Source organism: Streptosporangium sp. NPDC002721 (assembly GCF_042888905.1).
Lineage (GTDB): Bacteria > Actinomycetota > Actinomycetes > Streptosporangiales > Streptosporangiaceae > Streptosporangium.
This window is the reverse complement of record NZ_JBIAQI010000023.1, coordinates 114,129-170,500: the sequence shown is the minus strand read 5'-3', so window position 1 is coordinate 170,500 and position 56,372 is coordinate 114,129. Positions and strand designations below refer to the sequence as shown.

Genomic DNA, 56,372 nt, shown 5'->3' with positions numbered 1-56,372 from the left:
CGGCGTTGTTCAGCCCGACGCCGCAGGTGATCGCCATCCGGGCGGCGGCGATCGACGGGGCGTGCGGGCCGTGGTCGACCGAGGAGACCAGCGCCGCCTCCAGCAGCGCGGCCTGCCGCTCGTCCGGCAGCCGCCCGCGGAGCATGAGCCAGACGACCTCGGCGAAGCCGGCCCGCCCGATCAGCTCCTGCACCGGCCTGCCCTGCAGCTCGATGACGTCGGGCTCGATCCGGGAAACCGCCGTCCCCCACCAGTCGGCGGCGTCGCTCGCGCCACTCATGACACCACCCCGAACTCCGCGTTGTGCTGCCCGAGCAGCGGGGCCGGACGGCGCGGGCGCAGCGCGGCGCCGTCGACGAGGACGCCGTTGCCGGTGACCGTCACCCGGCGCCCGTCGCCGCCGGGGAACGGCAGCTCCGTCAGGAAGCCGCGCTCGCGGAGCTGGCCGAGCGCGAGCGCCTGGGCCACGGTGAGGACGCGGGCGGCCGGGACTCCCCCTCGCGAGAGGATCTCCTCCCACTCCAGCGCCGTCCTGGCCCGCAACGCCCGGTTGAGCTCGTGGTTCAGGGCCCGGCGGTGGGTCTTGCGCGCCTCCCTCGCGGCGAACCGGGGATCGGCGGGCAGGTCGGGCCGCCCGACGAGGCGGCACAGCGTCTCGAACTGGGCCTGCTGGTTGGCCGCGATGTTCAGCGGCCCGTCGGCGGTCTCGAAGGTGCCCGAGGGGGCGGCGGTGGCGTTCTGGTCGCCCATCGGCTCCGGCTCGACGCCGCTGACCAGGTAGTTGGAGGCCGTCCAGCCCATCGCGGAGATGGACGCCTCCAGCATCGACAGGTCCAGGAAGCAGCCGCTCCCGCCGCGTTCGCGCCCGGCGAGCGCGGCGGAGATGGACAGCGCGGCCATCAGCCCCCCGATCGAGTCGCAGATCGGGAAGCCGACGCGCAGCGGCACCGTCTCGGGGGTGCCGGTGACGCTCATCATGCCGGACAGCCCCTGGACGATCTGGTCGTAGGCGGGCGCCGCGCTCATCGGGCCGCTCTGCCCGAACCCGGAGATCGCGCAGTAGACCAGGCGGGGGTTGAGCTCCCGCAGCCGCTCCCAGCCGTAGCCGAGCCGGTCCAGGACCCCGGCCCTGAAGTTCTCCAGCAGGACGTCGGCGCCGGTCACCATGGCCTCGAACGCCTGCCTGCCCGCCGGGCTCTTCAGGTCGATCTCGACCGACTTCTTCCCGGCGTTCTGCGCCAGGAAGGAGGCGCCGAGCCCCTCCCGGTTGAGCTCGGGGTCCGGGCCGAGGCCGCGGGCGAGATCCCCGCCGCCGGGCATCTCGACCTTGACCACCTCCGCGCCGAACAGCATCAGCTGGTAGCTGCAGTACGGCCCGGACAGGACGTTGGTGAGGTCCACGACCTTGATGCCGTCCAGTGGCAACTGCTGCATGCACGCTCCATAGGGTCAGGTCAGGGGATGGTCGAAGCCGCGGTCCGACATGCGCTTGGCCGCCTCCCGCAGGTCCGCGGCGAACACCTGGACCCGCTCGTCGCCGAAGCGGACCGTCGGGCCGCTCAGCGAGAGCGCCGCCACGGTCGCGCCCGCCGCGCCCGTCACCGGGACGGCCACCGCCGACAGGCCCGGCTCGCGCTCGCCGTGACTGGCCGCGTAGCCGTCCCCGGCGGCCCCGGCGATCCACTCCCGCAGCGTCGTCAGGTGCTCCTCGCCGTGCGGCGAGGACTGGGAGACACGCGCCAGGAGCCGCGCCGGGGCGTCCCTGAGCAGGACCTTCGAGGCGGCTCCGGCCCACAGGGGCAGCTCGTCGCCGACCCGCACGACGTGGCGCAGCGGCTGCGGGCTCTCCTGCTGGGCGATGCAGATGCGGTGGACGTCGCGCAGGACGTAGAGGTTGACGGTCTCCCGGTGCCGCTCCCCCAGCTCGCGCATGAGCTGGACGGTCTCCGGGGGCAGCTCCCAGGCGTCACGCGCGAGGTGCGCCCAGCGCCACAGGGCAGGCCCGGCCGCGTAGCCCTTGCGGGTGGCCCACAGCAGCCCCATGTGCTCCAGGGTCTGCAGCAGGCGCAGCGCCGTCGTCTTGGCCAGCCCCGTCTCGTCGACGACCTCGCGGATCGTCAGCGTCCGGCGGTCGTCGGTGAGCAGGGACAGGATGTCGAACGCCCGCTGGACGCTGCGCACGCCGCCACCGCCGTCGCCGGAGACCGCCGGGTTGTTCATCGAAGGCACGGGTCCTCACTTGTGAGTCGAAGGTGAACCTTTTCCGCTCACTCTCGCATGCGGTCCGTACGCTAACACCAGTCCGCGCAGCGGTCCATATGCACCACTATACGGATCCACTGCCCTCTTGCCAGAACCTTTACCCTCCTCATACCGTGAGGCAATCCACAGTGCGGTTCTTGAGAACCGTCAAGCGGATCTCTATGGAGATGACATGGACGCAGTCCAGGAAGTCGAATGCCTGATCGCCGGGAAGTGGCTGGGCGCGGGCCCCCGTTCCGACCGCGTCGGCCCCTACGTGCGGCGGGTCGTGAGCCGGGCCAGGCTCGCCGGTCCCGACGACGTCGCCACCGCGCTCGACTACGCGCGCCGGGGTGCCGGAGTGGTCGCGCGGCTCGCCCCGGCGACCCGCGCGACGATACTGGAGCGGGCCTCGGCCGCGGCCGGCGCCCGCGCCGAGGAGTTCGCCCGGCTGCTCGCCCTGGAGCTGGGCAAGCCGCTCAAGGACGGCCGCGGGGAGATGCTGCGGGTGGCCGACACGTTCGCGGTCGCGGCGGCCGAGGCCAGGGCGATCGGCGGCGAGGTCCTGCCCGTGGCGGGCTGGGCGCGCGGGGTGGGCAACACCGCGCTCACACAGCGCGCCCCGGCCGGCCCGGTGCTGGCGATCACGCCGTTCAACGCCCCGGCGAACCTGCTCGCCCACAAGCTGGCCGCCTCCTTCGCGGCCGGGAACACCACGGTCGTCAAGCCGCCGCCGCAGGCCCCGGCCGTCTCCACCGCCCTGGTCCGGCTGCTGCTGGAGGCCGGGATGCCGGAGGAGGCCGTCCAGGTCCTGCACGGGGGCGGGGACGTGGGCGCGCGGCTGTGCGCCGCGCCGGAGATCGCCGTGATCAGCTTCACCGGCGGCGTCACGGCCGGTGCCGCCGTCGCCCACGCCGCCGGGCCCAAGCGGGTGCTGCTGGAGCTCGGCGGCAACGCCGCCACCATCGTCTGCGAGGACGCCGACGTGGCGGAGGCGGCGCGTGTCTGCGCCCGTACCGGATACAGCAACTCCGGCCAGAGCTGCATCTCCGTCCAGCGCGTCTACGTGCAGCGCGCCCGGTTCGAGGAGTTCGCCCGGGCACTGACCGGCGAGGTGCGGGCGCTGAGGGTGGGCGACCCGCTCGACCCGGCGACCGACGTCGGCTCGATGGTGGACGACGAGGCCGCCGAGCGCGTGGCGCGCTGGGCCGGGGAGGCGGCGCGCGCCGGCGCGACGGTGACGACCGGTGGCACCCGGACGGGCGCGGTGATGGAGCCGACCGTGGTCGTCGCGCCGCCCGCCGACGCGCGGGTCGTCCGCGAGGAGGTCTTCGGCGCGCTCGTCGCCGTGCTCCCCTACGACGGCTTCGACGAGGTCGTCCAGGAGTGCAACCGCAGCAGCTACGGGCTGCAGGCCGGATTGTTCACCCATGACATACGCCGCGTCGTCACCGCCTGGCGCGAGCTGGAGGTCGGCGGCCTGGTCGTGAACGGCTCGTCCAACTTCCGCCTGGACCACCTCCCGTTCGGCGGCGTGAAGGACTCCGGCATCGGCCGCGAGTCGCCCCGCTGGATGATCGAGGACTTCACCGTGACCAAGACCCTGCTCCTTCGCGGGCTGACCATCTGGGGAGACCAGTGAGCGCCGACCATCTGGAAAGATCGGGAACCACCGTCGCGCACGCGCTCGTCGCCCAGCTCGAGGACCTCGGCGTCGAGTACGTCTTCGGCACCTGCGGGCACACCAATATCGCCGTGCTCGACGCGCTGGCCGACAGCCGTATCCGCTTCGTCATCGCCCGCCACGAGCAGGCGGCGGCGCACGCGGCCGACGGCTACGCCCGCGTCTCCGGAAAACCCGGCGTGCTGCTCGTGCACGTCGGGCCCGGCCTGACCAACGCGGCCACGGGGGTGATGACCGCCGCGCTCGACTCGGTGCCGATGGTGGTGATCTCCGGTGACATCCCGTCGTACTACCACGGCCGCCACCCGCACCAGGAGATCAACCTGCACGCCGACGCCGACCAGGCGTCGGTCTTCCGGCCCTTCGTCAAGCGCGCCTGGAACGTGCACCGGGCCCAGGACCTGGGCCGCTCCGTGGAGCGGGCCTTCTGGACGGCGACGTCGGGCAGGCCGGGGGCGGTGCTGGTCAACGTGCCGATGGACGTCCTCTCGCGGCCCGCGGCGCCGTACCCGCCGATCAGCCACGCCGCGCCGCCCGGCCTGCCCGCCGCGACGGCGGAGCGGATCGCCGAGGCGCTCGCGGGCGCCGAGCGGCCGCTGCTGTACGTCGGCGGCGGCCTGCGCGAGGACTCCGGGGCGCTGCTGGCGCTCGCCGAGCACCTGGACATCCCGATCGCGCACTCGCTGATGGCCAAGGGCACCGTCCCCGACGCCCACCCGCTGGTGCTGGGCATGCCGGGGTTCTGGGGGCTGGAGCTGACCAACGCCTACGCCAGGGAGGCCGACGTGGTGCTCGCGCTGGCCACCCGGTTCGCCGAGACCGACGCCAGCTCCTGGGACCCGCGCCACACCTGGACGCTCGGCGAGCGCGGCAGGCTGATCCAGATCGACATCGACCCGGCCGAGATCGGCCGCAACTACCCGGTCGAGATCGGCGCCGTCGCCGACGCCGGGCTCGCGGTGCGGGTGCTGGCCGAGGCCGTCCGGTCATATCCACAGGTGGAGCGGCCCGAGTTGCGCGAGCGCATCCGCGAGGCCAGGACGGAGCTGTTCGCCGGGAGCCGCGAGCGGGGCCGCAGCGACGCCTTCCCGCTGCGGCCCGAGCGCATCCTCGCCGACCTGCGCGACGCGCTGCCTCCCGGCGCGATCCTGGTGACCGACGTGGGCTGGAACAAGAACGGCGTCGCGCAGTGCTACGAGCTGCCGTCCGAGGGCCGCTTCATCGCCCCCGGCGGCGCCTCCACCATGGGGTTCGGCCCGGCCGCCGCCGTCGGCGTCCAGCTCGCCCGTCCCGACGGCGTGGTGGTCGCGCTCATCGGCGACGGCGGCATGGGGGCCCAGCTGCCCGCCCTGCCGATGGCCGTCGAGCTGGGGGTGCCGGTGATCTTCGTGGTGATGAACAACCGGGCGCACGGCACCATCTCCGACCTGCAGTCCGCGCACTTCGGCCGCAGCCACGGCTGCGACTTCACCGACCCCGCCGGGCTCCCCTACAGTCCCGACTTCGCGGCGCTGGCCGCCGCGTGCGGCGCCGACGGCCACGCCGTCACCACGCCGGGGGAGTTCGGGGCGGCCCTGCGGGCGGCGGTGGTCAACCGCCGGCCGGCGCTCATCGACGTGCCGATGGTGAACGAGCCCGTCCCGACCCCCGGGCACTGGAACATCAAGGACATCTATCAGGGCGTTTTCACCGACTGAAACCGTTGCCCGTTCGATATTTCCCCGGGTTTCGCCAGGCCGTATAACTAACGTACTAGTCCGTGCATTACGGGGCCGTGTCGATCACCGCACTTTCCTCCACCCCCCAATGAGGTGAAGCACTTGTTCTCCGCAAGAATCGCAAGGATCTCCGTTTCCGCCGCGGCGCTGACCGCGCTCGCCGCGCTCGCCGCCTGCTCCGCCCCCGGCCAGCAGGCCGCCCAGGAGGCGGACGCCACCGGGCCCATCAAGATCGCCAACATCAACGCGCAGAGCGGCCAGCTCAGCCCGCTCGGCCAGTGGGAGCACAAGGGCGTCAAGCTCGCCATCGACGAGGCCAACAAGGCGGGCGGCGTCAACGGGCGGCAGATCAAGCTCGACCTCTTCGACAGCCAGGGCGACCCCACCGTGGGCACCAACCTGGCCAGGAAGATCTCCAGCGAGGGATACATCGCGATGCTCGGCACCGCCGAGAGCGCGGTCACCCTGGCGATGGCCCCGATCCTCAAGGACGCCAAGATCCCGAACATCACCTCGGGACAGTCGCCCAAGCTCGCCGACCTCAAGAGCCCGTTCCTGTTCCTGAACGCGCCGACCAGCGTCACCTTCGACGAGACGCTCGCCAAGTACCTCGTCGACGACAAGGGCTACAAGAAGATCGCGCTGATCAGCAACAACGGCGCGTACGGCGCCGGCGAGCACGACGCGTTCCTGGCCGCGCTCAAGTCCAGGAACGTCACCGCGATCGCCGACGAGGTCGTCACCCCCGACCAGAAGGACTTCAACGCCAACCTCGCCAAGATCCGCGAGCAGGAGCCCGACGTGCTGTTCATCGGCGCCGAGGAGGTCCAGTCGGGCCTGATCGCCAAGCAGTCGCGCGAGCTGGGCCTGAAGGCGCTGTTCGCGGGCGGCGCGCCGATGGGCACCGACGTGTACGCCACCACCGCGGGCCTGGACAACGCCGAGGGCTCCGTCGTGAGCTCGCCGTACCTGAGCAACGAGGCCAGCGAGCCCATCAAGGCGTTCGCCGCCAAGTACAAGGCCGCCTACAACGAGGACGCCCGCATGCACGTCGCCAAGGCCTACGACGGCGCGTCGATCCTGATCGAGGCGCTCAAGCAGACCAAGGGCGCCGGCGGCCAGCCGCTCGCCGACGCCATCCGGGGCGTGAAGCGCGCCGGGCTGCTGGGCGACTACAACTACGACGAGTCCGGGGTAGGCATCCACGCCACCAAGATCGGCCTGGTCAAGGGCGGCACCGTCGTTCCCGAAGACGCGAGCTGACGTGCAGGTATTCCTTCAGACCCTGATCGGCGGGATCACGTTCGGAGCGGTGTACGCGCTGGTGGCGATGGGGTTCTCGATCGTCTACCAGACCATGGGGCTGGTCAACTTCGCGCACGGCAGCGTCGTGATGATCGGCGCGTACGCCGCCTCCACGTTCTACCTGGCCACCCAGCTGCCGTTCGCGATCGCGGTCACGGTGGCCATCGTGGTCACCGGCCTCATCGGCCTGATCATCGAACGCTTCCTGCGGCCGCTGGAGAACAAGGACTTCACGCTGATGCTGATCGGCACGATCGGCTTCGGCGCCGTCCTGGAGGCGGGCGCGGTACTCATCTGGGGGGCGACCGGGCACGCGGTCCCCTCCCCCATGCCGACCGAGCCGCTGGACCTGGGCGGGATCCGCATCCCCACCTACAGCCTGATGGTGATCGCCGTCGCGGCGACCGCCACCGGCCTGCTCGCGCTGTTCCTGCAGCGCACCAAGCGCGGCGCGGCCATGCAGGCGGTCGCGATGGACCACCAGGCGGCCACCGCGGTCGGCATCCACGTCGGCCGCAGCAACGCGATGGCCTTCGCGATCGGCGCGGGCCTGGCGGCGCTGGCGGGCAGCCTGATCGGGCCGATGCTGTACGTCAACCCGACCATGGGCGGCACGCTGGGCATCAAGGGGTTCGCCGCGGCGATGCTCGGCGGGTTCGGCAGCATGCCCGGCGCGATCGTCGGCGGCATGACCTTCGGGCTGCTGGACGCCTTCGCGGCCGGCAACTTCCAGGAGTACTCCGAGCTCGTCACGTTCCTGGTGTTCGCGGTCATCGTGATGATCCGCCCCACCGGCATCTTCGGGGAGACGACGGTGAACCGAGCATGAGACGTCTGGCATACCTCGTCCCCCTCGCGGTGGCCGCCTGGCTGCTGCCGTACGGGCTGGGCGGCTACTCCATGCACGTCGTGAACGTCGCGATCATCTTCGCGATCCTCGCCATCGGCCTGGGCCTGACGATGGGCGTGGCCGGGCAGATCAACCTGGCGCAGGTCGCCTTCTTCGGGGTCGGCGCCTACACCGTCGCCATCCTGTGCACGCGGGCGGGCTTCGGCTTCTGGAGCGCGGCGCTGCTCGCCCTGGTCGTGTCGGCGGTCTTCGGCGTGCTGGTGGGCGTCCCGGCGCTGCGGATGCAGTCGCACTATCTCGGCATCGTCACCCTCGGCCTGGCGCTCGCCTTCACCAACTGGGTCACCAACGCCCACATCGCGGGCCGCGCCGAGGGCATCAGCGACATCCCGGCGCCGGTATTGTTCGGGCTCGACCTATCCAGCGCGTACCTGTTCTACTACGTCGAGCTGGTGGTCTTCGCGATCTCGCTCGCGTTCGCGCTGTTCGTCACGCACTCCCCGCTCGGCCGCAGGCTGCGCGCGATGCGCGACGACGACCTGGCCGCGGGCGCGCTCGGCGCGGAGATCCCGTTGCTGCGCATGACCGCCTTCGTGCTGTCGGGCCTGTACGGCGGCCTGGCCGGTGTCCTGTACGCCGGGCTCATCCGCTTCGTGGCGCCGGAGTCGTTCAACATCGCCAACATGTTCCTGCTGCTCGCGATGGTGATCATCGGGGGGCGGGCCAGCATCCTCGGCTGCGTCGTCGGCGCCGTCGCGCTGGCCATGGTGCGCGAGGCGCTGCTGGACGCCTCGGCCTACGCCCAGCTCGGCTACGGCATCGTGGTGGTCCTCGTGGTGGTCTTCGCCCCCACCGGGCTGGCCGGGCTGCCCGGCAGGCTCCGCTCCCTGCTGCGGCGCCGCGACCAGGGAGCGCGGGCGCTGCTGCACCCCTTCCAGCCGTACGAGCGAACCGAGCGGGCGACACCGGGCGACGCCGTGCTGGAGGTCAAGGGCGTGACGATGCGCTTCAAGGGGCTCACCGCCCTCGACGACGTCTCCCTCACGGTCCCCGCCGGCGAGATCCGCGGCGTCGTCGGGCCCAACGGCTCGGGCAAGACGACGCTGTTCAACATCGTCAGCGGTTTCTACACGCCCAGCGCGGGCGCGGTGCGCCTGCACGGCGACGACGTGACCGGGGCGAGGCCCTACCGGCTCTCCCAGCGCGGGGTCGCCCGCACCTTCCAGAACCTGCGGCTGTTCGAGGACCTCGACGTCCGGGAGAACGTGCTGATCGGCCTCGACCGCACCAGGACCTCCTGGATCTGGCGCTACCTGGCGCTGCCCTGGAAGGTGTTCGGCTACGAGCGGGCGCTCGGGGCGCGCGCCGACGAGATCATGGCCAGGTTCGGGCTGACGGACTACGCCACGGCCGTGCCGCGCTCGCTGCCGTACGGGATCCAGCGCCGCATCGAGATGGCCCGCGCGATGGCGATGTCGCCGTCGCTGCTGCTGCTCGACGAGCCCGCCGCGGGGCTGAACGGCGAGGAGGTGCGCCAGCTCGGCGACATCGTCCGCTCCATCAGGGACTCCGGCGTCACCGTGGTGGTGATCGAGCACAACATGGGGCTGGTCATGTCGCTGTGCGACCACGTCACCGTGCTGTCCGGCGGCAAGGTGATCGCCGACGGCACCCCGGCCGAGGTCGCGGTCGCCCCGGCCGTCGTGCAGGCCTACCTCGGCGACTCCATGGCCGCCCCCACCGAGTCCGCCGTCGAGGAGGCGACCCGATGACGACCCTCACCGTCGAGAACCTGTCGGTCCACTACGGCGGGGTCCGCGCCGCCCACGGCGTGAGCTTCACCGTCGAGCCGGGGCAGGCGCTGGGCATCATCGGCGCCAACGGCGCGGGCAAGTCCTCCACCCTCAAGGCCGTGATGGGCCTGGCGCCCCGCCAGGCCACGGCGATCCGCTTCGGCGAGCACGACCTGCTGCGCGCCGCGCCGCACACCCTGGTGCGGCACGGCCTCGGCTACGTCCCCGAGGGCAGGCACGTCTTCCCCGGGCTCACCGTGGAGAAGAACCTGCTGCTGGGCGCCTACACCAGCAGCTGGAAGAGCACGCCCATCGACGAGGTGTTCGAGCTCTTCCCGGTCCTCGCCGAGATGCGCCACCGGCTGGCCGGAGCGCTGTCCGGCGGGCAGCAGCAGATGCTGGCCGTCGGGCGGGCGCTGATGTGCCGGCCCAAGATGATGCTGCTCGACGAGCCGTCGATGGGCCTGTCGCCGATCCTGGTGGCGGAGATCGCCGGTGTCCTCAAGCGGCTCAACGCCGACGGGCTCGCCATCCTGCTGGTCGAGCAGAACGCCAAGCTCACCTTCGACGTCACCACCACCTGCCTGGTGATGGAGAACGGGGAGATCGCCGCCACCGGCACCTCGGCCGAGCTTCGTGACGACCCCCAGGTGCGGCGTATCTACCTGGGCCTGTGACGGCCCGTTCGGGGGCGCTGCTGGCCGTGTGCGCGGCCCTGTTCGGGCTGTCGTTCGTCCTCACCCGGTCGGCGGTCGGCGCGCTCGGCCCGGTCGGCGTCAGCGCGGCCCGCGCCGCGCTGGGCGGCTGCGTGCTGCTCGCGGTGCTGCTCGCGCGGGGCGAGCGGCTGCGCGGGCCGCCCGGCCGGTTCCTGGTGCTGGGCGCGCTGTCGGCCGCGCTGCCGTTCCTGCTGCTGTCGCTGGCGATGACGACCATGAACGCGGGCACCGCCGCGGTGCTCAACTCGGTGAGCCCGCTGTTCGCGCTCGCCGTCGAGGTGGCGGCGGGCCGGGACCGGTTCACCGCGCTGAAGCTGGCCGGGCTCGCCGTCGGGGCGGGCGGGGTGACGCTGGTGATGGCCGAGCGCGGCCTGGACGTCGGTCCCGGCGGCTGGGCCGGCGTGCTCGCGGGGCTGGCGGGCGCGGCGGTGTTCGCCTACGGCGCGAGCTACGCGGCCCGGCACTTCCGGGACACGCCGCCCCTCGTGGTGGCCACCGGCCAGCAGCTCGGCGCCGCCGTCCTGCTGCTCCCGCTGGTGGCCGTCTTCCCGCCACCGGGCCCGGTCACGCCATCGGTGGTCGCCGTGGTGGCCGGGCTGGGCGTCCTGGGCAGCGGGGTGGCGTACCTGCTGTTCTACCGGTTGATCGACCGCCTGGGCCCGGCGAGGACCGCCACGGTGAACCTGCTCGTGCCGATCTCGGGCGTGCTGTGGGGCCTGGTGCTGCTCGGCGAGCCGATCTCACCGCCGAGCGTGCTCGGCATGGCGGCGATCCTGGTGGGCCTGCGCTGGGTGCTCGCCCCCTCCGGTCCGCCTGGTGGAACGCATGATCCACACATCGGCCCGAAAGGTTATTGACCCCGCCATGGGCGAGATCTATCGTGCGTCCATCACTCGGAACTATCAATCCACCTGGTGGACTAGTGAGAGGATGATCATGATTCGTCGCAGAGAGCTGCTCATGGCCGCCGCCGCCGCTACCGTGCTCGCCCCGGCCGGCCAGGCCGGTCAGGCCGCAGCGGCCACCCGCAGGGGCGACACCGACTTCCCGAAGATCGGCGGGAACCTGGCGAACCAGAACCACAGCGGGCTGCGCGACCTGAACCGGGGCAACATCAGACGGTTACGGGCCGCCTGGGTCAACAACATCGAGGGCGGCCTCATGGCGGGCAACAGCCAGAGCACCCCCGTGGCCGTGGACGGCGTGCTCTACATCGAGTCGGCCCTGGGCAACGTCACCGCGGTGGACGGCCGTACCGGCGCCGTGAAATGGAAGTACCTGCAGACCCGGGGGGCGGTCACCCGGCGCGGCGTCGCGGTCGGCGCGGGCCGGGTCTACACCTGCGCCAACGACAACTGGATCGTCGCCCTCGACCAGCGCACCGGCCAGGTGGTCTGGGAGCGGCAGCACAACGGGTACGGCAACCTGGAGAAGGTCGCGGTCACCTACCACGACGGCATGCTGTACTGCGGCACCAACGACGGCCCGCGCGGCGCCGCGCTCGCCTTCGACGCCGCGACCGGCGACCTGCTCTGGCACTTCTGGGGCACCCCCGGGCCCGGCGAGTTCGGCAACGACACCTGGGAGGGCGACTCCTGGCAGACCGGCGGCGCCACCCCGTGGATGCACTGCGCCATCGACCCGGACCTGCGCCTGGTCTACTGGACGTTCGGCAACGCCAGGGGCGCCCGCTCCTCCCAGGACGGCTCCGAGCGCGGCGGCCAGAACCTGTTCGCCAACTCGATCGTGGCGATGGACCTGAAGACCGGCGCCTACCGCTGGCACTTCCAGTCCATCCACCACGACATCTGGGACATGGACAACGTCATGGCTCCCGTCCTGGTCGACGCGCGCGTCCGCGGCCGGACCCGCAAGCTCGTCGTCTACGGCAGCAAGACCGGCATGTACTACATCCTCGACCGGGCCGACGGCTCGGCCCCGCTGGGCATCGACGAGGTGCCCGTCCCCCAGGAGCCCCGGCAGAAGACCTGGCCGACCCAGCCCTTCCCCCGCCAGGGCGGCTGGACCGAGCTGACTCCCGTACGGCAGCCGCTGGGCACCGAGGTCCCCGGCCTCCCGCACCGCGCCGTGCCGAACTATCAGGTCGGCTCCCTGTTCACCCCGCACTGGGACGTGCCGATCCTCACCATCCCCGGCCACGGCGGCGGCGCCGACTGGAACCACCAGTCCTACAGCCACAGCACCCGGCTGGTGTACACCGGCTTCGGCTACGTCGCGGCGGCGCACTCGCTGACCGAGCCGTCCAACGGGCTGCGGCCGCCGGGCGAGTACATGACCGGCGGGGTGGTGGCCGTGGACCCGAGCACCAACCGGGTCCGGTGGAAGCGGAACATGCCCTACTCGCTGGCGCACGGCAACGGCATCCTCACCACGGCCTCCGACCTGCTGTTCATCGGGCAGCCCGACGGCAACCTGCTCTGCCTGGACGCCAGGGACGGCCGCGAGCTGTGGCGCTGGCAGACCGGCGCCGCCGTCAGCAGCAGCCCGATCTCCTACGAGATCGACGGGGAGCAGTACGTCGCCGTCTACGCGGGCGGCACCAGCATCCCCTACGGCGACTCGGCCACCCGGGGCGACCACCTGTGGGCCTTCAAACTGGGCGGCACCGTGCCCCCCGCGGCCGCCCCGCCCGCGCCGGTGGTCCGGCGGCCGGTCTCCGGCGGCCCGGTCGACGGGAGCGCCGTGAACGACACCGTCGTGCTCGCCCGCACCTACAACGCCGCCACCGGCCAGGTCGGCACCGTCGAGTCCGCGGCGGTGAACGCGATGGCCCCCACCCACCTGCGGGTTCCGGTCGGCACCACGGTCACCTTCGTCAACCCCGCGGACAACGTCAACGTCCACGGGGCCACCCAGTTCTTCGAGGGATTGTTCGACGTCAGGCTCGCGCCGGGCGAGTCGTTCCGGTACACCTTCGACCGGCCGGGCGAGTTCTTCTTCAACGACCCGTTCAGCGCCCGCCCCACCGGCAAGATCGAGGTCCTGCCCCGGTAGGACGAGCGGGCGGCGCCCACGGGGGCGCCGCCCGCTCAGCCGGAGATCACCGCGACATCGGGCCCCAGCCTCGGGAAGCGCTCCAGCACCTCCGGGTCGTGACCGGCGACCACGAGGTGCGGCCCGCCGGCCAGCCGCCCGATCCTGTCGAAGGCGCCGTACATCCCGGTCATGCTGTGCAGGATCGGGAAGGGCCGGTCGTCCTCCAGGTTCTCGTAGAAGTGGGCGGCGTCGGAGGCCAGGACGACGGCGCCGCGCGCGGTGTCGACCCGCACCACCTGCATGCCCGCGGTGTGCCCGCCGACCAGGTGGACGCTCAGGCCGGGCACGACCTCGGCGTCGCCGTCCACCAGCGTCACGCGCCCGTCCTCGCGGGCGGCCAGCAGGTGGGCCAGGTCGTCGTCGTTCAGCAGCCAGCGTTCCCGCGCGACGCGGTCCGCCCAGGGCCCGGTCCAGTAGTCGAGCTCCGCCCGCTGCAGCACGTAGCGGGCGGAGGTGAACTCGCGGGCGGTGCCGGTGTGGTCGTAGTGCAGGTGGGTCAGCACCACGTGGCCGACGGACTCCGCGGGCACGCCCAGCGCGGCCACGGCCTCCACCGGCGAGACGCGGTAGTCCAGCCCCTCGACGCCCTGGGCGCGCGAGCGGCCGATGCCGGTGTCGACGACGACGGTGTGCTCCTCGGAGACCGCGAGCCACACGTAGTACGAGGTGGGGTGCGGCTCCCCCGCGCGGGCGTCGTGGCCGTGGAAGTGCTCCCCGCGCCGGGCGTCGCGCACGGCGTAGCGGAGGGCGTGGACGCGGAACTCGTTCAAACCTTCACCGGCTTCGCGTGCTTGAGGCCGAGCTGCTCGGTGGGGACCCGGTAGGTCTCCCGGCCGGTCGCCACCGCGGCCACGTTGACGAGGCACAGCACCGCCACGATGACCGACACGCCGAACCAGCTCTCCTTGCCCGTGCCCGCCAGCGCGGTGGCCACCGTCGGCGCGAAGCCGGCGATCGCGAAACCGATCTGGGTGCCGACCGCCATGCCGGACAGCCGCACCCTGGTGGTGAACATCTCGCCGTAGAAGGAGGGCCAGACCGCGCTGGTGGCGCTGTGCACGACGCCGAACATCGCGATGCCCAGCACGAAGATCAGCGCGTAGCTGCCGGTGGAGATCGACCACAGGTAGGCGAACATCAGCACCGCGCAGCCCAGCGACCCGCCGATGAAGACCGGCTTGCGGCCGACCCTGTCCGACAGGATGCCCCACAGCGGGATGGTGATCACCGCGGCGACGTTGGCCAGGACGCCCACCCACAGCATGGGCCCGCGCTCCAGCCCAATGGTGTTGACCGCGTACGACAGGGCGTGGACGGTGAAGATCGTGCTCACCGAGGCGATGACCGCGGCCACGACCACCCGCAGCACGTCCTTCCAGTGCTCGCGGAAGAGCACGGCCAGCGGGAGCTTGGCCACGGCGTTGGAGGCGACCTCCTGCTCGAACACGGGCGTCTCCTCCAGGGTGCGCCGGATGACCAGCCCGACCACGGCCACCACGATGCTCAGCCAGAACGGTACCCGCCAGCCCCAGCTCAGCAGCTGCTCCTCGGGCAGCGCGGCGATCGGCAGGAAGATCGCGGTGGCGATGATCTGCCCGGCCTGGGTGCCGTTGAGGGTGAAGCTGGTGTAGAAGGCCCGCCGTCCCTCGGGGGCGTGTTCGAGCGTCATGGAGTTGGCGCCCGCCTGCTCGCCGGAGACGGAGAAGCCCTGCAGCAGGCGCAGCAGCACGAGCAGGATCGGCGCGAGCACGCCGACCTCGTCGTAGGTGGGCAGGCACCCGACCAGGAACGTCGAAACGCCCATCATCACCAGGGTGATGACCAGCACCTTCTTGCGGCCGAACCTGTCACCCACGTGCCCGAGGACGAAGGCGCCCACCGGCCTGGCCAGGTAGCCGACGCCGAAGGTGGCCAGCGCGAGGAGCGTGCCCGTCGCGGGCGAGGACTCCGGGAAGAAGATCTTGCTGAAGACCAGCGCGGCCGCGGTGCCGTAGATGAAGAAGTCGTAGTACTCCAAGGCACTGCCGATCCAGGCCGCCGCGGCCGCCTTGCGGGGTTTACCCTGCACTGTCACGGGTGCTCCTCATGCTGGGAGATAGGGGGATGCGCGATGGCAGGAAACTAACTCACTGGTTCGTACATTACAAGGGTGTTGCCAATCGGTTACCCGCTTCGATTCGCGCCCGTTCCCGCTCGACCGCTCTCGTTCCCCGCTTGCGTTTTCGTTCCCGCTCTCGCCCGCGTCGGCGGCGACCGGGCACGGACGCCGCTACGCGGTCACGCCGAGGGAGCCGGAGCTGAGGGAGCCGGAGCCGAGCGCCTCTCCCCGTCTCCGCCGCCTCCGCCGCCGCTCTCCCCGCCCTCTCCGCGCAGGTAGCCGACGACCATCTCGCCGACCATCCGGCGCAGCCTGGCCCGGTGCTCGGGCGCGGTCATGTCGCGGCCGAACAGCGCGCCGAACGTGTGCTGGTTGGCCACCCGGAAGAAGCAGAACGAACTGATCATCATGTGCACGTCGATGGCGTCGGCCTCGGTGACGAAGTCACCGGACTCCTGGCCCGCGTCGAGGATGCGCTCGATGAGGTCGAGCACCGGGGTGGCGAGACCGGCCAGCGCCTGCGACTTGCGGATGTGCTCGGCCTGGTGGATGTTCTCGATGGCGACGAGCTGGATGAAGTCGCGGTGCGCGTCGTGGTGGTCGAAGGTCAGCTGGGCCAGCGTGCGGATCGCCTCGACCGGGGCCAGGTGCTCGACGTCGACCGTGCGCTCGGCCGCGCGGACCTCCGCGTACGCCTTCTCCAGCACCGCGATGTAGAGCCGCTCCTTGCTGCCGTAGTAGTAGTAGATCATGCGCTTGGTGGTGCGCATCCGGGCGGCTATCTCGTCGACCCGCGCACCGGCGTAGCCGTGGCGCGCGAACTCCTGCTGGGCGACCTTGAGGATCTCCGCCCTGGTGCGGTCAGCGTCCCGCTGGCGTTCGGTGGTGGCGGGCTGCGAGGTCATTGGCCCATCTTAAGACGGCCCGCGTGCTGTACGGCGAGCCGGATCGGGGCGTTGACCGCGCCGTAGCCCCGGTAGCCGCCGACGCGCTGGACGATCTCGAAGAAGACGCGTCCCACGGTGACCGTGTACATGTGCAGGAACTCGCCGTGCTCGTCCCTGTCGTACAGCACGCCCAGCCGTCGCAGCTCGGGATCGACGTCATGGCGGTCCTCCAGGTCGTCGTAGTAGTTGTCCGGGATGGGCAGCAGCAGTTCCGGGTGTTCGGCGCGCAGCCTGCGGGCGACGGCCGGCAGGTCGTCGCTGGCCAGGGCGACGTGCTGCCACGGCGTGTCGCCCGCGCCGACCTGGGCGATGTTGAGCACCATCCGCACCTGTTCGGCGGCCCCGGCCGTCGCACTCGTCTCGCCCGCGCCGGACGCCGGGGTCGTGGACATCGCCCTGCTGCGCAGCAGGCCGTAGGGGTCGGGCAGCTCCAGGCTCTCCTGCGGGTGCAGGCCCAGCACGCTGCCGTAGAACAGCGCGGCCTCGTCGAAGTGGTGCCAGGGCTGGGTGAGCGCCACGTGGTCGATGTGGGTGATCTGCCCGGGGACGGGCTCGGCCGTTCCGGCAGCGCCGAAGTCGCCGAGCCAGGCGGTGTCGCAGAAGAAGAGCGCGGTGCCGTCCGGGGCGGCGATCGCGTCCAGCGCGACGTCCTGCGGGGCGCGCTCTCGCGGGAGCACCGGCGCCAGCAGCGTCTCGGCGTGTTTGACGGCCCGCGCCGGGTCGGGACTGTCCAGGCCGATGGCGACCAGGGCGGGGTCGGCCCCGGTGGCGTTGAGCAGCATCCGGGCCTCGCCCTGGGTCCACAGCTCGACCGGTTTGCCGGCGTGGGAGCCGGTACGGACGAAACCGAGCGCGTCCAGCACGCCGCTCAGGGAGCCGGCGTCGGCGAGCTCGGCGAAGGCGAAGCCGGTGGGCACCGCGGGGTGCGCGGCGCCGTGCAGGGTCTGCTCCAGGGCGATGAGCGAGCGCATGCCGTCGCGGGCGGTACGGGCGGTGTCGGCCTGGCGGAAATGGTCGTTGAACACCTCCAGCGACAGCGGCCCGGTGTACCCGGCGTTCAGCACGTGCTGGACCAGGCCGGTGACGTTCAGGGTGCCCTGGCCGGGAAAGCAGCGGTAGTGACGGCTCCACTGCAGCACGTCCATGGCCAGCAACGGCGCGTCGGCGAGCTGCAGGAAGAAGATCTTCTCGCCGGGGATGGCCTCGATGCCGATCGGGTCGGAGCCGCGCGACAGGATGTGGAAGCTGTCCAGGCAGGTGCCCAGGTTGGGGTGGTCGGCCATCCGGACGATCCGCCAGGCGTGCAGGTACTCGTTGACGTGCCGGCCCCAGGCCAGCGCCTCGTAGGCGATCCGGATGCCGTGTTCGGCGGCCCGCTCGGCGAGCCTCCGCAGCTGCTCGGCGGCGAGGGCGTCGTCGCCGATCGCGGCGGGCGAGACGTTCGAGCAGACCAGCAGCAGGTCCGCGCCGAGGCGCTCCATCACCCGGAACTTGCGCTCGGCCCGCTCCAGGTTCGCCGCCAGCACGGGGGCGGGTACGGCCTCGAAGTCGCGGAACGGCTGGTAGAGGTCGATGCCGAGACCCAGGTCCGCGGCGCGGGCGCGGATCTCCTCGGGTGAGTACGGGCAGACGAGCAGGTCGTTCTCGAAGATCTCCACACCGTCGAACCCGGCGGCGGCGATCGCGACGAGCTTCTCGGTGAGGGTGCCGCTGATGGAGACGGTGGCGATGGAGGTGCGCATGGCTCCCTCTCGGGTGGTGACCGGATCGATCGGGTGAGCGGGTTCTCGGGTCGTAGCCTCGGATCGTGCCCTCGGGTCGTGCCGGGGTCGGGTGGACGGGATCTCAGGTCGTGCCGGGGCCGGGCGGGCGGGTGCTCAGGTGGCGACCAGGTCGGTCAGGTGGGCGAGCATCCGTTCGCTGTCCGGGGTGCGGCCGGTGAAGAGGCGGAAGGCGTGGGCGGCCTGGAAGACGACCATCCCCCCGCCGTCGAGCGTCCGGCAGCCCAGCGCGCGGGCCTGCTTGAGCAGCTCGGTCTCCAGCGGCCGGTAGACGATGTCGGCCACCCACAGGCCGGGACGGAGCAGCTCGGCCGGTAGCGGCAGGCCGGGATGGAGCGCCATGCCGGTGGGGGTGGCGTGCGCCAGGCCGTCGGCGTGGGCGAGCAGTTCGGGCAGCTCGTCCCGGGTGGCGGGGCGGGCGCGTCCGGGCCCGAAGCGGTCGCCCAGCCGGCCGGCCAGCGCCGTCGCCCGCGCGGGGTCGGCGTCCACGATCGTGACGTGACCGGCGCCCATGGTGAGCAGCGCGTGCGCGATCGCCGCCCCCGCGCCTCCCGCGCCGAGCTGGACGACGCGCCGGGTGGGCGCGTCCGGCAGGCCACGCTCGAACGACTCGGCGAAGCCCGTCCAGTCGGTGTTGTGACCGACGGCCCGCCTGCCGTCGAAGACGACCGTGTTGACCGCGCCCAGCATGCGGGCGTCCGCCGACAGCTCGTCCAGGTGCGGGATGACGGCCTGCTTGCACGGGTGGGTGATGTTGAGCCCGTCGTAGCCGAACCGGCGGGCCGTACGGACCAGCTCCCCCACGTCGTGCCCCAGGCTGTCGGTGTCGAGCAGCCGGTAGACGTAGCGCAGCCCGTGGTGGGCGGCCTCGCGCTCGTGCAGCGGCGGGCTGAGCGAGGGGCCGATGCCCGAGCCGATCAACCCGGTCAGGTACGAGGCCATCAGTTCTCCCTCTTCAGCAGGTGCGCCAGGTGTGTCAGCGCGAGGACGTACCCGTGCGCCCCGGCGCCGCAGATCACGACGTCGGCGACCTCGGAGACGAACGACGTGTGCCGGTAGGGCTCACGCCGGTGGATGTTGGTGAGATGGACCTCGACGGTGGGCAGGGCGACGGCCGCCAGCGCGTCGCGCAGGGCGACGGAGGTGTGCGTGTAGCCGCCCGCGTTGATCACGATCGCGGCCGGGCCCGGTTCGTGGACGGCGTCGATCAGCGCGCCCTCGTGGTTGCTCTGCCGGAAGTCCACCTCGAACCCGAGCGCGGCGCCGGCGCGGTGGCACTGCGCCCGGACGTCGGCGAGCGTCGCGCCACCGTAGAGGTGCGGCTCTCGGCGGCCGAGGAGGTTGAGGTTGGGCCCGTTGAGGACCAGGACGCTGGACATCGTTCTCCAATGTACGTACTAGTACGTTAGCTGGCTAGACAGGGGCGCGGACCGGGCCGGAGCGACCACGTGACAGGCGGTGGGGACGCCCCTCCCGCTCCCGTCTCACCGCATGTACGAACTAGTGAGTTCGTTATAGCGCATGACGCCCCGCCTTTCCAGTCACCCGGCCGCCCGGCCGCTGTGACGTCACTCCGGGCCGACCGAGGACTCCCCTGCGCGCATCACGGCGATCACGTCGCTGAGCACGTCCGTCCGGACGACACCACGAAGACGTTCGCGTATGAAAGCGAGACAGTCACCCATGGGACGCCGCTCCTCCCCACCATACGGTTGGCGCACACGAGACGATCAGCCGTTGGGGGGCCCTTCATGGCGAGGCAGCGCGGGATTCTGGTGATCGGGGCGACCGGCACGACCGGCCGGCAGGTCGTGGCCCAGTCGCTGGAGGCGGGCGCCGAGGTGCGCGCGACGGCCCGCGACCCCGGGGCGGCCGGCCTTCCCGGCGGCGTCGAGGTCGTGCGCGGCGACCTGACTGACCCGGACAGCCTGCGCGCGCCCCTGGACGGGGTCGAGGCCGTGTTCCTCCTGTGGCCGTTCGCCACGGCCGAGGGGATGCCCGCGGTCCTGGACGCGATCGCCACCCGCGCCCGCCGCGTCGTCTACCTGTCCTCCGCGGCCGTACGCGACCACGAGCGGCGGATCGAGCGGATGATCGAGCGGTCCGGGCTGGAGTGGACGTTCCTGCGGCCGCACGCCTTCGCGGCCAACACCCTGCGCTGGGCCGGGCGGATCCGGGCAGAGGCCGTCGTGCGCGAGCCGTACGGCGCGGCCGCCATGCCCCCGCTGCACGAGCGGGACCTCGCGGCGGTCGCGGTGCGCGCGCTCCTCGGCGACGGCCACGAGGGTGCCACCTACGAGCTGACCGGGCCCGAGACGCTGACCCAGGCCGAGCAGGCGGGCGTCATCGGCGAGGTGATCGGCCGCCCGGTGCGCTGGGAGGAGACCTCGCCGGAGGCCGCGCGGCAGCGGATGCTCGCCGACGGCTGGCCGCCCGGGGCCGTGGACGGCGTCCTGCGGGCCCAGGCCGGGATGGTGGCCGAGCCGAGAGCGGCCACCGCCACGGTCGAGGCGGTCACCGGGGTCCCGGCCCGCACGTTCCGCACCTGGGTGACCGGCCACGCGGACCGCTTCCGTACCCCGTGAAGACGACCTCCGAGGCGGCCGGTGAGGCGGCCACCACCGGAGGCGGGCACTCCGTGAAAGCGGTCACCAAAGCGGGCGCCCTGTGAAAACCGCCCGCCGCCGCGAACCGGCACCCCCGGGTCAGCCGAAGTCGAAGAAGATCGTCTCCTTCTCGCCCTGCAGGTGGATGTCGAAGCGGTAGAGGTCCTCCCGTTCCCGCGCGGCCAGCAGCGTGTGCGCGCGCTCGGGCGGCAGCGAGTCGAGGAAGGCGTCGTGGGCGAGATAGACGCGGGTGTAGAGGTGGTGCAACAGGCCGCGGGCGAACACGCACACGCTGATGTAGCCGTTGCCGGGCACGAGCGTGCGCAGCGTCCAGCGGCCGTCGGCGTCGGTGGGCACCCGGCCGAAGCCGGTGAAGTCGACCCCGTTCCTGCCGACGACCGCGCCGTTCACCGGGTCGCGGCGCAGCGTGCCGGGCGCGCCGGTGAGGTCGCCGGACGGGGCGGCCTGCCAGAACTCCAGCAGCGCGTCCGGCACCGGGTCGCCCGCGCCGTCGTGGACGTACCCGTGCACGGTGATCCCGCCGGTCGCGATGTCACCGCCGCCGGGGAACGGGAGCGCGTAGCCGTAGAAGGGGCCGACGGTCTGCGAGGGGGTGGGGTTCACCGGCCCTCCTCCGTCCAGGTCGCGGCGGGGCCGTCGAGGACGATGTCCCACCGGTAGCCGAGCGACCACTCGGGGACCGACAGGTCGTGCTCGTAGGCGGCGACCATGCGCTGCCGGGCCCGCTCGTCGGTGACGGAGTTGAAGATCGGGTCGTAGGGGAACAGCGGGTCGTTCGGGAAGTACATCTGGGTGACCAGGCGCTGGGTGAAGGCGGTGCCGAAGACCGAGAAGTGGATGTGCGCGGGGCGCCAGGCGTTGGTGTGGTTGCGCCACGGGTAGGCGCCGGGCTTGATCGTGGTGAAGGCGTAGCCTCCGTCGTCGCCGGTGAGGCAGCGGCCGACGCCGGTGAAGTTGGGGTCGAGCGGGGCCGGGTGGTCGTCGCGCTGGTGCGGGTAGCGGCCCGAGGCGTTGGCCTGCCACACCTCCACGAGCTGGCCGCGCACCGGACGGCCGTTCCTGTCGAGGACGCGGCCGCGCACGGTGATGCGCTCGCCCAGCGGCTCGGCGAGGTGCTGCCTGGTCAGGTCGGCGTCGAGCGCGGTGACGTCGGTGACGCCGAAGACCGGCCCGGTCAGCTCGGCCGCCTCCGGGTCCTTGATCGAGATCAACGGCTGCCGGGGGTGACGGAGCACGGTGCTGCGGTAGGGGCCGTAGTCGCGGGACGGGTGGTGTCTCTCCCGGCCGTCGCCCGCGGTCCCGGTATCGCGGAGCGCCGCGATCTCCAGGTCGATGTCGGCCTGCGTGAGAGGGGTTGGCATGAACTCCTACCTTTCGGGAACGACGGCCGGGCCCTGACCGGCGCCGACACGCGGGAGGGCGAGACCGGGACCGGAGCCGACACGCGGGAGGGCGAGACCGGGACCGGAGCCGACACGCGGGAGGGCGAGACCGGGACCGGAGCCGAGGCCGACACGCGGGAGGAGGGGATCGGGACCGGGGCCGGGCGTCGCGGAGACGCTCCTCATGACCTCACCTCCGCGTCCGTACGGTCGCGCAGCTCCGCCGGGCTCACCCCGGGCGCGGTCTCCACCAGCGCCAGCCCCTCCCCCGTGACGTCGAGGACGCCGAGGTCGGTGATGATCCGGTGGACGCACCCCTTGCCCGTGAGGGGCAGCGAGCACTCCTCGACGATCTTCGGCGAGCCGTCCTTGGCGACGTGATCCATGATCACGATGACCCTGCGGGCACCGTGGACCAGGTCCATCGCGCCGCCCATGCCCTTGACGAGCCTGCCGGGGACCATCCAGTTGGCCAGGTCGCCACGGGCCGAGACCTGCATCGCGCCCAGCACCGCCACGTCGATGTGACCACCCCGGATCATGCCGAACGACAGCGAGGAGTCGAAGAACGACGCGCCGGGGAGCACGGTCACGGTCTCCTTGCCCGCGTTGATCAGGTCGGGGTCGACCGCGTCCGGCGCCGGGTAGGGGCCGACGCCGAGGATGCCGTTCTCCGAGTGCAGGACCACGTTCGTGCCCGCCGGGAGGAAGGACGGGATCCGGGTGGGCAGGCCGATGCCGAGGTTGACGTAGTCGCCGTCGCGCAGCTCTGCCGCCGCGCGCGCGACCATCTCGTCGCGGCTCCAGCTCATCGGGCGCTCTCCCCCGTCCGTTCGCGGCTCCAGCTCACGAGATGCTCTCCCCCGATCCGGTCGTGGCTCCAGCTCACGAGGCGCTCTCCCCCATCTCGTCGCGGCTCCAGCTCATCGGGCGCTCTCCTCGTCCGGTCGCGGCCGCAGCTCACGAGGCGGTCCCTCCTCGCTCCGCGGGCGCGGAGGTGGTGCGCCGTTCGACGGCCTTGTCGGCGGCCTGCTCCGGGGTGAGCGGCACGACGCGCTGGACGAACACGCCGGGCAGGTGGATCTCGTCGGGGTCGAGCTCGGTCAGCTCCTCGACCTCGGCGACGGTGACCCGCCCGGCCATCGCGGCCAGCGGGTTGAAGTTCCTGGCGGCCTTGCCGAACACGAGGTTGCCGTGCCGGTCGCCCTTCGCCGCCCGCACCAGCGCGAAGTCGGTGGTGATGCCGCGCTCCAGCACGTAGGTCCGGCCGTCGAACTCGCGTACCTCCTTGGGCGGCGAGGCGAGCACCACCGAGCCGTCCCGGCCGTGCCGCAGCGGCAGCCCGCCGTCGGCGACCGGCGTGCCGACCCCGGCGGGGGTGTAGAAGGCGGGGATGCCGCAGCCGCCCGCGCGCAGCCGCTCGGCCAGGCTGCCCTGCGGGGTGAGCTCGACCTCCAGCTCCCCGCCCAGGTACTGCCGGGCGAACTCCTTGTTGTCGCCGATGTAGGAGGCGGTCACCCGGCCGATCCGCCCGGCCTCCAGCAGGACGCCCAGGCCGCCGCCGTCCACGCCGCAGTTGTTCGACACCACGCCGATGTCGCGTACCCCGCTGTCGTACAGGGCCTGGATCAGCACGTTCGGGATGCCGCTCAGGCCGAACCCGCCCACCGCGAACGAGGCGCCGTCGCGCACATCGGCCAGGGCCTCCGCGGCCGTGGCGACCACCTTGTCTCCGCGCACGACACTCCGTTCAGCCGCGTGTTCACCATGTGTGTTCGCTATGCGAACTTTAGTTCACTCCCGCGCACTTGAGTATGTGTATCAGCCCCCGTCCTGTCAAAGCGCCCCCGGCGCGGCGCCGGTCCTCTCGAAGCGCCCCTGTCGTAGCACCCGCCTCGTCAAAGCACCTCCGTCGCGGCGCCGGTCCCGTCAAAGCGTCTCTCTCGCGACACCGGACCGCGCGGCGGTGACGACCACCGTGTTGTAGGGCATCACGAAGCCGCCCCCCAGCGCGTCGATCGCGGCCCCGGCGCCCTCCAGCACCTCCGCCAGCCGGTCCGGCGGGAGCCGGGTGAGGGCGCCGGAGGTGGGCAGCTGGTCCAGCCACTCGTCACGGGTGTAGGAGCACTCCCAGTCGAACCGCCACTGCTCCGGCTCGCCGAACCCGCCCGCCTCCCGGATCCCGTCGGCGGCCCTGTCGAAGAGCGCCTGGTATCCCTCCAGGGCGTTCCCCGCCCCCTGGAAGACGAACGGCGAGTCGGGCGCCACCCGCCGGTAGACCTCGGCGAAGGCCTCCGTCACCTCGGGCGGAAGCTGGAACACGTGCCAGAACACCGCCAGCCGGCCGCCGGGCCGCAGCACCCGCGCCGCCTTGGCGGCCCCCGCCGGCGGGTCCACCCAGTGCCAGGCGGTCCCGGCGACGACCGCGTCGAACATCCGGCCGGCGTCGTCCCACTCCTCGAACCTCGCCACCTCGACCTCGACGCCGGTGCGCCGCGCGAAATCGGCCATCCGCGCGTCGGGCTCGACGCCGAGCACCTCGCAGCCGGCCGCCCGGAACTGCCGGGCCTCTATGCCGGTGCCGCAGCCGACGTCGAGGAAGCCGGGCCCGGGACTGGCGGCGACGATCCGCTCCACCATGGCGTCGGGATAGCGGGGGCGGGCGCGGTCGTAGCGTTCGGCGTCCACGCCGAAGGACTCCGCCACCTGCCGGCGTCGATGAAGATCGTTTTCAGGGAGAGGCGCTCCGGCCGGCGGTATAGTGGGCATGCGCCCACCGTAGTGGGCACATGCCCACTCGTCAACGGGCGGGTCTCACGAGCGAAGGCGGGGATGCACGGTGCCGACGGGAGTGGCCATGCGCGACGCGCGCGAGCAGCTGTTCGACGCCGCCGAGCGCGTCCTGCTCAGGGACGGGCCGAACGCGCTGACCAGCCGGGCGGTCACCACGGAGGCCGACTGCGCCAAGGGGGTCCTGCACCGGCACTTCGCCGACTTCGACGCCTTCCTCGCCGAGCTCGTGCTGGACCGCGTCGCCCGGCTCGGCGGCCAGGCCACCGCCCTGCACGCGTCCGCCGGGACCGGCACCGTCGCCGGCAACCTCACCGGCGCGCTGACGGAGCTGTTCGAGACGGTCGCCGTGGCGATCGTCGGCCTCGTCATCTCCCGCGACGACCTGCGCGCCCGGCTCCGCCGGGCCGGATCGCCCGGCCTCCCGGTCCTCGCGGAGGCCGGGGCCATGCTCGCCTCCTACCTCACCGCCGAGTGCGAGATGGGCCGCATCGCGGCGGACGCCGACGTCGACACGCTCGCGTTCACGCTGGTCGGCGCCGGGCACCTGCTGTACGCGGGCACGGGAGGCGCCCCGCCCGAGACCGGAGCCCTCGACCGGATCGTGGCCACGGTCATCGCCGACGTCGTGCAGAGACGGCTGCTGTGAACCGCCCGCCCGCGCACGGGTCACGCCCCCCGGCCCGCCCGGCACCTCCTCCGCGCCATCCGGCCGGACCACGGTCGAGGGGAGGGGAACGGCCATGGTGACGGAACGTACCGCGGTGATCGTCGGCGGTGGGATCGGCGGGCTGGCGGCGGCGGTCGCCCTGCGCCGCCGGGGCTGGCGGGTCGAGGTCTGCGAGCGGGCCCCGGAGTTCACCGAGATCGGCGCCGGCCTCTCCCTGTGGCCCAACGCGCTGCGGGCCCTGGCCGCGCTGGGTCTGAGCGACCGTGTCAGGAAACTGGGCGCGGTCGAGGCGAGTGGCGGTGTGCGCGACCGAGCGGGCCGCTGGCTGGCGCGGACCGACAACGCGGAGATCGAACGGCGGTTCGGGGCGCCGCTGGTCGTCCTGCACCGCGCCGACCTGGTGAGGGCGCTCATCGAGGCGCTGCCGGAGGAAACGCTGCGGCCGGCGACCACGGTCACCGGGATACGCGACGACGGCGACGGCGGCGGCGCAGTGGTGGCCGAGCACGACGGCGGGAACCTCCGCGCCGACGTGGTGGTCGGCGCCGACGGCCTGCGCAGCACGGTGCGCTCCCTCCGGTGGCCCGCCGCGAGGCCGCCCCGGTACGCCGGGTACACCGCCTGGCGCACGATCACGGAGCCGCTGCCCGCCCCGCTCGCCCGTGGCGCCGCGAACTGGGGCCGGGGTGAGCGATTCGGATACACCTCGATGCCCGGCGGCCGGGTCTACTGCTTCGCCACCGCCACGGTGCCCGCCGGCGGCGCCGGCCCGGACGGCGAACGGGCCGAACTGCGCCGCCGGTTCGGGAAGTGGGCCGAACCCATCCCCACCCTGCTGGACGCGGTTCCCGAGGCCGGCGTACTGCGGCACGACATCTACGATCTGCCGCCGCTGCCCGGCTACGCCGACGGCCGGGTGGCCCTGCTCGGCGACGCGGCCCACGCGATGACGCCCAACCTGGGACAGGGCGCCTGCCAGGCGCTGGAGGACGCCGTCGTGCTGGCCTCCTGCCTCGACCGGGCGCCGGACGTCGCCTCGGCCCTGGCGGACTACGACCGGCGGCGCAGGTCCAGGACCCAGGCGGTGGTACGCCGATCGGCCCGCCTGGGAGCCGTCGGGCAGTGGTCGTGGCCGCCGGCCGCCGGGGCCCGCGATCTCGCCGCCAGGCTGACGCCGAACTCGGCGACGCTGCGCTCCATGGCACCGATACTCGGCTGGGAACCCTGATGCCCGACTGGACGTATCACCCGCTGCGCGGGCTCGCGGGCACCCTGCTCGGTACGCGACGATCGCAACGTGCCGCCCTGCGGGCGCTGGCGACCCTGACCTCGCTGCCCGGCGGGCGCCGGGTGATCGCGGGCGTGTTCGGTCACCGGGCGCCGCCGGCCGCGCTGTCCGGAACCGTCGCCGGTGTCGGCGTGACGACACGGCTGGGCGCCGTGGTGCCGCCGTCGACGGCACGCGACGCCGTCCGCGCGTTGCCGACCCAGGGGGCCGGCCTCGTCGTGGTGGAGCCGGTCGGCCGGGCCGACGTCGATCTGGTGCGTGCGGCGGCGGCCGGCCGCGGGTGTCCGGTGTTCGCGCGGACGGCCGATCCCGAGGTGGCGGCGGCGCTCGTCCCCCATGTCGACGCGGTGCTGACCGACGACGCGGACGTGGTCCGGATGACGACTCCCGCCGTCGCCGACGCGCTGGTGGCGTTGCGGGACGGCACCGGTGCCGTCCTGGCGACCCCGGCGGTCCTGGTGGAAGCGGGGCCCGGCTGGTTCCAGCGGGTGGCCGAGGCGGCCACGCCCACGTACCCGACGCCGGATCCGCGGGCGGTGGGTCGTGATCCCCGGCGGTGGCCCGCCTGGTGGTGGGGGATGTGGGTGGGGATCGGGATGATCTGCGCGGGCCTGGGCGCGACCGCCATCACCCTCGGCCCGGTCCTGCTCTGGTACGACCGGGACTTCCTCGGCCTGGACCTCCGGCGGTTGCACGGCGCCGGCCACAACATGGTGGCCTTCCTGCGGCACGACAGGATCACCATGGCCGGCACGATGGTGGCGGCCGGAGCCCTCTACACCGGGCTGGCCCTCGGCGGGATCCGGCGCGGGTGGCCGTGGGCGCGCAACGCCCTCCTGGTCTCGGGGGTCGTCGCGTTCTCCACCCTGTTCTACTTCCTGGGCTTCGGGTTCGTGGAGCCGCTGCACACCGCGGTCACGGTCGTGCTCGTCCCGATGTTCGTCCTCGCCGTCCGCCGGGCCCCCGCCCGCCCGCGGTGGACCTCGGTGGCGGAGGGGCCGGAGGCCGAGCGGCTGAGGGCGCTGCTGGGCCAGCTTCTGATGATCGTCACGGGGGTGGGGCTGTTCGCCGGCGGGGCGGTCGTGTCCTTCGTGGGGCTCACTCACGTGTTCGTCCCCAGCGACCTGGTCTTCCTGGACACCACTCCCGGCGACCTGCACGCCGTCAGCCCCCGGCTGCTGCCGTTCGTCGCGCACGACCGGGCGGGGTTCGGCGGTACGTTGATGGCCGTCGCCGTCGCCGTCGCGCTGCTGAGCGCCTGGGGATGGCGCCGCGGCGAGGCGTGGGTCTGGTGGTCACTGGCGTCGGCCGCGGCGGCGGGGTTCGTACCCCCCGTGCTGGTGCACTGGACGGTCGGCTACACCGACTTCTGGCACCTCGCGCCTGTTTACCTCGGGGCCTGCCTGACCACGGTCGCCCTGGTCCTGGCCCACCCCTACCTGTGCGCGCGCCGGCCCGGCGGCACGTGAGGCGACGAGCCGCACGGCGGAAGGAGCCGAGGCGTCACGGTTCGCCGTGACGTCGCGAGGCCGGGTTCAGGCGGATCAGGGTGACGCCGTACGCGACGATCCAGACGACCCACATCAGCCAGCCGGCGAGGCCCAGGAGACCGAGCGGGCCGGCGTGGTCGACGACCAGCGGGGTGAGGGTGGCCGAGCCGAACAGCAGCGCGGCCGACGCCAGCCCCAGGGTGCCGTGCCAGGGCCGGACGAGACCGGCACGCAGGCCGGCGACGGACAGGCCGAGCAGCGCGAGGGCCAGGAAGGTGCCGTTGAGGGTGAACAGCGCGTCGTGCAGGGCCCACAGCCCTCCCGTCACGCCCCCTGGCGCGCTCCCGGCCGTGGCGCCGTCGCCCCCGGCCGTCGACGTGAGCGCGAGGCGGATCGCGATGACCGCGGCGAAGGTGACGTTCTGCAGCGCCAGTCCGGTGAACCCGAGCAGCGACCACGCCTCTCCCCGGTCGCGTTCCGAGCACCGCAGCGCGGAGACCGCGCCCGCGCCGAACAGCGTGGCCAGCAGCCAGGCGGCGGGGGTGAGCGCGGACGCGACGGCGACGACCTCGCCCTCGGTGCCGAAGAACGCGCCGACCTCGCCGACCTCGGCACCGGTGAGCGGCAGCCCGGCGGGCACCATGATCGCGTTGGCGAGGACGATCGTGGCGGCGAAACCGAGCGCGGCGATGCCGGTGATCCGCGAGAAGCCCGGGGAGGCCCCTCCAGATGATTGACGTAACATATATTCATTATAAGCACCGTAAAGCCATTGGGGGAGATCGGTGAGCGCAGAGCCGGACCGGCGCCGCTACGACTCGTTGCGCCGGGCGACGCAGGCGCGGGAGACCCGGATGGAGATCGCCCGCGCCGCCCGCGAGCTGTTCCTCTCCCAGGGGTGGGCGGCGACGACCGTGCGGGAGGTCGCCCGCGCGGCGGGGGTCTCCGTGCCGACGGTCTACGCGGCGTACGGGAACAAGACGGGGCTCACCCGGGCCCTGGCGGACGCCGCGGACCTGTCGGCCGACGTGCCGCGGATGCTGGAGGAGCTGGAGTCCTCGGCAGGCGACCCCGGGCGGCAGCTCGCGGCGATGGCCGCCTACGACCGGCGGCTGTTCGAGCGCGCCGGCGACATCATCACGCTGGTGCGCGAGGCGGGCAGGACCGAGCCCGAGCTGGCGGTGGCCTACCGCGACGGCCGTGGGCAGGGCGACAGGACCCGCGAGCTGGTGTTCTCGTCCTGGCCGGACGGCGTCCTGCGAGGCGGCCTGGACGTGCGCTCCGCCGTCGACGTCTACGCGGCCCTGTGCAACATCGACGTCTACACCACGCTCACCGCCGAACGCGGCTGGTCATCCGAGCGCGTCGAGCACTGGTGGGGCGAGGCGCTGGCCCGCCAGCTCCTGAATTGACGCCCCCTGCCCGACGCCCCCCTCCCCCGGCCCGCCGTCACGACCGTCCACCGGACCGACGCACCACCCCGGCCCGTCGCCACGACCACTCACCGGACCGACACCTCTCCCCCGGCCCGTCGTCATGCTCATCCACCGGACCGACACCTTTTCCTCCGGCCCGCCGTCGCGACCCCGTCCGCCGAAAGGGACCGGACGCCGGGCGTCCGGTCCCCGCTTCAGGTCCGTCGGTCCCGGCTCATCTCCGCCGGACGCCGATGAGCCGCTGCAGCAGGATGAAGGCGAACAGCAGCAGGCCGATGAAGATCTTGGTCCACCAGGAGCTGAGGGTCCCCTCGAAACTGATGATCGTCTGGGTCAGGCCGAGCACGAGGATGCCCAGCACGGTGCCGAAGAGATAGCCCGAGCCGCCGGTGAGCAGCGTGCCGCCGATGACGACGGCCGCGATGGCGTCCAGCTCCATGCCGACGGCGTGCAGGCCGTACCCCGACAGCATGTAGAAGGACAGCAGGATCCCGCCGAGCGCGGAGCACAGCCCGCTGATCGTGTAGACGGCGATCTTCGTCCGTCCCACCGGGAGGCCCATCAGCAGCGCGGACTGCTCGCTGCCGCCGACGGCGTAGACCGTGCGGCCCAGCCGCGTGTAGTGCAGCACGTACGCCGCCACCAGCACCACGACCGCGGCGATCACCACGCTGGGCGAGATCCACAGCTCGGGGCCCAGGTCGATCCTGGTCTGCGCGAAGGCGGTGAAGATGCCGTCGGTGATCGGGATCGAGTCGGTGCCGATCGTGTAGCACAGCCCCCGGGCCAGGAACATCCCGGCGAGCGTCGCGATGAAGGGCTGGACCTCGAAGTAGTGGATGATCGCCCCCATCCCGAACCCCAGCGTCGCGCCGATGGCCAGCACCAGCACGATCACCACCGGTGCCGGCCAGCCCTGGTTCGTGACGAGGCTGGCCGTGACCATCGTGGACAGCGCCACCACCGCGCCCACCGACAGGTCGATGCCGCCGGCGAGGATCACGAACGTCATGCCGACGCCGACCACGAGCAGGAACGCGTTGTCGACGAAGACGTTGAGGATCACCTGGCCGCTGGCGAACCCCTCGTACCGGATGCCGCCGGCCACGAACATCGCGATGAGCAGGCCCGCGGTCACCGCGACCGGGACGTACCTGCGGGGGACCGCGAGCCGCCCGGCCGGGCCGGTCGTGATGGTCGTCATCCGTTCCTCACCGTCTCTTCCCGTGCCTGCTCGCCGTCGGCCGTGCCCGTTTCCGTGAGGGGACGGCCCCTCGGAGCGGGCGGCGGCGGAGCGGGATCGTCCCACTCCCACTGGAAGATCCTCCGCCGGAAGGCCGGTGACTGCAGCAGGCACACGATCGTCACCACGAGCGCCTTGAACAGCAGCGTCGTCTCCGGCGGCACGCCGATGGAGTAGATCGTGGTGGTCAGGGTCTGGATGATCAGCGCTCCCAGCACGGTGCCGCCGAGGGAGAAGCGGCCGCCCGACAGCGAGGTGCCGCCGATGACGACGGCCAGGATGGCGTCCAGCTCGATCCACAGGCCGGCGTTGTTGCCGTCCGCGCTGGACACGTTGGAGCTGATCATCAGCCCCGCGATGCCCGCGCACAGCCCGCAGAAGGTGTAGGCCACGATGAGCACGCCCCGGGAGCGGATCCCCGACAGCCTGCTGGCCTCGGCGTTGCCGCCGACCGCCTCGATGAACATGCCCAGCGCCAGCCTCCGGGTGAGGAAGGCGGTCAGCGCCGTCAGCGCGATCACGATGAGGATGCCGAACGGCAGCGTGAGCCAGTAGCCGCCGCCGACCAGCTTGTACGGGGCGCTGTTGATCGTGATGATCTGCCCGTCGGTGATCAGCTGGGCCAGGCCCCGTCCCGCGACCATGAGGATCAGCGTCGCGATGATCGGCTGGATGCCGACGGCGGCCACCAGGAACCCGTTCCAGGCCCCGAGCGCGAGCGCCACCACCAGCGTGACGCCGATCGCCGCGAGCACGCCGCTCACGGAGTTCTGGTCGGCCAGGCCGCTGATCTGCATGCAGGCCAGCGCCCCGCCGATCGCCACCACCGAGCCGACCGACAGGTCGATGCCGCCGGTGGCGATGACCAGCGTCATGCCCAGCGCGACCAGGATGAGCGGCGCCCCGAAGCGGAGGATGTCGATGAGGCTGCCGTAGAGGTGCCCGTCCCGCATCTGCACGTGCAGGAAGTTGTCGGTGAACGCCACGTTGAGCGCGAGCAGCGCGACCAGGATCACCACGGGCCACAGCAGCCGGTGTTTGAGGAACGCTGTCATGACGCGGCTCCACTCGCGATCTTCTGCATCAGGACGTCGCTGGTGAGCGCGTCGTCGTTGTCGAGCTGGGCGACCAGCGTGCGGTCGCGCAGCACCCCGACCCGGTGGCTGAGCCGCAGGACCTCCTCCAGCTCGGCGGAGATGAACAGCACGGCCATGCCGCCGTCGGACAGCTCGGCGACCAGGCGCTGGATCTCCGCCTTGGCGCCGACGTCGATCCCCCGGGTGGGCTCGTCGAGGATGAGCAGCCGGGGTTCCATGATCAGCCAGCGGGCCAGCAGCACCTTCTGCTGGTTGCCGCCGCTGAGCGTGCGGACCGGTTGCTCGGGATCGCCCGGCCGGATGTTCAGGGTGGCGATGTACTTGGCGACCAGCTCGTCCTGCTTGCGCCGGGACAGCGGCCTGCTCCAGCCGCGCGCGGCCTGCAGCGCGAGGACGATGTTCTCGCGCACCGTGAGCTCGTCGACGAGTCCCTCCGCCCGCCGGTTCTCCGAGCAGAAGGCGATCCTCCGGTTCATCGCCGCCCGCGGCGTGCGCAGCGCGACCCGCTTCCCGCCGACACTCAGCGAGCCGCCGTCGGCGTGGTCGGCGCCGAACAGCAGCCGGGCCAGCTCGGTACGGCCGGAGCCGAGCAGTCCGGCCAGCCCGACGACCTCGCCCTGCCTGATGGTCAGGGTGAAGGGGTGGACGGCGCCCGCCCGCCCGAGGTCGCGGGCCTCGACCAGCGGCTCCGCGACCCGGGCGGGCGGTTTCTCGTCGAGCTTCTCCAGGTCGGCCAGCTCCCGCCCGATCATCTTGGCGACCAGGTCGACCTGGGAGAGCTCGCGGGTGAGGTACTCCCCCACGAGCCTCCCGTCGCGCAGGACCGTCACCCGGTCCGACACCTCGTAGATCTGGTCGAGGAAGTGCGAGACGAACAGGATCGCGATGCCCCGCTCCTTCAGCCGGCGCATCACCCGGAACAGCTGGGCCACCTCACCGGCGTCGAGGCTGGAGGTCGGCTCGTCGAGGATCAGCACCTTGGCCTCGATGTCGACCGCCCTGGCGATCGCGACCATCTGCTGGACCGCAAGCGAGCACGACGCCAGCGGCGCCGACACGTCGACACGCAGGTCCAGGTCGCCCATCAGCTCCTGGGCCCGCCGGCGCATCTCCTTCCACCGGATGCGGCCGAACCGGCGCGGTTCGCGGCCCACGAAGATGTTCTCCGCCACCGAGAGGTTCGGGCAGAGGTTGACCTCCTGGTAGACCGTGCTGATACCGGCCTGCTGGGCGGCGGACGGCCCGGAGAAGGCGACCGGCTTCCCGGCCAGCTCGATCTCGCCCTCGTCGACGCCGTACACGCCGGTGAGGACCTTGATCAGTGTCGACTTCCCCGCGCCGTTCTCTCCCATCAGCGCGTGCACCTCGCCCGGCAGCAGCCGGAAGCCGACGTCGTCCAGGGCCTTGACGCCGGGGAATCGTTTGCCGATCCCGCTCATCCGTACGATCGGTGCCGGTGCGTCCATGCCGCGCTCCTCTCTTTCCGGGGTGGGCGGCTCAGTACTGGCGGGTGGGCAGGGCTTCCTTGGCCTGCTCCTGGGTGAAGGTGGTCTCCTCGGTCACCACGCGGGCGGGCACCTGCTCGCCGGCGACGACCTTCTTGGCCAGGTCCATCAGCTGGGGGCCGAGCAGCGGGCTGCACTCGACGATGTAGTTGATCTTCCCGTCGGCCAGGGCCTGCATCCCGTCCTTCACCGCGTCGACCGTGATGATCTTGATGTCCTTGCCCGGCACCTTGCCCGCGCCCTCGATCGCCTCGATCGCGCCCAGACCCATGTCGTCGTTGTGGGCGTACAGCACGTCGATGTCGGGGGTGGACTTCAAGAACGCCTCCATCACCTCCTTGCCCTTGGCCCGGGTGAAGTCACCGGTCTGCGAAGCGGCGATCTTGAACTTCGGATCCGCCCCGATCACCTCGGCGAAGCCCGCCTTGCGGTCGTTGGCCGGCGCCGAACCCGTGGTGCCCTGCAGCTCCACGATGTTCACCGGGTCCTTGGAGTCCTTGTACTCCTCCACCAGCCACTGGCCGGCCTTCTTGCCCTCCTCGATGAAGTCCGAGCCGAGGAAGGTCTTGTACAGCGTGGTGTCGGCCGAGTCGACCGCCCGGTCGGTGAGGATCACCGGGATCTTGGCGTTCTGCGCCTCCTTCAGCACGGTGTCCCAGCCCGACTCCACCACCGGCGAGAACGCGATGACGTCGACCTTCTGCTGCACGAACGAGCGGATCGCCTTGATCTGGTTCTCCTGCTTCTGCTGGGCGTCGGAGAACTTCAGCTCGATGCCCGCCGACGCCGCCGACTCCTGCACCGACTTGGTGTTGGCGGTACGCCACCCGCTCTCGGCGCCCACCTGGGAGAAGCCCATGGTGATCTTGCCGTCGTCGGCGACCTTGCCGCTGTCGGTGCCTCCGCCGCCGGCCGGGGCGGTCGAGCTGCCACAACCCGTCATCGTCGCGGCGATGGCACCCGCTAGAACGAATACTGCGATTTTTCGGAACATGGGGGGTGTCCTTTTATGTGAGCGTTAACATTTCGGGCGGACGACCACGAATGACGCCGGTCATCCGAATTGACGGCTACCTCGGCTGGGTGCCGCTCACCCGCGGGGCGATCGAGGACGCGCGTGAGATGGCCACGCGACGCGCCCGCCGCGCGAACCCGCCGCGGCGGTGCGCCGGCACCGGGCGGCTTCGCGGCCCCGCGGCTTCCCGGCGCCTGTCCTGCACGCGCCCGGAGGCTTGTCGAGCATCCAGGAGACCGTCCGGAACGACACACTCGCCGCCCCGGACGCCTTGGCAGCCACCGGGGGGTGGAGCCCCACACTTGTCTGCACGGCCGCTCCTCATCTTGCGTTGGACAAGACTGTGAACGCTAACAACCATGCCGTCAAGCGATCTCCTTATTACGGTCTAATCACGCCGGAAACCTTGGCTGGTGAGACCGAAAAACGCGTGGCGAGGTTTCCGTCAGTTTTCGGTCCGGGGCTGGGCGCGGACGTGCATGCGCTCCCCCTGGGGCCCGAAGAGGCTGAGAATCTCCACCGCCCCCGACCCGGCGCTGCCGAACCAGTGCGGCAGCCGGGTGTCGAACTCGGCGACCTGTCCGGCGCTCAGGACGAGGTCGTGGTCGGCCAGCACGAGCCTCAACCGGCCCGACAGCACGTAAAGCCACTCGTAGCCCTCGTGGACCCGCGGATCGGGCTCGGTCTGGTCGGCGGGGACGAGGATCTTCCAGGCGGCGATGCCCCCCGGCTGGCGGGTGAGGGGGACCACGATCCGGCCGTGCGCGCGGTGAGGCGTGAGACGGATCCGGGGATCACCCACCTCGGGTGTGCCGACCAGCTCGTCCAGCGGCACCTGGTAGGCCTGGGCGATGGGGAACAGCAGCTCCAGACTCGGCTTGCGCTGCCCGGACTCCAGGCGTGACAGCGTGCTCTTGGAGATGCCCGTCGCCTCGGACAGGGCGGCGAGGGTGATCTCACGCTGGGTCCTGAGCCGCCTGAGGCGCGGACCGACCTCGGACAGAGCCTGAGCGATCTTGTCCATGCGGCCAATTGTCGCAGGCACGGCTCGTCGCGGGCACGGCGGCGGCGTCCGGTCGCGTGGGACGACAAAGAACAAATCCGGATGAAACAGAACGACGCGGGAGGCGGGAAATCGGCGCCCGCGTGGCGTACGGCCAATGCGCCTGTGACCGGTGTCGGCTGATTTAAGGTGGCAGTGCCCTGTTGCAAGATCCACTGTTCATACAGGGTGATCTCCCCCCTCACGCTGTCAAAAGCCGAGGTCGAGGAGAAAAGACCTATGTTGCGCAGACGTACCACTATCGCTGGATGTGTCCTGGCGATCGCCGCGCTCGCTCTCGCCGCCGTCCCGGCCGGCGCCGACCGTCAGGACGTCGCCCCCGCCGGAGCGGCCGTACCGGTCGTGCAGCAGGCCGCGGCCCTCAACCCGCCGCCGGGCATGCTCCGAGCCATCGCACGCGACCTGAACCTGTCCATTTCGGATGCCAGGGCCCGCCTGATCAGCGAGGCCCGTCTCTCGCCGGTCGCGATGCAGCTCACCGCGCAGCTCGGGCCCCGCTTCGGCGGCGCCTGGTTCCGCCCGCAGAACGCGCGCGTCCTGATGGTGGCCACCACGTCCGCCGCCGACATCCCCATGATCGTGGCCGCGGGCGCCCAGGCCGAGGTCGTCGAGAAGTCGTTCGCGGAGCTCACGGCGATCAAGGCGAAGCTCGACATCACGTTGCCGCAGGTGCCGGGAGTGTCGAACGTGCGCTACGTCGACGCCAAACGCAACAAGGTGGTCGTCCTGACATTGGAGCCCATCCGGGCGGAGCTCCGCGTCCTGAGCACCGACGTGGACCACTCCTCGGTGCTCGTGATGCCCTCCGCCGAGGCCCCTCTGCCCCTGTACGACCTGGTGGGCGGCACCCCCTACTACATCGGCACCTCCAGCCGCTGCTCGGTCGGCTTCTCCGTGCGCAAGGGCACCCAGGAGGGTTTCGCCAGCGCGGGCCACTGCGGCAGGACGGGAAGCGCCACGACCGGCTTCAACCGCGTCGCCCAGGGCGTCTTCCAGGGATCGTCCTTCCCGGGCAACGACTACTCCTGGGTCGCCACCAACGCCAACTGGAGGGTCACCCCGACGGTGGACAACGGCCGGGGCAGCACCGTGCCCGTCGCCGGCGCCACACCCGCCATCGAGGGCGCCTCGGTCTGCCGGTCCGGCTCCACCACCGACTGGCACTGCGGCCTCATCCAGCAGCGTGAAGCGAGCATCACCTACCCCCAGGGCACCGTCACGCAACTGGTCCGCACCAGCGTCTGCGCCGAGCCCGGCGACTCCGGCGGCTCGTTCATCTCCCTCGACCAGGCCCAGGGCGTCACCTCCGGCGGCTCGGGCGACTGCAGCCAGGGCGGCACCACCTACTTCCAGCCGATCGGCGAGATCCTCAGCGCCTACGGCCTGACCCTGGTGACCACCGGGGGCGGCACCACTCCGCCGCCGGGCACGAACCCCTGCACCGGATTCCCCAACAACTACAGCGGCACCCTGGCCGCCGGCCAGTCGTCCTACCAGCCGGGGAACGCCTACTACCTCACCTACAACCCGGGGGTCCACTCCGGCTGCGTGAACGGTCCCGCCGGCTCCGACTTCGATCTGTACCTGCAGAAATGGGACAACAGGAGTGCCTGGGTGACCGTCGCCACGTCCGACGGCCCCGGCCCGAGCGCGACGATCTCCTACACCGGAACGGCCGGCTACTACCGCTACCGGGTGACCGCCACGGGCGGCTCCGGCCCCTACACCCTGGGCATCAGGGTTCCCTGACCGGCACGCGCCTCGCCTTCTCCCGCCTCTCCCGCGCGCTCGCGGGAAGGCCCGGGGGCGGGCGGGGCATCCACCCGGCACGGCGGTGACCGTGCCGGTGACCCCGTACCACCTCGCCTTCTGTGTCACCGGTGGGGTGGTACGGGGCACGACCGGGTCACACCGCCCCGCGGCCGGGCCCGGGGGCGATGGTGACGGCGATCAGCAGGACGCAGACGGCCGCGATCGCCGCGACCACGGCGGCCACCCCGGTCCACGGGACCGCGAGCGGCAGCAGCAGGACGGCGGCGACGCAGCCCGGGAGCGCGGCGGGACGGACGACGGGCTCCGCCAGGATGGCGGCGTGGACCAGCCGGAGCAGGGCGAGGAACACCCCGACCGGGATCGCGACGGCGTAGCAGACCGCCAGGGGGGACGCCCCGAGGGCGTGCCCGGCCCGCTCGACCGCGACCTCCAGCCCGGCGCCGAGGGCCGCCAGGGCCGCGAAGATGCCGTAGTGGCCGTACCCCCACAGGTAGGAACGATGGCGGCGGTCAGTCAGGCCCTCGCCGGTGGGCGCGAGGAAGTAGAGCCACCACAGGGCGAACAGCAGGACGAGACCGGACACGGCGATGACGACGAGGGAGACGCCGACCTCGGCCGCCTCGATCGCCCCCTGGACCCCCGTGGTCGCGGCGAGGACGCTCTCACCGAGCAGGATGATCGTGAACAGACCGTAGCGCTCGGCGATGTGGTGCGGATGCCAGCTGGTGGCCCCGGCCCGCTCCGCCCACCGGGGCACCGCGAGCTCCAGGACGACCAGGGCCGCGAAGAACGGCAGCTGGGCGGACGACGGCAGGACCCCCGCCTGCGACAGGAGGAGGCGGAGCACCCAGCCCACCTGCACGAGGGTGATGCCCGCGGCGTAGCGCAGCGCGGTACGCCGGCCCGGCGCGTCCTCGGCACCGGCCCGCAGCCACTGGGCGACGAGCCCGAGCCGCATGACGAGGTAACCGAGCGTGACGGCCCGGTAGTCGGAGCCGTCGGCCGCGGCCGGGACGCCCGCGGCGAGGACCAGCACCCCGGCCATCTGCACCATGGTCAGCAGCCGGTAGGCGACGTCGTCGGTGTCGTAGGAGGAGGCGAACCAGGTGAAGTTCATCCACGCCCACCAGATCGCGAAGAAGACCTGGAGGAAGGGGACGAGCGCTGCCGGGCCGTGACCGTCGGCGACGCCGTGCGCGAGCCGGGCGGTGACGGCCGCGATCGCGACCACGAAGGTCAGGTCGAACAGCAGCTCCAGCGGGCTGGAGACGCGGTGCGGCTCGTCGGTCGGGCGCGCCCTCATCCGGACCCGGATCCGGATCCGGGTCCGGGTCCCGCTGCTCGTCGGTGGCAAGGTCTCGCTCCTGTCGCTCCGTGACTCCCTCCCGGCGAAGGAGCCCTGGAGAAAGACAGGACAGCCTCCCGCCCTGTGACATCCGGGTGCCGGGAATCCGCGACCCGGGGGGCTCGCCGCCGGGCCGTCACAGGCCGGACCGCCCCCGGGGCGGGCCGCGGGGCCGTCACAGGCCGGGCACGCGCCCGGGGCGGGCCGCGCCCGACACGGAGAGACCCCGGGCGGGGGGGTCGTCGGCCCGGGACGCGGCCACCGATAGGCTGCGGGACAGCAGGTGAGACAGGGGCGATGACCGTGGCCGATACCGCGCCGACGGACGGATCCGGCGGATCCGGAGATCTCGAACAGGCCGCGGCGATCTTCTCGGACGCGCGGCCCCGCCTGTTCGGGATCGCGTACCGGATGCTGGGCAGCGTCGGCGAGGCCGAGGACCTGGTGCAGGAGGTCTGGCTGCGCTGGCAGACCTGCGACCGCGACGCGGTGGTCAACCCGGTCGCCTTCCTGGCGACGGTGACCACGCGGCTGTCCATCAACGCCGCCCGGTCCGCGCGGGCCCGCCGCGAGACCTACATCGGCCCCTGGCTCCCCGAACCCGTCGCCACCGGCACCGATCCGCACCTCGGCGCCGAGCGGGACGAGGCCCTGGGGTTCGCGGTCCTGCTCCTCCTGGAGCGGCTCTCGCCCAAGGAGCGCGCCGCGTACGTGCTGCGGGAGGCGTTCGACTACCCGTACCGGCAGATCGCCGACATCGTCCAGCTGGGCGAGGCGGCGGTCCGCCAGCTGGTCAGCAGGGCGCGCAGGCACGTGGTCGCCGAACGCCGCGCGCCGGTGAGCGGCGCCGAGCAGCGCAGGCTCCTGACGGCCTTCGTCGCCGCCGCCCGCTCCGGGGACCTGGCCGCGCTGGAGGAGCTCTTCGCGGCGGACGTGACCAGCTACTCCGACGGCGGCGGCGCCGTCCGGGCCTCCCGCATCCCCGTGGTGGGCGCGTTCCGGGTGGCCAGGTACGTCAGGACGTTCGCGGAGAGGTTCTGGACGGGGGTCGAGGTGGAGTGGGCGAGCGTGAACGGGCAGGCGTCCGCCCTGCTGAGCCGCGACGGCGTGATGTTCGCGGTGGTCACGGTGAGCGCCTCGGCCGAGGGGATCGACCAGGTGCTGTGGATGATGAACCCGGCCAAGATCACCGCGGCGTCCCCCGGGCGCTGACCCGTGCTTCCCGGGTGCCTCTCCGGCGGCCGTAGGGGTCCGGTGCCGCGCAAGGCAGGGCGATCCCCGGTCGCCGTCCCGAAGTCACCCGCCCGGGGGCGGATCGTCGGCGAGGGAGGGGACCTTCGCCCCTGACGTCCCCGGGGGCGAGAGGGCAACCTGGAGAGCATGAAGCTCGACTCGGCGGGTCTGGAGATCCTCTCGCGCCGGCAGTGCGTCACCCTCCTGGTCTCGGCCTCGATCGGGCGCATCGTGTTCACCGACCGGGCCCTGCCCGCCGTGCAGCCGGTCGGCTTCGTGCTCGACGGCGAGGACATCGTGATCCGTACGGGCATCGGCTCCAAGCTCGCCGCCGCGACCAGCGACGCGATCGTCGCCTTCGAGGCCGACGAGTTCGACCCCGCGGCCCGCACCGGCTGGTCGGTCACCGCCGTGGGACCCGCGCGGGCCGTGCGCGAGCCGGTCGAGATCGAGCGCCTGTCCGGGCTCCCCCTGCGCGCCTGGACGCGGGGCGGCTACGACCACTTCATCGTGGTGCGCGCCGAGCAGATCACCGGCCGTCGTCTCTCGCCCGGACCCGACGGGCAGGGGGCCTGACCTCCCTGGCCGTTCCGGGCTTTCCGGCCCCGAACACGTCTTGCGCGCACCCTCGCCGGCCCCGGCCGGACGTGCCTTCCGCAAGTTTTGTGATCTTGAAATTTCGGGGAACGGTATTTGAAATTCCTGGACAGTAGGAGAAAGCAAGCAATAGCCTCGATTCCACTTTCCGGGTGATCTTGCCATGGCAAGTCGAGGGGACGGGGGGTTCCCGCTGATCGTCCGGTGCGCGGAGACACGCGGAGACACTCGGAGGGGATGTGAGCGCTCAAGCGGAGGCCGGCGACATGGCGCGCCAGATCGTCGGCGCCCGGCTGCGGCAGCTCCGGCTCCAGTGCAACCTGACCGCGGCCGAGGCCGGCAAGGCCATCCGCGCCAGCGAGTCGAAGATCAGCCGGATGGAGACCGGGCAGCGGGGCTTCCGCCGGGACGACCTGCGCGACCTCTTCACCCTGTACGGGGTCACCGACCCCTACCAGCAGGAGATGCTGCTGTCCGTGGCGTTCGGCGAGCGCAGACCGGGCTGGTGGGACAGCAAGGAGCTCCCGCTGGACGCGGCGGTGGTGATGCGCCTGGAACAGACTGCGGACCTCATCCGCTCCTACCAGCCGTTCGTCGTCCCGCCCCTGCTGCAGACCCCGGAGTACGCGGCGGCCGCCTACCGGATGAGCCGGTACCCGACCACGTCCTCGCACGTCGAGAGAAGCGTGGACCAGCTGCTGCGCCGCCAGAAGGTGCTCGCCGGCGCCAACCGGCCCGTGCTGTGGGCCGTGATCGAGGAGCCCGTGCTGTGGCGGCCGATCGCGGGGGTGGACGCGCACATCCGCCAGCTCATCGCGCTGACCGCCTCGGCCCAGATGAAGGGCGTCAGCATCCAGGTGAACCCGATGGACTCGCGGTTCGTGCCCGGGTACGGGCCTTTCACCATCTTCCGCCGCGGTTACGGCCGGCCCCAGATGATCGCCGTGCACGGGGAGCGGGACGAGATCGCCGAACGCTCCCTCCGGGAGGAGCACGCCATCACCTTCGACCGGCTCTCGGTCGCGGCCCGCGAGAGCGGTGACACGACGGCGCTCCTCATGAGGATCTGCGACCGCATCCACCTCATGGACGACCACACCCCCCCACCGAAAGGCGCCCAGTGACCCACCCCAGCGACGCGTCGCAGGCGAGCGCGGCCCGGATGTACGACGTCATGCTCGGCGGCGAGGAGAACTTCGCGGCGGACCGGGAGGCCGTCAAGATGCTGGTGGCCCACTTCCCGACGGTCCCCGACGCGTGCCGGGCCAACCGCGGGTTCCTGCTGCGGTCCGCCAAGGCCATGGCCGACGCCGGCATCGACCAGTTCCTGGACATCGGCTGCGGCCTGCCCACTCCCCCGAACCTCCACCAGGTCGTGCGGGCCGTCCACCCGGACGCCCGCGTGGTGTACGTCGACAACGACCGGACGGTCGTCACGCACAACCAGTCGACGGTGGACCAGTCCGGCGTGCTGACGGTCCACGGCGACCTGTGCCGCCCCCGGGAGATCCTGGAGCACCCCCGAGTCCGGGCCACGCTCGACTTCACCCGGCCGATCGGCGTGTTCACCGTGGCGGTGTGGCACTTCGTCACCGAGGACGCCGCGCACGACCTCATGGCCCAGCTGCGCGACGCCCTCGCGCCGGGCAGCTACCTGGGGCTGACCCACGCCTGTTCCGACACGATGCCGGAGGACGAGGCGTCCGCCGGTCTGGCGGTGTACGGGCAGACCCGCAACCCGGTGCGGCTCCGCACCATGCGCGAGGTCGGCGAGCTGTTCGAGGGGTTCGAGCTCCTCGAACCGGGACTGGTCCTGGCCGCCGACTGGCGTCCCGCCGACGGCGACCCCTTCCCCGAGCGCGCGTTCGAGGTCGTCGCCGGTCTCGGCAGGATCCCGCCCCGCTGACCGCCCCATCGGCGAGAGCCGGGCCCCGCCACGCCGAACCGATACCCAACCTCGATCACCGTATGTGACCCTTTAACACAATTTGAGTTACTTCTTGTGTTTCGCGAGGTATTAGCCCCAAGAACCTGATTGGGGGCAGGCGATGGCACTCACGAAGGTGAGACCTCGGGACTGGACGCGACGGCGAACCGCGAAACGCGAGCGGCTGGAGGCGGTGCGGCCCTTCATCGCGGGGAGCTCGGGAACCTCGGGCGCCTCGGGTCGGGTTCTGGACGCCGGGCGGACGCGCGACGCGCTGCAGGCCCTGCTGCGGCCGGGCGACCGGGTGGCCCTGGAGGGCGACAACCAGAAACAGGCGGACTTCCTCGCCGAGGCGCTCGCCGGGTGCGACGCGGACGTGGTGCACGACCTCCACCTGCTGATCTCCTCGATCAGCCTGCGCGAGCACCTGGACGTCTTCGAGCGCGGCGTGGCCCACCGTCTCGACTTCTCCTACGCCGGTCCGCAGAGCGTGCGCATGGCGCAGCTGCTCGCCGACGGCACGGTCGAGGTCGGGGCGATCCACACCTATGTCGAGCTGTACGCGCGGATGTTCGTCGACCTCACCCCGGACGTCGCGCTGCTCTGCGCCGAGCAGGCCGACCGGGAGGGAAACCTCTACACCGGGCCCGGCACCGAGGACACCCCGACCATCGCCGAGGCGACGGCGTTCCACGACGGCGTGGTCCTGGTCCAGGTCAACGAGCTGGTGGACGAGGTCCCCCGGGTGGACATCCCCGGCGACTGGGTGGACCTGGTCGTGGAGAGCCCCCGCCCGTTCCTGCTGGAGCCGCTGTTCACCCGCGACCCCCGCCAGATCGGCCAGGTGGAGATCCTGATGGCCATGCTGGCGCTGCGCGGGATCTACGAGCGGCACGGCGTGACCACGCTGAACCACGGGATCGGCTTCGACACCGCGGCGATCGAGCTCATCCTGCCGACGTATGGCGAGGAGCTGGGCCTGCGCGGGAAGATCTGCAGGCACTGGACGCTCAACCCGCACCCGACGCTCATCCCCGCCATCGAGAGCGGCTGGGTCGAGTCGGTGCACTGCTTCGGCGGGGAGCCCGGCACCGAGCGCTACGTCGCCGCCCGCCCCGACGTGTTCTTCACCGGCAGGGACGGGTCGCTCCGGTCGAACCGGGTGCTGTGCCAGCTCGCGGGCCAGTACGCCGTGGACATGTTCATCGGGTCGTCGCTGCAGATCGACGCCGACGCCAACTCCTCGACGGTCACCGAGAGCAGGCTGACCGGTTTCGGCGGAGCCCCCAACATGGGACACGACCCGCACGGCCGCAGGCACGCCTCCCCCGCCTGGCTGAGCCTGCTCACCGGCGAGGCGTCCGCGCCGCGGGGGCGCAAGCTCGTCGTGCAGATCACGCAGACCTTCCGCTCCGGGGGCGTCCCGGCGTTCGTGGAGTCGCTGGAGGCGATCCAGGTGGGCAGGGACGCGGGCATGCCCGTCCCGCCGGTCATGATCTACGGCGACGACGTCAGCCACGTGGTGACCGAGGAGGGGGTGGCCTACCTCCACAGGGCCTCCGGCCCGGCCGAGCGGCGCGAGGCGGTGGCCGCGGTCGCGGGGGCCACCCCGGTCGGCCGCGACATCACCGAGCGGCGGGTGGAGGAGCTGCGCCGCGACGGCCTGGTGGCGCTGCCGGAGGACCTCAAGGTCGACGTCCGCAGGGCGGACCGCTCCCTGCTTGCGGCCCGCAGCGTCGAGGACCTCGTCGCCTGGTCCGGTGGCCTGTACGATCCACCCGCCCGGTTCCGGACCTGGTGACCCGTCATGACCGCCATCGGTGACGTACCCGCGACGGGGAGGACGGGGGAACGGGGCCCGTCCCCGGCCCTGCTCGCCGACCTGGCCGTGCGGGCACTGCGCCAGGAGGCGTGCCTGAGCCCCAAGCCGGGCCTGGCCGACCGCCGGGGACGCGGCGCGCACGACGACATGGACCTGCCGATCCTCCTGGCCTCCGCCCAAGCACTGCGCCCCACGTTCCACGCCGTCGCCGAGGCGGCGAAGCGAACGGCCGCCGGGAACGGACTCCGGCAGGAACCGGGCCGACACGACCGCGCGAGCATCGAACTCCGGCAGGAACCGGGCCGACACGACCGCGCGAGCATCGTGCTTCGGGAGGAGCTGGGCCGACATGACCGCGCGGGCATCGTGCTTCGGGAGGAGCTGGGCCGGCTGGGCCGGGCGGGTGAGGCGGCCATGCTGCGGGCCACCCGGGGGGTGAACACTCATCGCGGGGCGCTGTGGGCGCTCGGGCTGCTGGTCGCCACCGTCGCCGCCGGTGCCGCCGACGAGCGCGAGGCCGCCGGTCGGGCGGCCCTGCTCGCCGCCCTCCCCGACCGGCACCTCCCGCCCGGGACGCCCTCCCACGGCGAGCTGGCCCGGCGGCGGTACGGGGTGCGCGGTGCCCGTGGCGAGGCCGAGGCGGCCTTCCCCCACGTCGTCGAGGTCGCCCTGCCGAGGCTGCGCCGGGCCGGGGCGGCCGGAATCCCCGAGGAGGTGGCCCGGCTGGACGCGCTGCTGGCGGTGATGAGCCTGCTGGAGGACACCTGCGTCCTGCACCGAGGCGGTCCCGAGGGCCTGGGCGTCGTACGGTCCGGCGCCGGGCGCGTCCTGGCCGAGGGAGGCGCGGGCACGGCCGGTGGCCGGGCCGCCCTGGCCGAGCTGGACGGGCGGTGCGCCGCCCGGCGGCTGTCACCGGGCGGGAGCGCCGACCTGCTGGCCGCCGCGCTCTTCCTCGACATGGTGCCCTGGCCCGGATCCGGGCCGGGGTCCGGGTCCGTCACCCGGGCCGGACGGAAGGTGCTCACGTGCAGACGCTGAACTACGAGTTCCCCGCCGACCGCCCGCCCGCCCGGCGAGCGCACGTCGGCGTGGTCGGTTCGGGGGATCTGGAGGTCCTGATGACCCCGGAGCCTGCCGCCGTCGCCCGGGTGCGCGTACGCACCAGCGTCGACGGGTTCGACACGGTGTGGCGAACCGTGCTGGAGCGGTTCTTCGCCCGCCACGGGGTCGCCGGGAGCTTCGAGCTCAACGACTTCGGGGCGACACCCGGCGTGGTCACCCTGCGCCTGCGGCAGGCCATCGAGGAGGGCAGGGCATGACGTCCACGACGACTCCACAGGACATCCGGACGGACTGGGGCGCGCTGCTCGCCCGTACCGGCGTCATAGAGCTGAGCGCCCGGGCGCGCGCCTTCGCGCTGCTCGACACCGGGACCGGCCGCGAGCTGTGCGGCCCCTTCGACCGGATCGAGTCGCCCTGGCTGGAACCTCAGGGCGTCGTCCCCGAGGCCGACGACGGCGTCGTCGTGGTCAAGGGGGAGCTCGGCGGGCGGCCCGCGGTCGTGATCGGCGTCGAGCAGGCCTTCCAGGGCGGCGGCATCGGCGAGGTCTCCGGCGCGAAGATCGCCGCCGCGCTCTCCCTGGCCGCCGCCGACAACCGCGACGGCACCCCGACGTCCGCGATCCTGCTGCTGGAGACCGGGGGCGTACGGCTGCAGGAGGCCAACCTGGGCCTGGCCACGATCGCGGAGGTGTGCTCGGCGCTGCTGGAGCTGCGCGCCCTGCGGCCCGTGATCGGCGTCATCGCCGGGGCGCTGGGCTGCTTCGGCGGCATGAGCATCGCCGCCGGGCTGTGCACCGCGCTGATCATGACCCGGGAGGGCCGTCTCGGGCTCGACGGCCCGGAGGTGATCGAGTCCGAGGCGGGCGTCGCCGAGTTCGACGCCTCCGACCACCCGCTGATCTGGTCGATCGACGGCGGCACGCAGCGCACGGCGACCGCGCTGGCCGACGCGCTCGTCCTCGACGACGTCACCGCCGTGCGCTCGGCCGTGATCGACGTGGTGGAGCACGGCCTGCCCGGAGAGCACCGCTCCCAGCGTGTCGGCGAGCTGCGGGCCCGCCTCCGGGCCGTCGACCCGGCCGACCCACCGGCCCCCGCCGACCTCGCGGCCATCTGGGCGAAGGCCGTGCCTCAGAAGGCCGTGCCGCCGGAAGGAGAGCGCGGCGCCGGAGAGGGGCGGGAGGCGAGCCGGGGGCGGAGCTGGACGCGGGCGCTCGCCGACGGCGACGTGAGCGACGTGGTCCCGTCCGTGATCACGGCGGACACCACCCTGGGCGGCGACGTCGCCCGCCTGATCGCCGTCGTGCCGGACCCGCGCAGCCCCTACCACCGGGCGCGCCGCGGCGAGGTCGGCCTCCGCGAGGGACTCGCCCTCGCCGAGGCGGTGACCGAGGTCGTCACCGAGGACGCGCGTCTGCCCGACGGCCGCCGACGTCCGATCGTCGCCGTCGTCGACGTGCCCAGCCAGGCCTACGGGCGCGTCGAGGAGGTGCTCGGCATCCACCACGCCCTGGCCGTCGCGGTGGACGCCTACGTCCGCGCCCGCACCGCCGGACACCCTCTGATCACCCTCGTCGTCGGAACCGCGCTGTCCGGCGGGTTCCTGGCGCACGGCGCGCAGGCCGGGCGGATCCTGGCGCTCGACGACCCCGGCGTGGTGGTCCACGCCATGCACAGGAAGGCCGCCGCGAGGGTGACCCGCCGGACCGTCGAGGAGCTCGACGAGCTGGCGCGGCGCATCCCCCCGCTCTCCTACGACGTCACCGACTGGGCGAAGCTCGGCCTGTGCGACGGGCTCCTGAAGGTCGAGAACGCCGAAGACCCGACCGCCGGGGACGTCAGGACGGTGAGGGACGCCCTCGCCGCCGCCGTCGAACGGGCCCGCCACGGCCCCCGTGACCTGAGCGACCGGCTCACCTCGCCCGGCGCCCGGCGAACCCGGGCCGCCTCTCGCCGCGTCCACGAGACGCTCGCCGCCCAATGGCGGTGACCGCGCGCCCGCACGACCTGCTGCGGCTCTCCGGAGCCGCCGCCCTCGGCGGCTCGCCCCCGGACTGGGTGCCCGCGTCGATCGCCGCCTGCCCCTGGGGCGTCGTGCGGCGGGCCCCGCACCCGCCCGGCCTCGTCCCGATCGGCATCCGCGGGTCCGAGCGTTGGCAGCGCCACGCCGTCCTCGTACCGCACGAGGCGGTCACCCGCTCCGTACCGCCCGAGGAGCTGAGGGGGCGGCGGCCCTGGCTGCCCCTGCTCGCCGTCACCCTCTCCGCCGTCGCCCTCCTGCTCGCCGCCGAGCTGGAGGGCGACACCACCTGGGGCCCGATCGGCGGGGTCGGCTTCGAGCTGGCCACCGGCAAACCGGCCACCCGTCCGGGAAGCGACCTGGACCTGCTGATCCGGACTCCGCGCAGGCTGGAGCGGGCCCTGGCCGTCCGGCTGGCGGCCATCTTCGCGGCCCTTCCCGGCAAGGTCGACTGCCAGCTGGAGACACCCGGCGGCGGGGTCGGCCTCACCGAGTGGGCCCGCGCCGGCGGCCCCGTCATGGCCCGTACCGACCACGGCCCGCGCCTGGTGGACGACCCGTGGGCCCGCGCGTGAGCGTCGCGTTCCTCTATCCCGGCCAGGGCACCCAGCGGCCCGGGATGCTCCACGACCTGCCCGGCCATCCGGCCGTCGCCGCGACCCGCGCCGAGGCCGAGCGGATCCTACCCGGCTCGTCCCTGCGGGACACCGCGGAGGCGCTGGAGTCCACCGTCACCGCGCAGGTCGCGCTCTGCGTCGCCGGGGTCGCCGCGACCCGCGCCCTCGCCGGTGAGGGCGCCGTCCCCGACGCCGTGGCCGGGCACTCCGCCGGAGCGTTCCCCGCCGCCGTCGCGGCCGGGGTCCTGACCTTCGCCGAGGCCCTCACGGCCGTACGCCGCCGCGGCGAGCTGATGCGCGACGCCTACCCTCGTGGCTACGGCATGGCCGTCGTCCTCGGGCTGAGCGTGCCCCAGGCCCGGCGGGTGATCGAGTCGATCACGACCGACGACGACCCGGCCTACCTGGCCGTCGTCGACACCGACCGGCAGCTCGTGGTGGCCGGGGGCGACCGCGCCCTCGAACGCCTCGACGCGGCGGCCGCCCGTGCCGGAGCCCGTCGCGTACGACGCCTGGACATCGCCGTCCCCTCGCACTGCCCGCTGCTCGGCCGCGTCGCCGACGCCATGGCCGACCACCTCGCCGCGATCCCCCGGCGCCCCCTCGGCGTCCCCTACCTCGGCGACTCCACGGGACGCCTGCTGCGCGACTCCGGCGCCGTCCTCGACGACCTCGCCCGTGGCGTCGCCACCACGGTGAGGTGGCGCGACGTCGTCGCCCTGCTCGGCGAGCTCGGCACCACCCTGTTCGTCCAGACACCCCCAGGGCACGTCCTCGCCGACATGGCCCGGGCGGCCCACCCCCGTACCCGGGTCGTCGCCCTCGCCGACACCGACCTCGCCGACGCGGCGCTGCTCACCCGCCGGGACCGGCTTCCCGGCGGGAGCAGCCGGACACCGTCCATCGGAACATGAAGATCATCCATCACGCCAAGGGGGAGAAAGATGAGATCCGCACGCACCCGCCCACGGTTCAGGGGGATCGCACCCGCGCTGGCACTCGCCGTGGTCACCGCCTCCGCGACGGCATCGCCGACGACCGGCCCCCAGACGGCAACAGCGGGTACGACGGCCACGACGGCGGCACACACGTCGCCCGCGCTCGCCGCCGATCCACTGCCCTGCCGGTCGCCGGGCCGTACCAAGCCCACGGTCGTCATGGTGCACGGCGCCTGGGCCGGCACCTCCAGCTGGAGAGGCGAGCTGAACTCCCTGCAGCGAGCGGGCTACGTCGCGCGGGCCATACCCAACCCGCTCCGGAACCTCACCGGCGACGCCGCCTCCGTCGCCGACTTCCTCAGGACCGTCTCCGGCCCGATCGTGCTCGTCGGGCACTCGTACGGAGGCTCGGTGATCACGAACGCCGCCGCGGGCGTCCCGAACGTCAAGGCCCTGGTGTACGTCGACGCGGCGGCGCCCGACGTCGGGGAGACCACCGGCGGGCTCAGCGGCCGAGGCTCCGCCCTCTCGGCGGATCCCGCCTCCCTCTACGACGCGGTGTCCTACCCGGACGCGCCCCGGGGGACGACGGACCTGTACCTCAAGCGGGACGTCTTCGTCCACTCGTTCGCCTCGGACCTGCCCCGCCCCGCCGCCATGCGCCTGTGGGCCTCCCAGCGCCCCGCCTCGACCAGCGCGTTCACGACGCCCTCGAAGGCGGCGGCGTGGAAGACGATCCCTTCCTGGTACTTCATCAGCACCGGTGACCGGATCATCACCCCGTCCTCGCAACGTTTCATGGCCCACCGGGCGCGCTCGAAGGTCACCGAGTTCCCCGGCGGCTCGCACCTGACCCTGGTGTCGCACCCGGACGCGGTGACGGCGGTGATCGGCTCCGCGATCTGCTCCGTCCGCTAGGCGCACCGGGTGGCGCGCCGGTCGCGGTGGTGACACGGCCGTGGGACGACCGGTTACGCCATGTCCCAGAGCAGGCGGTAGTAGGCGACGCGCTCCGGGTCCGGGGCGATCCCGTACGCGTCGTACACGACGCCGTCGTGTCCTGGGCCGTAGTTCCAGTCCATGCTCCACGCCGCGACCGCGAGGTCCGCCCACCGGTCGGCCACCCCGAGCGACCCCAGGTCGACGTGCGCGGCGAACGTGCCGTCGTCGTGCAGCAGGGTGTTGGGGACGCACGCGTCGCCGTGACAGACGACGAGGCGGTCGACGGGGGGCGGCTCGCCGATGCGGGCCCTGGCCTCCGCGAGCCCCAGGTGCCGGTGCTCGGGGAACCGCTCGGCCGGTCCCTCGCCGTCGGCGATGCGCTCGTCGGCACGGACGAGCCGCCGAGCGACGCTCCAGTCGTAGGGGCACCGGTCCACGGGGAGGGCGTCGTGGAGCAGGCGCAGCCCCCTGCCGATCGCGGCCGCCGCGGTCGCCGGGTCGGGGCTCCATCGGGGGTCCACCGCCGAGAGGCCGGGGACCGCCGCCGTGACCAGCCACGCGCCGTCGGCGTCCGTACCGTGCTCGATGACCCGGGGGACGGCCACCCATCGCCGCGCCCAGATCAGGCGCTCCGCCTCGCCGGGGAGATCGATCTCCGGGGTGCCGGTGGGGACCCACTTGGCGTATCTGGTGACACCGTGCCCGTCCTCGAGGCGGAACGTCAGGCCGCCGAGCTCGTTGCGCCACACCGGGGTGACGGTGTCGCCGCCGGCGAGCGCCGCGACGGCGTCGGGGACGGGCACGGGGCCGGTCGGGATCTCGGAGATGACGGGTCGGCTCATGAGAACCCGATCCTCCCGGCAGAGCGGTGCCGGTGACAAACGGGTTTCCGGGACGGTACGCCGAATCCCGTGGACAAGCCGGTGCGGGCGGCGCCGTGGAGCCTGATCCGTGATCCCGGCTTTGACCGTTCTTAAGCTGCGGCGCCCGGGGGGTGGGTAGGAAAAGGGGAGCTCTCGGGCGCACGGGTCCGGGTCTCTCCCCGAACACCGCGAGGAGGACCTCATGAGCACGCGACCACAGCGGGCGACGGCGCCCGTCCGGGTGCCGGCCGGTGCCTCCGCCGACGGGGCGGGCGTCGTCGTCGGTACGGGCCCGGTCGCCGTCGACGTCTACGTCGACTTCCTGTGCCCGTTCTGCAGGTCGTTCGAGCGGATGTCCGGGCCGACCCTGAACCGGATGGTGAGGGAACGGGCGATCAGCCTGGTGTGTCACCCGATGGGCTTCCTGGACAGGCTGTCGACCAGCCGGTATTCCTCCCGCGCGTCGGCGGCCTCCGGTTGCGCCTCGGACGGCGGGAAGTTCGTCGAGTACGCTCACGCGCTCTTCACCAACCAGCCTCCCGAGGGAGGAGCGGGGCTCAGCGACGACGAGCTGATCGAACTCGGCGGCTCGGTCGGGCTCACCGGCCCGGCGTTCGGCGAGGGCGCCCGCGACGGCGCCTACCTCGACTGGAGCGCCTACGTGACGCGGAAGGCCGTCGAGCGGGGGGTGAGCGCGGTGCCGACCGTCTTCGTCGAGGGCACGCCGGTACCGGCGGACCCCCAGATGATCGTGACCGCCGTGACCGCCGCCGCCCGCTGACCGCCGCACGGCCCCGCCGGGAATCGCGCCGTCGAGGTCGACGACCGGGGAGATCCGCTCGCCGTCGGCGAGCGGAGGCGAACGGACGGCGAGCGGGTCCGGGGTCCGGGGTCCGTGATCCGTGATCCGAGATCCGGGGTCCGAGATCCGGGGTCCAGGGTCTGGGGTCTGGGGTCTGGGGTCCGGGGTCCGGCGGCGGACCGGGTGGGGCCTCTCAGGCCGGCGCGGCCGGGACGGGCAGGCTGGGTGAGGCTTTTCAGGCCGGCGCGGCCGGGACTGGCAGGGGATCGAACGACGGGCCGTAGCCCGGTTCGGGAACGTTCCCGGCCCGGGGGCGTTCGACGGGGGCGACGCCGCACAGCTCGACCACGGTGTCGAGGGGGACGTCCTCGGCGACGGCGCGTACCAGCAGGGTCTCCATCCCGCGCAGCAGCGCGTACACGGTGGTCCGGGGCAGGTAGGCGGTGTCGGCCAGCAGGTGGAGCTCGCAGGCGTCCCTGGCCTGGCCGGTGATGAACTGTGCCGTGGTGGCGTCCACGTGCTCCCAGGAGCCGACCACCGAGAAGGTGGTCCGCGCGGTGAGGGCGGCGATCGCGGCCGGGTCTCCCGGCGGTTCCACCGCGGGCAGGTCGGGCCAGTCGCCGCCGCCCCGCGTGTCGTTGAAGTAGGCCGACAGGTCGATGGGCCCGCCCCGTTCGCGGCCGAGCTCCTCGCGCATCGCCATCAGCCTCAGCGGTTCGTAGAGCGCGTGGCGGTAGGCGGTCAGCGCCTGGCGGTGCCCGATCCGGGTGGCCTCGGCCAGGGTGCCGCCGGGCGGCAGTTCGAGGGCGAAGACGCCGTCCTGGGCGGCGGGGCCCACCAGGGCACCGATCCGCGCGTCGTGCCGGTTGGCCGCGATCAGCTGCATCGTCACCCGGCGGTGCCCGGTCAGCACCGACAACAACACCGCGCTCGCCGTGGTCAGCACGCTGGCCGAGCTCACCCCCCAGCGCCGCGCCACCGCCTCGGCCGCCACCCCCAGCGCCGCCGACACCATCCTTACCCGCACGAAACGGGGCTCCTCCCCCGGCCCCGGCGGGTAGTCGAACATCGAACGCGGCGCCCGCTCCAGCACCGAGCGCCAGTGCCGGAACGCCCGTTCCCCCCGCGCCACCCCCTCGCCCTCGTGCTCGAACCGCGCCTGGTCCATCGGCTGCCACCCCGGAACGTTCCCTTCCGCCCCCGCCAGCAGATCCCGCCAGTCGGCCGCCAGCAGGTCCAGCGCACCCCCGTCGGCGGCCAGGTGCGACAGCCCGAACGCCACCGCCCGAGGCCGCCCGCCCACCGTCACCACCGCACAGCGCACCGGCAGCTCCCCGGCGTAGTCGAACACCCCCGCCGCCAGGCCCTCGGCCACCCGCCGCGCCACCCCCATCGGCCGCCCGTCCCCGCTCTCGACGATCTCCACCACCAGCCGGCCGGATCGCGCCACGTGCTGCGCCATCCCTTCGGGCCCCTGCCGGAAGTTCGTCCGCAACGTCTCGTGCCGCTCCAGCAGCCGCCGTACCGCCCCCAGCACCACCTCAAGATCACGCCTGCCGTACACCGGCAGCGTCCAGGGCATGTTGAAGTACGGATCGTCGTCGCCCCGCCAGGTGGTCAGCCGCCAGATCGACGCCTGGCCCCAGGTCAGCGGAGCCACCCCGCCCCGCGCACCGGCGAACTCCACCACGACCGTACGCCGCGGCAGGTCGTCCACCGCCCGGTGATCCGGCACCCGCGACACCGGGGCCGGGCCGTCGATCCCGGTACCGGCACCGGCGTCGATATCGGCGTCGGCGTCGGCGCCGGGCAACTCAAGATCGGATCGGGGAGAGATCACACCTTCGGAATTCACGCCACAAGGCTGATCTTCCCGAACCACGGTGTCAACAGGTGTTCCGGCAGCTGGACCCGCCGTTCGGACCTGCCGTTCCGCCCCGCGCGATCCGGGTCCCCGCGCGAGCCCGAAGGGCCCCGGCATCGGACGCGGTGGGCGGGCGATCCGGCCCCCGGGCGGCCCTCCCCCGGCTGGCGCAAGGGGTGAACGATCCGGCCCAGGCGGCCCTCCCCCGGCCGGCGCGAGGGGCGGGCGGCCCGTCCCGGGCGGTGCTCCCGCGAGGAGAGATTATGGTGTTCCGGGTGAGTTATACGCCACCTTTGGGGAGATATGTCCGACTTTAAGGGCGACAGCGTACCGGCGGCCCCCATCACCGTGCTGCTCGTCGAGGACGACGCGGTGATCCGCAAGGCGGTCTCGATGGCGCTGGAGCGCTACGGCTACGAGGTGTCCGCGGCGGGTGACGGCCTGACCGGCCTGGAACTCTTCCGGGACGGGCGGCACGATCTCCTGCTGCTGGACGTGATGCTGCCGAACCTGGACGGCATCGGGCTGTGCCGCAGGGTGAGGGAGTCCAGCACGGTCCCGATCCTGATGATGTCCGCGCGGGGTGACGCGCTGGACGTGGTGTCGGGCCTGGAGGCCGGGGCCGACGACTACGTCGTCAAGCCGGTCGACACGTCCGTGCTGGTGGCCAGGATCCGCTCGCTGCTGCGCCGGGCCACCTTCGCCCCGGCTCCCGGGCACGCGCCGGAGCCCTCCTCCGGCGGCGGCCTGGTCTTCGGGGACCTCACCGTCGACCCCGGCGGCCTGGAGGTGTTCCTGGCCGGCGAACCGGTCGCGCTGGCCCCCACCGAGCTGCGGCTGCTGCTGGAGTTCGCGGCGCATCCGGGGATCGTGCTGGACCGGCACACCCTGTTGCGCGACGTCTGGGACTACGGGTGGGACGGCGACAGCCGCGTGGTCGACCTGTGCGTGCAGCGGCTGCGCAAGAAGATCGGCGCCGATCGGATCGAGACGGTCCGCGGGTTCGGCTACAAGCTGCGGCGCTGAGATGGGACAGGCCGTCGTACGGGCAGCACGCGGGCTGCCGGGCTGGAGGTCGCTGCGCTGGAAGATCGCCGCGCTGGTGACCGTGGCGTCCTGCGCGGTGGCGCTGGCCGTCGGGGTGCTGGTGCACCGGAGCACCTTCGAACGTTCCATGAGCATGGGCAGGAGCCAGGCCCTGACCGCGCTGGCGTCCGCGGTGGACGACCACCGGCGCGGGGCCGGCGGCCCGCGGTCCGGCGAGCCGGACCCGGCGCGGATCCCGTCCCCGCTGCTCCGGGAGATCAGGCTCACCGGGCAGGCCGGCACCTGGTACGACGACCGCAGGCCGGACATCCCCTGGATGTGGGCCGCCGAGCCCGTCGGCGACCAGGTGGTGGCCGTGCAGATCGACATGGGCGTCGAGCTGCGCAGCCGGCAGGCGCTCGACCGGCACATCCTGATGGCCGCGCTGGCCGCGCTCGGGGTCGTCGTGCCTTCCGCGGCGCTCGCCGCCGAGCTGCCCAGCAGGCGGCTGAGGCGGGTGGCCAGGACCGCGCGGCGCATCGCGGACGGCGACCTGGACGCCCGGACCGCGGCGGGCGGCCGGAGCGGCGACGAGATCACCGAGATCTCGGCCACCGTCGACTCGATGGCCGACAGCCTGCGCGACCGGCTGCTGAGCGAGCAGCGATTCACCGCCGACGTCGCCCACGAGCTGCGTACCCCGCTGATGGGCCTGGTCACCTCCGCCGAGCTGCTGCCGGAGGGGGAGGCCACCGAGCTGGTCAGGGACCGGGTACGGGTGCTGCGGGCGCTGGTGGAGGACCTGCTGGAGATCTCCCGCCTCGACGCGGGCGCGGAACACGCCGATCTCCGGCCCGTGGCGCTGGGCGACGTCGTCGCGGGCTGCCTGGCCAGGACCGGGCTCCAGGCGCGGCTCACGGTCACCGGGGCCGCCAGGGACATCCGGGACACCCGGGACACCCGGGACACCGAAACCGCCGGGATCGCCGGAGCCGCCGGAGCAGCCGGGGACACAGAGACCGAGACCGATCCGCGCCGCCTCGACCGGATCGTCGCCAACCTCGTCGCCAACGCCCACCGCCACGGCCGCGCACCGGTCGAGGTCACCGTGGACGGCACGACGATCGTCGTACGCGACCACGGTCCCGGATTCCCCGGCGTCCTCCTCGCGGAGGGGCCGCAGCGCTTTCGCACCGGTGCGGCCGAACGCGGTCGCGGCCACGGCCTGGGGCTCACCATCGCCCTGGGCCAGGCGCGGGTGATCGGCGCGACCCTCATCCTGGCCAACGCCGCGGACGGCGGCGCGGTCGCCACCCTCCGCCTGCGATCCTCCCGATCCTCCCGATCCTCCCGGGGCTTTCGAGATGCCCGCGGTTCCCGAGATCTTCGAGGCGGTACGCGGACCCCGGGCTGATACGCGCCCGATACACGACCGAGCGGCCGCGGATACGCGGTCCCGACGGTACGGACACCTGCGCCTCGCAGGGTGGCTGGCGTGCGCGACGGTCGCGCGCCCGTCCCCCGGAGGTTCCCGTCCATGCGCCCTGCCCGTATCCGCGACGTACCGGGAGAGGGCCGGCCGGGAGAGGGCCGGCCGGGACCGGACGAGCGGACCTCGGCGTACCGTGCCGGCGGATCGCGGGACGGGCGGAGGTCCACCGGCGCGCCGGAGCGGCCCGCCGACGCCGGGGACCCGGGCGGGATCGCCCGGCGGCCGGGGGACGCGGGCGGCGGGGGCGGCGGGG

Annotated in this window: 52 protein-coding genes (2 of these 52 cut by a window edge); 29 read left to right on the top strand and 23 right to left on the bottom strand. The window is 72.7% G+C overall.

Translation table 11 applies throughout. The features are described from left to right. The 3 genes in view from ACFYWM_RS30865 to ACFYWM_RS30855 are tightly spaced (at most 15 nt apart) and all read right to left on the bottom strand, a layout consistent with a single transcriptional unit that may run on beyond the window. On the bottom strand, positions 1-280 hold the beginning of the coding sequence (locus ACFYWM_RS30865) for a citryl-CoA lyase (RefSeq protein ID WP_389920678.1). The gene continues 476 nt to the left of window position 1, outside the view; only the first 280 of its 756 coding nucleotides appear in the window; the start codon lies at positions 278-280; its stop codon lies beyond the left edge, outside the window. Next, complete coding sequence (locus ACFYWM_RS30860; protein WP_389920675.1) at positions 277-1,434, bottom strand: CaiB/BaiF CoA transferase family protein; 1,158 nt, start codon at positions 1,432-1,434, stop codon at positions 277-279. The genes ACFYWM_RS30865 and ACFYWM_RS30860 overlap by 4 nt, the downstream gene beginning before the upstream one ends. 15 nt (positions 1,435-1,449) lie before the next feature. After that, positions 1,450-2,220, bottom strand: coding sequence for an IclR family transcriptional regulator (locus ACFYWM_RS30855; RefSeq protein ID WP_389920672.1), 771 nt, complete (start codon positions 2,218-2,220; stop codon positions 1,450-1,452). A 214-nt stretch (positions 2,221-2,434) separates the two neighbouring features. Here ACFYWM_RS30855 and ACFYWM_RS30850 point away from each other — a divergent pair, with 214 nt between their 5' ends. From ACFYWM_RS30850 to ACFYWM_RS30815, 8 genes are all read left to right on the top strand, one after another. After that, positions 2,435-3,883 carry an aldehyde dehydrogenase family protein gene (locus ACFYWM_RS30850; protein ID WP_389920669.1) on the top strand — a complete coding sequence of 483 codons (1,449 nt, stop codon included), beginning with the start codon at positions 2,435-2,437 and terminating at the stop codon, positions 3,881-3,883. Beyond that, positions 3,880-5,622, top strand: a complete 1,743-nt coding sequence (locus tag ACFYWM_RS30845) for a thiamine pyrophosphate-binding protein (RefSeq protein WP_389920667.1) — start codon at positions 3,880-3,882, stop codon at positions 5,620-5,622. Before ACFYWM_RS30850 ends, ACFYWM_RS30845 begins: the two co-directional genes overlap by 4 nt. Before the next feature lie 123 nt (positions 5,623-5,745). Further along, a complete protein-coding gene (locus tag ACFYWM_RS30840) occupies positions 5,746-6,906 on the top strand; it encodes an ABC transporter substrate-binding protein (RefSeq protein ID WP_389920664.1) in 1,161 nt (386 codons plus the stop codon). A gap of 1 nt (position 6,907) precedes the next feature. Then, positions 6,908-7,777, top strand: coding sequence for a branched-chain amino acid ABC transporter permease (locus tag ACFYWM_RS30835; RefSeq protein WP_389920662.1), 870 nt, complete (start codon positions 6,908-6,910; stop codon positions 7,775-7,777). Further along, the gene (locus ACFYWM_RS30830) at positions 7,774-9,570 is read left to right on the top strand and encodes an ATP-binding cassette domain-containing protein (protein WP_389920659.1); all 1,797 of its coding nucleotides are present in this window, start codon (positions 7,774-7,776) and stop codon (positions 9,568-9,570) included. Before ACFYWM_RS30835 ends, ACFYWM_RS30830 begins: the two co-directional genes overlap by 4 nt. After that, positions 9,567-10,268 (top strand): ABC transporter ATP-binding protein, encoded by a 702-nt coding sequence (locus ACFYWM_RS30825; protein ID WP_389920657.1) that lies wholly within the window; start codon positions 9,567-9,569, stop codon positions 10,266-10,268. The genes ACFYWM_RS30830 and ACFYWM_RS30825 overlap by 4 nt, the downstream gene beginning before the upstream one ends. Beyond that, a complete protein-coding gene (locus ACFYWM_RS30820; protein ID WP_389920655.1) occupies positions 10,265-11,164 on the top strand; it encodes a DMT family transporter in 900 nt (299 codons plus the stop codon). Before ACFYWM_RS30825 ends, ACFYWM_RS30820 begins: the two co-directional genes overlap by 4 nt. Positions 11,165-11,243: 79 nt before the next feature. After that, complete coding sequence (locus ACFYWM_RS30815) at positions 11,244-13,322, top strand: PQQ-binding-like beta-propeller repeat protein (RefSeq protein ID WP_389920653.1); 2,079 nt, start codon at positions 11,244-11,246, stop codon at positions 13,320-13,322. A gap of 35 nt (positions 13,323-13,357) precedes the next feature. Here the strand turns inward: ACFYWM_RS30815 and ACFYWM_RS30810 are convergent, their stop codons facing one another. From ACFYWM_RS30810 to aroQ, 6 genes are all read right to left on the bottom strand, one after another. Then, complete coding sequence (locus ACFYWM_RS30810) at positions 13,358-14,134, bottom strand: N-acyl homoserine lactonase family protein (protein ID WP_389920650.1); 777 nt, start codon at positions 14,132-14,134, stop codon at positions 13,358-13,360. Further along, positions 14,131-15,438: an MFS transporter gene (locus ACFYWM_RS30805; RefSeq protein WP_389920648.1), complete on the bottom strand. Its 1,308-nt coding sequence runs from the start codon at positions 15,436-15,438 to the stop codon at positions 14,131-14,133. The genes ACFYWM_RS30810 and ACFYWM_RS30805 overlap by 4 nt, the downstream gene beginning before the upstream one ends. A 203-nt stretch (positions 15,439-15,641) precedes the next feature. After that, positions 15,642-16,367 carry a TetR family transcriptional regulator gene (locus ACFYWM_RS30800; protein WP_389920645.1) on the bottom strand — a complete coding sequence of 242 codons (726 nt, stop codon included), beginning with the start codon at positions 16,365-16,367 and terminating at the stop codon, positions 15,642-15,644. Beyond that, positions 16,364-18,151 carry a bifunctional sugar phosphate isomerase/epimerase/4-hydroxyphenylpyruvate dioxygenase family protein gene (locus ACFYWM_RS30795; protein WP_389920642.1) on the bottom strand — a complete coding sequence of 596 codons (1,788 nt, stop codon included), beginning with the start codon at positions 18,149-18,151 and terminating at the stop codon, positions 16,364-16,366. Before ACFYWM_RS30795 ends, ACFYWM_RS30800 begins: the two co-directional genes overlap by 4 nt. A 135-nt stretch (positions 18,152-18,286) precedes the next feature. Continuing rightward, positions 18,287-19,132, bottom strand: coding sequence for a shikimate dehydrogenase (locus ACFYWM_RS30790; RefSeq protein WP_389920640.1), 846 nt, complete (start codon positions 19,130-19,132; stop codon positions 18,287-18,289). Then, positions 19,132-19,569: a type II 3-dehydroquinate dehydratase gene (gene aroQ / locus ACFYWM_RS30785; protein WP_389920637.1), complete on the bottom strand. Its 438-nt coding sequence runs from the start codon at positions 19,567-19,569 to the stop codon at positions 19,132-19,134. Before aroQ ends, ACFYWM_RS30790 begins: the two co-directional genes overlap by 1 nt. Positions 19,570-19,941: 372 nt before the next feature. On the opposite strand from aroQ, the gene ACFYWM_RS30780 reads away from it, so the two are divergent. Then, positions 19,942-20,775, top strand: a complete 834-nt coding sequence (locus ACFYWM_RS30780) for an NAD(P)H-binding protein (protein ID WP_389920635.1) — start codon at positions 19,942-19,944, stop codon at positions 20,773-20,775. Between the two features lie 120 nt (positions 20,776-20,895). On the opposite strand, the gene pcaG is transcribed toward ACFYWM_RS30780, so the two are convergent. From pcaG to ACFYWM_RS30755, 5 genes are all read right to left on the bottom strand, one after another. Then, a complete protein-coding gene (gene pcaG / locus ACFYWM_RS30775; RefSeq protein WP_389920633.1) occupies positions 20,896-21,420 on the bottom strand; it encodes a protocatechuate 3,4-dioxygenase subunit alpha in 525 nt (174 codons plus the stop codon). Continuing rightward, positions 21,417-22,178, bottom strand: a complete 762-nt coding sequence (gene pcaH / locus ACFYWM_RS30770) for a protocatechuate 3,4-dioxygenase subunit beta (RefSeq protein WP_389920630.1) — start codon at positions 22,176-22,178, stop codon at positions 21,417-21,419. Before pcaH ends, pcaG begins: the two co-directional genes overlap by 4 nt. A 203-nt stretch (positions 22,179-22,381) precedes the next feature. Then, the gene (locus ACFYWM_RS30765) at positions 22,382-23,011 is read right to left on the bottom strand and encodes a CoA transferase subunit B (RefSeq protein ID WP_389920628.1); all 630 of its coding nucleotides are present in this window, start codon (positions 23,009-23,011) and stop codon (positions 22,382-22,384) included. 148 nt (positions 23,012-23,159) lie between these two features. Next, entirely contained in the window at positions 23,160-23,939 is a 780-nt protein-coding gene (locus ACFYWM_RS30760) for a CoA transferase subunit A (protein ID WP_389920627.1), read from the bottom strand. 189 nt (positions 23,940-24,128) lie between these two features. Beyond that, positions 24,129-24,968, bottom strand: a complete 840-nt coding sequence (locus tag ACFYWM_RS30755) for a class I SAM-dependent methyltransferase (protein ID WP_389920625.1) — start codon at positions 24,966-24,968, stop codon at positions 24,129-24,131. Positions 24,969-25,038: 70 nt separating this feature from the next. Between ACFYWM_RS30755 and ACFYWM_RS30750 the strand changes: the two genes are divergently transcribed. The 3 genes from ACFYWM_RS30750 to ACFYWM_RS30740 all read left to right on the top strand — a co-directional run bounded on the left by ACFYWM_RS30750 (position 25,039) and on the right by ACFYWM_RS30740 (position 28,416). Further along, positions 25,039-25,638, top strand: coding sequence for a TetR/AcrR family transcriptional regulator (locus ACFYWM_RS30750; RefSeq protein WP_389920623.1), 600 nt, complete (start codon positions 25,039-25,041; stop codon positions 25,636-25,638). Between the two features lie 94 nt (positions 25,639-25,732). Beyond that, positions 25,733-26,887 carry an FAD-dependent monooxygenase gene (locus ACFYWM_RS30745; protein ID WP_389920621.1) on the top strand — a complete coding sequence of 385 codons (1,155 nt, stop codon included), beginning with the start codon at positions 25,733-25,735 and terminating at the stop codon, positions 26,885-26,887. Beyond that, positions 26,887-28,416 carry a hypothetical protein gene (locus tag ACFYWM_RS30740; RefSeq protein WP_389920618.1) on the top strand — a complete coding sequence of 510 codons (1,530 nt, stop codon included), beginning with the start codon at positions 26,887-26,889 and terminating at the stop codon, positions 28,414-28,416. Before ACFYWM_RS30745 ends, ACFYWM_RS30740 begins: the two co-directional genes overlap by 1 nt. Before the next feature lie 34 nt (positions 28,417-28,450). Here the strand turns inward: ACFYWM_RS30740 and ACFYWM_RS30735 are convergent, their stop codons facing one another. Then, positions 28,451-29,182, bottom strand: coding sequence for a hypothetical protein (locus tag ACFYWM_RS30735; protein WP_389920615.1), 732 nt, complete (start codon positions 29,180-29,182; stop codon positions 28,451-28,453). A gap of 40 nt (positions 29,183-29,222) precedes the next feature. Between ACFYWM_RS30735 and ACFYWM_RS30730 the strand changes: the two genes are divergently transcribed. Beyond that, positions 29,223-29,849 carry a TetR/AcrR family transcriptional regulator gene (locus ACFYWM_RS30730; protein WP_389920612.1) on the top strand — a complete coding sequence of 209 codons (627 nt, stop codon included), beginning with the start codon at positions 29,223-29,225 and terminating at the stop codon, positions 29,847-29,849. 238 nt (positions 29,850-30,087) lie between these two features. Here the strand turns inward: ACFYWM_RS30730 and yjfF are convergent, their stop codons facing one another. From yjfF to ACFYWM_RS30705, 5 genes are all read right to left on the bottom strand, one after another. Continuing rightward, the gene (gene yjfF / locus ACFYWM_RS30725; RefSeq protein WP_389920609.1) at positions 30,088-31,077 is read right to left on the bottom strand and encodes a galactofuranose ABC transporter, permease protein YjfF; all 990 of its coding nucleotides are present in this window, start codon (positions 31,075-31,077) and stop codon (positions 30,088-30,090) included. Further along, positions 31,074-32,171 carry an ABC transporter permease gene (locus ACFYWM_RS30720; RefSeq protein ID WP_389920607.1) on the bottom strand — a complete coding sequence of 366 codons (1,098 nt, stop codon included), beginning with the start codon at positions 32,169-32,171 and terminating at the stop codon, positions 31,074-31,076. Before ACFYWM_RS30720 ends, yjfF begins: the two co-directional genes overlap by 4 nt. Continuing rightward, positions 32,168-33,679, bottom strand: a complete 1,512-nt coding sequence (locus ACFYWM_RS30715; RefSeq protein ID WP_389920604.1) for a sugar ABC transporter ATP-binding protein — start codon at positions 33,677-33,679, stop codon at positions 32,168-32,170. The genes ACFYWM_RS30720 and ACFYWM_RS30715 overlap by 4 nt, the downstream gene beginning before the upstream one ends. 31 nt (positions 33,680-33,710) lie before the next feature. Further along, a complete protein-coding gene (locus tag ACFYWM_RS30710; protein WP_389920601.1) occupies positions 33,711-34,712 on the bottom strand; it encodes an ABC transporter substrate-binding protein in 1,002 nt (333 codons plus the stop codon). Positions 34,713-35,178: 466 nt separating this feature from the next. Then, complete coding sequence (locus ACFYWM_RS30705) at positions 35,179-35,757, bottom strand: helix-turn-helix domain-containing protein (protein WP_389920599.1); 579 nt, start codon at positions 35,755-35,757, stop codon at positions 35,179-35,181. A 258-nt stretch (positions 35,758-36,015) separates the two neighbouring features. Between ACFYWM_RS30705 and ACFYWM_RS30700 the strand changes: the two genes are divergently transcribed. After that, on the top strand, positions 36,016-37,545 hold the full coding sequence (locus ACFYWM_RS30700; protein ID WP_389920596.1) for a S1 family peptidase: 1,530 nt from the start codon (positions 36,016-36,018) through the stop codon (positions 37,543-37,545). Positions 37,546-37,702: 157 nt separating this feature from the next. On the opposite strand, the gene ACFYWM_RS30695 is transcribed toward ACFYWM_RS30700, so the two are convergent. Continuing rightward, positions 37,703-38,872, bottom strand: coding sequence for a low temperature requirement protein A (locus tag ACFYWM_RS30695; protein ID WP_389920594.1), 1,170 nt, complete (start codon positions 38,870-38,872; stop codon positions 37,703-37,705). A gap of 339 nt (positions 38,873-39,211) precedes the next feature. On the opposite strand from ACFYWM_RS30695, the gene ACFYWM_RS30690 reads away from it, so the two are divergent. From ACFYWM_RS30690 to ACFYWM_RS30640, 11 genes are all read left to right on the top strand, one after another. Beyond that, positions 39,212-40,126 (top strand): RNA polymerase sigma-70 factor, encoded by a 915-nt coding sequence (locus tag ACFYWM_RS30690; RefSeq protein ID WP_389920593.1) that lies wholly within the window; start codon positions 39,212-39,214, stop codon positions 40,124-40,126. A gap of 168 nt (positions 40,127-40,294) precedes the next feature. After that, the gene (locus ACFYWM_RS30685) at positions 40,295-40,723 is read left to right on the top strand and encodes a pyridoxamine 5'-phosphate oxidase family protein (protein ID WP_389920590.1); all 429 of its coding nucleotides are present in this window, start codon (positions 40,295-40,297) and stop codon (positions 40,721-40,723) included. 260 nt (positions 40,724-40,983) lie between these two features. Further along, positions 40,984-41,868 carry a helix-turn-helix domain-containing protein gene (locus ACFYWM_RS30680; RefSeq protein WP_389920587.1) on the top strand — a complete coding sequence of 295 codons (885 nt, stop codon included), beginning with the start codon at positions 40,984-40,986 and terminating at the stop codon, positions 41,866-41,868. Next, positions 41,865-42,650, top strand: coding sequence for an SAM-dependent methyltransferase (locus ACFYWM_RS30675; RefSeq protein ID WP_389920585.1), 786 nt, complete (start codon positions 41,865-41,867; stop codon positions 42,648-42,650). Before ACFYWM_RS30680 ends, ACFYWM_RS30675 begins: the two co-directional genes overlap by 4 nt. Before the next feature lie 142 nt (positions 42,651-42,792). Then, positions 42,793-44,472 carry a malonate decarboxylase subunit alpha gene (gene mdcA / locus ACFYWM_RS30670; protein WP_389920582.1) on the top strand — a complete coding sequence of 560 codons (1,680 nt, stop codon included), beginning with the start codon at positions 42,793-42,795 and terminating at the stop codon, positions 44,470-44,472. A gap of 6 nt (positions 44,473-44,478) precedes the next feature. Further along, a complete protein-coding gene (locus ACFYWM_RS30665; RefSeq protein WP_389920579.1) occupies positions 44,479-45,531 on the top strand; it encodes a triphosphoribosyl-dephospho-CoA synthase in 1,053 nt (350 codons plus the stop codon). Then, positions 45,519-45,812: a malonate decarboxylase subunit delta gene (locus ACFYWM_RS30660; RefSeq protein ID WP_389920577.1), complete on the top strand. Its 294-nt coding sequence runs from the start codon at positions 45,519-45,521 to the stop codon at positions 45,810-45,812. Before ACFYWM_RS30665 ends, ACFYWM_RS30660 begins: the two co-directional genes overlap by 13 nt. Then, complete coding sequence (locus ACFYWM_RS30655) at positions 45,809-47,545, top strand: biotin-independent malonate decarboxylase subunit beta (protein WP_389920574.1); 1,737 nt, start codon at positions 45,809-45,811, stop codon at positions 47,543-47,545. Before ACFYWM_RS30660 ends, ACFYWM_RS30655 begins: the two co-directional genes overlap by 4 nt. Next, positions 47,536-48,150 carry a malonate decarboxylase holo-ACP synthase gene (locus ACFYWM_RS30650; protein WP_389920571.1) on the top strand — a complete coding sequence of 205 codons (615 nt, stop codon included), beginning with the start codon at positions 47,536-47,538 and terminating at the stop codon, positions 48,148-48,150. The genes ACFYWM_RS30655 and ACFYWM_RS30650 overlap by 10 nt, the downstream gene beginning before the upstream one ends. Beyond that, entirely contained in the window at positions 48,147-49,106 is a 960-nt protein-coding gene (locus ACFYWM_RS30645; RefSeq protein ID WP_389920568.1) for an acyltransferase domain-containing protein, read from the top strand. The genes ACFYWM_RS30650 and ACFYWM_RS30645 overlap by 4 nt, the downstream gene beginning before the upstream one ends. A 30-nt stretch (positions 49,107-49,136) precedes the next feature. Beyond that, a complete protein-coding gene (locus tag ACFYWM_RS30640) occupies positions 49,137-50,048 on the top strand; it encodes an alpha/beta hydrolase (RefSeq protein WP_389920566.1) in 912 nt (303 codons plus the stop codon). A 53-nt stretch (positions 50,049-50,101) separates the two neighbouring features. On the opposite strand, the gene ACFYWM_RS30635 is transcribed toward ACFYWM_RS30640, so the two are convergent. Further along, positions 50,102-50,914 (bottom strand): aminoglycoside 3'-phosphotransferase, encoded by an 813-nt coding sequence (locus ACFYWM_RS30635; RefSeq protein WP_389920564.1) that lies wholly within the window; start codon positions 50,912-50,914, stop codon positions 50,102-50,104. Positions 50,915-51,137: 223 nt separating this feature from the next. Here ACFYWM_RS30635 and ACFYWM_RS30630 point away from each other — a divergent pair, with 223 nt between their 5' ends. Further along, positions 51,138-51,716: a DsbA family protein gene (locus ACFYWM_RS30630; RefSeq protein WP_389920562.1), complete on the top strand. Its 579-nt coding sequence runs from the start codon at positions 51,138-51,140 to the stop codon at positions 51,714-51,716. A gap of 256 nt (positions 51,717-51,972) precedes the next feature. On the opposite strand, the gene ACFYWM_RS30625 is transcribed toward ACFYWM_RS30630, so the two are convergent. After that, complete coding sequence (locus tag ACFYWM_RS30625) at positions 51,973-53,592, bottom strand: condensation domain-containing protein (RefSeq protein WP_389920560.1); 1,620 nt, start codon at positions 53,590-53,592, stop codon at positions 51,973-51,975. 312 nt (positions 53,593-53,904) lie between these two features. On the opposite strand from ACFYWM_RS30625, the gene cseB reads away from it, so the two are divergent. The 3 genes from cseB to ACFYWM_RS30610 form a co-directional block, all read left to right on the top strand. After that, a complete protein-coding gene (gene cseB, locus ACFYWM_RS30620) occupies positions 53,905-54,627 on the top strand; it encodes a two-component system response regulator CseB (RefSeq protein ID WP_389920558.1) in 723 nt (240 codons plus the stop codon). 1 nt (position 54,628) lies between these two features. Next, on the top strand, positions 54,629-56,041 hold the full coding sequence (locus ACFYWM_RS30615) for an ATP-binding protein (protein ID WP_389920556.1): 1,413 nt from the start codon (positions 54,629-54,631) through the stop codon (positions 56,039-56,041). Between the two features lie 123 nt (positions 56,042-56,164). After that, positions 56,165-56,372, top strand: the 5' portion of a protein-coding gene (locus ACFYWM_RS30610) for an acyltransferase family protein (RefSeq protein WP_389920553.1). It continues 1,223 nt past the right edge of the window; only the first 208 of its 1,431 coding nucleotides appear in the window; its start codon is at positions 56,165-56,167; its stop codon lies beyond the right edge, outside the window.

Excerpts from the sequence above, each read along its gene's own strand:
- ACFYWM_RS30825 (WP_389920657.1), top strand. The coding sequence starts at position 9,567 with ATGACGACCCTCACCGTCGAGAACCTGTCGGTCCACTACGGCGGGGTC.
- ACFYWM_RS30860 (WP_389920675.1), bottom strand. The coding sequence starts at position 1,434 with ATGCAGCAGTTGCCACTGGACGGCATCAAGGTCGTGGACCTCACCAAC.
- ACFYWM_RS30695 (WP_389920594.1), bottom strand. The coding sequence starts at position 38,872 with ATGAGGGCGCGCCCGACCGACGAGCCGCACCGCGTCTCCAGCCCGCTG.
- cseB (WP_389920558.1), top strand. The coding sequence starts at position 53,905 with ATGTCCGACTTTAAGGGCGACAGCGTACCGGCGGCCCCCATCACCGTG.
- ACFYWM_RS30640 (WP_389920566.1), top strand. The coding sequence starts at position 49,137 with ATGAGATCCGCACGCACCCGCCCACGGTTCAGGGGGATCGCACCCGCG.
- ACFYWM_RS30615 (WP_389920556.1), top strand. The coding sequence starts at position 54,629 with ATGGGACAGGCCGTCGTACGGGCAGCACGCGGGCTGCCGGGCTGGAGG.
- ACFYWM_RS30745 (WP_389920621.1), top strand. The coding sequence starts at position 25,733 with ATGGTGACGGAACGTACCGCGGTGATCGTCGGCGGTGGGATCGGCGGG.
- ACFYWM_RS30765 (WP_389920628.1), bottom strand. The coding sequence starts at position 23,011 with ATGAGCTGGAGCCGCGACGAGATGGTCGCGCGCGCGGCGGCAGAGCTG.
- ACFYWM_RS30850 (WP_389920669.1), top strand. The coding sequence starts at position 2,435 with ATGGACGCAGTCCAGGAAGTCGAATGCCTGATCGCCGGGAAGTGGCTG.
- ACFYWM_RS30705 (WP_389920599.1), bottom strand. The coding sequence starts at position 35,757 with ATGGACAAGATCGCTCAGGCTCTGTCCGAGGTCGGTCCGCGCCTCAGG.
- ACFYWM_RS30650 (WP_389920571.1), top strand. The coding sequence starts at position 47,536 with ATGGCGGTGACCGCGCGCCCGCACGACCTGCTGCGGCTCTCCGGAGCC.
- ACFYWM_RS30665 (WP_389920579.1), top strand. The coding sequence starts at position 44,479 with ATGACCGCCATCGGTGACGTACCCGCGACGGGGAGGACGGGGGAACGG.
- mdcA (WP_389920582.1), top strand. The coding sequence starts at position 42,793 with ATGGCACTCACGAAGGTGAGACCTCGGGACTGGACGCGACGGCGAACC.
- ACFYWM_RS30690 (WP_389920593.1), top strand. The coding sequence starts at position 39,212 with ATGACCGTGGCCGATACCGCGCCGACGGACGGATCCGGCGGATCCGGA.
- ACFYWM_RS30740 (WP_389920618.1), top strand. The coding sequence starts at position 26,887 with ATGCCCGACTGGACGTATCACCCGCTGCGCGGGCTCGCGGGCACCCTG.
- pcaH (WP_389920630.1), bottom strand. The coding sequence starts at position 22,178 with ATGCCAACCCCTCTCACGCAGGCCGACATCGACCTGGAGATCGCGGCG.
- ACFYWM_RS30800 (WP_389920645.1), bottom strand. The coding sequence starts at position 16,367 with ATGACCTCGCAGCCCGCCACCACCGAACGCCAGCGGGACGCTGACCGC.
- ACFYWM_RS30780 (WP_389920635.1), top strand. The coding sequence starts at position 19,942 with ATGGCGAGGCAGCGCGGGATTCTGGTGATCGGGGCGACCGGCACGACC.
- ACFYWM_RS30720 (WP_389920607.1), bottom strand. The coding sequence starts at position 32,171 with ATGACAGCGTTCCTCAAACACCGGCTGCTGTGGCCCGTGGTGATCCTG.
- ACFYWM_RS30700 (WP_389920596.1), top strand. The coding sequence starts at position 36,016 with ATGTTGCGCAGACGTACCACTATCGCTGGATGTGTCCTGGCGATCGCC.
- ACFYWM_RS30655 (WP_389920574.1), top strand. The coding sequence starts at position 45,809 with ATGACGTCCACGACGACTCCACAGGACATCCGGACGGACTGGGGCGCG.
- ACFYWM_RS30630 (WP_389920562.1), top strand. The coding sequence starts at position 51,138 with ATGAGCACGCGACCACAGCGGGCGACGGCGCCCGTCCGGGTGCCGGCC.
- ACFYWM_RS30715 (WP_389920604.1), bottom strand. The coding sequence starts at position 33,679 with ATGGACGCACCGGCACCGATCGTACGGATGAGCGGGATCGGCAAACGA.
- ACFYWM_RS30755 (WP_389920625.1), bottom strand. The coding sequence starts at position 24,968 with ATGCCCACTATACCGCCGGCCGGAGCGCCTCTCCCTGAAAACGATCTT.
- ACFYWM_RS30815 (WP_389920653.1), top strand. The coding sequence starts at position 11,244 with ATGATTCGTCGCAGAGAGCTGCTCATGGCCGCCGCCGCCGCTACCGTG.
- aroQ (WP_389920637.1), bottom strand. The coding sequence starts at position 19,569 with ATGTCCAGCGTCCTGGTCCTCAACGGGCCCAACCTCAACCTCCTCGGC.
- yjfF (WP_389920609.1), bottom strand. The coding sequence starts at position 31,077 with ATGACGACCATCACGACCGGCCCGGCCGGGCGGCTCGCGGTCCCCCGC.
- ACFYWM_RS30855 (WP_389920672.1), bottom strand. The coding sequence starts at position 2,220 with ATGAACAACCCGGCGGTCTCCGGCGACGGCGGTGGCGGCGTGCGCAGC.
- ACFYWM_RS30790 (WP_389920640.1), bottom strand. The coding sequence starts at position 19,132 with ATGGCCTCGTACCTGACCGGGTTGATCGGCTCGGGCATCGGCCCCTCG.
- ACFYWM_RS30830 (WP_389920659.1), top strand. The coding sequence starts at position 7,774 with ATGAGACGTCTGGCATACCTCGTCCCCCTCGCGGTGGCCGCCTGGCTG.
- ACFYWM_RS30735 (WP_389920615.1), bottom strand. The coding sequence starts at position 29,182 with ATGTTACGTCAATCATCTGGAGGGGCCTCCCCGGGCTTCTCGCGGATC.
- ACFYWM_RS30635 (WP_389920564.1), bottom strand. The coding sequence starts at position 50,914 with ATGAGCCGACCCGTCATCTCCGAGATCCCGACCGGCCCCGTGCCCGTC.
- ACFYWM_RS30685 (WP_389920590.1), top strand. The coding sequence starts at position 40,295 with ATGAAGCTCGACTCGGCGGGTCTGGAGATCCTCTCGCGCCGGCAGTGC.
- ACFYWM_RS30795 (WP_389920642.1), bottom strand. The coding sequence starts at position 18,151 with ATGCGCACCTCCATCGCCACCGTCTCCATCAGCGGCACCCTCACCGAG.
- ACFYWM_RS30710 (WP_389920601.1), bottom strand. The coding sequence starts at position 34,712 with ATGTTCCGAAAAATCGCAGTATTCGTTCTAGCGGGTGCCATCGCCGCG.